Annotated in this window: 49 protein-coding genes; 4 read left to right on the forward strand and 45 right to left on the reverse strand. The window is 72.2% G+C overall.

The features are described 5' to 3' along the window. From ACSW7Y_RS01160 to exaC, 3 genes are all read right to left on the reverse strand, one after another. The coding region (locus tag ACSW7Y_RS01160) for a GAF domain-containing protein (RefSeq protein WP_438124521.1) at positions 1 to 1,047 on the reverse strand (1,047 nt) is incomplete at its 3' end. 52 nt (positions 1,048 to 1,099) lie between these two features. Beyond that, on the reverse strand, positions 1,100 to 1,558 hold the full coding sequence (locus ACSW7Y_RS01165) for a DUF779 domain-containing protein (RefSeq protein WP_438124522.1): 459 nt from the start codon (positions 1,556 to 1,558) through the stop codon (positions 1,100 to 1,102). Beyond that, positions 1,558 to 3,099, reverse strand: coding sequence for an acetaldehyde dehydrogenase ExaC (exaC, locus tag ACSW7Y_RS01170; RefSeq protein ID WP_438124523.1), 1,542 nt, complete (start codon positions 3,097 to 3,099; stop codon positions 1,558 to 1,560). Before exaC ends, ACSW7Y_RS01165 begins: the two co-directional genes overlap by 1 nt. Positions 3,100 to 3,313: 214 nt before the next feature. Between exaC and ACSW7Y_RS01175 the strand changes: the two genes are divergently transcribed. Next, a complete protein-coding gene (locus ACSW7Y_RS01175; RefSeq protein WP_438124524.1) occupies positions 3,314 to 3,853 on the forward strand; it encodes an HdeD family acid-resistance protein in 540 nt (179 codons plus the stop codon). Positions 3,854 to 3,937: 84 nt separating this feature from the next. Here ACSW7Y_RS01175 and ACSW7Y_RS01180 read toward each other — a convergent pair whose 3' ends face one another. The 19 genes from ACSW7Y_RS01180 to ACSW7Y_RS01270 all read right to left on the reverse strand — a co-directional run bounded on the left by ACSW7Y_RS01180 (position 3,938) and on the right by ACSW7Y_RS01270 (position 29,002). Further along, on the reverse strand, positions 3,938 to 5,035 hold the full coding sequence (locus ACSW7Y_RS01180) for a VIT1/CCC1 transporter family protein (protein WP_438124571.1): 1,098 nt from the start codon (positions 5,033 to 5,035) through the stop codon (positions 3,938 to 3,940). Positions 5,036 to 5,406: 371 nt separating this feature from the next. Then, positions 5,407 to 6,852, reverse strand: a complete 1,446-nt coding sequence (pyk, locus tag ACSW7Y_RS01185) for a pyruvate kinase (RefSeq protein ID WP_438124525.1) — start codon at positions 6,850 to 6,852, stop codon at positions 5,407 to 5,409. 118 nt (positions 6,853 to 6,970) lie between these two features. Beyond that, positions 6,971 to 8,428 (reverse strand): glutamate synthase subunit beta, encoded by a 1,458-nt coding sequence (locus tag ACSW7Y_RS01190; RefSeq protein ID WP_438124526.1) that lies wholly within the window; start codon positions 8,426 to 8,428, stop codon positions 6,971 to 6,973. A 68-nt stretch (positions 8,429 to 8,496) separates the two neighbouring features. After that, positions 8,497 to 13,104 carry a glutamate synthase large subunit gene (gene gltB / locus ACSW7Y_RS01195; protein WP_438124527.1) on the reverse strand — a complete coding sequence of 1,536 codons (4,608 nt, stop codon included), beginning with the start codon at positions 13,102 to 13,104 and terminating at the stop codon, positions 8,497 to 8,499. Positions 13,105 to 13,306: 202 nt separating this feature from the next. Then, a complete protein-coding gene (gene lgt, locus ACSW7Y_RS01200; protein WP_438124528.1) occupies positions 13,307 to 14,290 on the reverse strand; it encodes a prolipoprotein diacylglyceryl transferase in 984 nt (327 codons plus the stop codon). A gap of 263 nt (positions 14,291 to 14,553) precedes the next feature. Next, positions 14,554 to 15,354 (reverse strand): tryptophan synthase subunit alpha, encoded by an 801-nt coding sequence (trpA, locus tag ACSW7Y_RS01205; protein WP_438124529.1) that lies wholly within the window; start codon positions 15,352 to 15,354, stop codon positions 14,554 to 14,556. Beyond that, on the reverse strand, positions 15,351 to 16,565 hold the full coding sequence (trpB, locus tag ACSW7Y_RS01210) for a tryptophan synthase subunit beta (protein WP_438124530.1): 1,215 nt from the start codon (positions 16,563 to 16,565) through the stop codon (positions 15,351 to 15,353). Before trpB ends, trpA begins: the two co-directional genes overlap by 4 nt. A gap of 110 nt (positions 16,566 to 16,675) precedes the next feature. After that, on the reverse strand, positions 16,676 to 17,458 hold the full coding sequence (gene trpC, locus ACSW7Y_RS01215) for an indole-3-glycerol phosphate synthase TrpC (protein ID WP_438124572.1): 783 nt from the start codon (positions 17,456 to 17,458) through the stop codon (positions 16,676 to 16,678). A 16-nt stretch (positions 17,459 to 17,474) separates the two neighbouring features. Beyond that, a complete protein-coding gene (locus tag ACSW7Y_RS01220) occupies positions 17,475 to 17,714 on the reverse strand; it encodes an HGxxPAAW family protein (protein WP_412880880.1) in 240 nt (79 codons plus the stop codon). Beyond that, positions 17,701 to 18,453 (reverse strand): Trp biosynthesis-associated membrane protein, encoded by a 753-nt coding sequence (locus tag ACSW7Y_RS01225; RefSeq protein ID WP_438124531.1) that lies wholly within the window; start codon positions 18,451 to 18,453, stop codon positions 17,701 to 17,703. The genes ACSW7Y_RS01220 and ACSW7Y_RS01225 overlap by 14 nt, the downstream gene beginning before the upstream one ends. Next, on the reverse strand, positions 18,450 to 19,970 hold the full coding sequence (locus tag ACSW7Y_RS01230; protein WP_438124532.1) for an anthranilate synthase component I: 1,521 nt from the start codon (positions 19,968 to 19,970) through the stop codon (positions 18,450 to 18,452). The genes ACSW7Y_RS01225 and ACSW7Y_RS01230 overlap by 4 nt, the downstream gene beginning before the upstream one ends. After that, on the reverse strand, positions 19,967 to 20,350 hold the full coding sequence (gene hisI / locus ACSW7Y_RS01235; RefSeq protein ID WP_438124533.1) for a phosphoribosyl-AMP cyclohydrolase: 384 nt from the start codon (positions 20,348 to 20,350) through the stop codon (positions 19,967 to 19,969). The genes ACSW7Y_RS01230 and hisI overlap by 4 nt, the downstream gene beginning before the upstream one ends. Positions 20,351 to 20,461: 111 nt before the next feature. After that, the gene (gene hisF / locus ACSW7Y_RS01240; RefSeq protein ID WP_438124573.1) at positions 20,462 to 21,205 is read right to left on the reverse strand and encodes an imidazole glycerol phosphate synthase subunit HisF; all 744 of its coding nucleotides are present in this window, start codon (positions 21,203 to 21,205) and stop codon (positions 20,462 to 20,464) included. A gap of 80 nt (positions 21,206 to 21,285) precedes the next feature. Beyond that, on the reverse strand, positions 21,286 to 22,125 hold the full coding sequence (hisG, locus tag ACSW7Y_RS01245; RefSeq protein WP_438124534.1) for an ATP phosphoribosyltransferase: 840 nt from the start codon (positions 22,123 to 22,125) through the stop codon (positions 21,286 to 21,288). 60 nt (positions 22,126 to 22,185) lie between these two features. After that, positions 22,186 to 22,449 carry a phosphoribosyl-ATP diphosphatase gene (locus ACSW7Y_RS01250; RefSeq protein ID WP_058726551.1) on the reverse strand — a complete coding sequence of 88 codons (264 nt, stop codon included), beginning with the start codon at positions 22,447 to 22,449 and terminating at the stop codon, positions 22,186 to 22,188. A gap of 80 nt (positions 22,450 to 22,529) precedes the next feature. Then, entirely contained in the window at positions 22,530 to 23,189 is a 660-nt protein-coding gene (gene rpe / locus ACSW7Y_RS01255; protein ID WP_438124535.1) for a ribulose-phosphate 3-epimerase, read from the reverse strand. Positions 23,190 to 23,434: 245 nt separating this feature from the next. Further along, complete coding sequence (locus tag ACSW7Y_RS01260; protein ID WP_438124536.1) at positions 23,435 to 24,964, reverse strand: RsmB/NOP family class I SAM-dependent RNA methyltransferase; 1,530 nt, start codon at positions 24,962 to 24,964, stop codon at positions 23,435 to 23,437. A 53-nt stretch (positions 24,965 to 25,017) separates the two neighbouring features. After that, entirely contained in the window at positions 25,018 to 25,953 is a 936-nt protein-coding gene (gene fmt / locus ACSW7Y_RS01265; RefSeq protein ID WP_438124537.1) for a methionyl-tRNA formyltransferase, read from the reverse strand. Between the two features lie 118 nt (positions 25,954 to 26,071). Further along, positions 26,072 to 29,002 (reverse strand): hypothetical protein, encoded by a 2,931-nt coding sequence (locus ACSW7Y_RS01270; RefSeq protein WP_438124538.1) that lies wholly within the window; start codon positions 29,000 to 29,002, stop codon positions 26,072 to 26,074. Between the two features lie 102 nt (positions 29,003 to 29,104). Here ACSW7Y_RS01270 and ACSW7Y_RS01275 point away from each other — a divergent pair, with 102 nt between their 5' ends. Further along, entirely contained in the window at positions 29,105 to 29,560 is a 456-nt protein-coding gene (locus ACSW7Y_RS01275; protein ID WP_438124539.1) for a DUF4383 domain-containing protein, read from the forward strand. Positions 29,561 to 29,635: 75 nt separating this feature from the next. Here the strand turns inward: ACSW7Y_RS01275 and ACSW7Y_RS01280 are convergent, their stop codons facing one another. From ACSW7Y_RS01280 to ACSW7Y_RS01355, 16 genes are all read right to left on the reverse strand, one after another. Beyond that, positions 29,636 to 30,820, reverse strand: coding sequence for a glycine C-acetyltransferase (locus ACSW7Y_RS01280; RefSeq protein ID WP_438124540.1), 1,185 nt, complete (start codon positions 30,818 to 30,820; stop codon positions 29,636 to 29,638). Continuing rightward, a complete protein-coding gene (tdh, locus tag ACSW7Y_RS01285) occupies positions 30,820 to 31,887 on the reverse strand; it encodes an L-threonine 3-dehydrogenase (protein WP_438124574.1) in 1,068 nt (355 codons plus the stop codon). The genes ACSW7Y_RS01280 and tdh overlap by 1 nt, the downstream gene beginning before the upstream one ends. Before the next feature lie 415 nt (positions 31,888 to 32,302). Continuing rightward, complete coding sequence (locus ACSW7Y_RS01290) at positions 32,303 to 34,285, reverse strand: primosomal protein N' (protein WP_438124541.1); 1,983 nt, start codon at positions 34,283 to 34,285, stop codon at positions 32,303 to 32,305. Positions 34,286 to 34,294: 9 nt separating this feature from the next. Further along, complete coding sequence (gene metK / locus ACSW7Y_RS01295; RefSeq protein WP_438124542.1) at positions 34,295 to 35,509, reverse strand: methionine adenosyltransferase; 1,215 nt, start codon at positions 35,507 to 35,509, stop codon at positions 34,295 to 34,297. A 5-nt stretch (positions 35,510 to 35,514) separates the two neighbouring features. Further along, positions 35,515 to 35,778 carry a DNA-directed RNA polymerase subunit omega gene (gene rpoZ / locus ACSW7Y_RS01300; RefSeq protein WP_022906709.1) on the reverse strand — a complete coding sequence of 88 codons (264 nt, stop codon included), beginning with the start codon at positions 35,776 to 35,778 and terminating at the stop codon, positions 35,515 to 35,517. Positions 35,779 to 35,813: 35 nt separating this feature from the next. Next, on the reverse strand, positions 35,814 to 36,734 hold the full coding sequence (gene gmk / locus ACSW7Y_RS01305; RefSeq protein WP_438124543.1) for a guanylate kinase: 921 nt from the start codon (positions 36,732 to 36,734) through the stop codon (positions 35,814 to 35,816). Next, a complete protein-coding gene (pyrF, locus tag ACSW7Y_RS01310) occupies positions 36,731 to 37,609 on the reverse strand; it encodes an orotidine-5'-phosphate decarboxylase (RefSeq protein ID WP_438124575.1) in 879 nt (292 codons plus the stop codon). Before pyrF ends, gmk begins: the two co-directional genes overlap by 4 nt. A gap of 80 nt (positions 37,610 to 37,689) precedes the next feature. Further along, a complete protein-coding gene (carB, locus tag ACSW7Y_RS01315; RefSeq protein WP_438124544.1) occupies positions 37,690 to 40,968 on the reverse strand; it encodes a carbamoyl-phosphate synthase large subunit in 3,279 nt (1,092 codons plus the stop codon). Continuing rightward, positions 40,968 to 42,167 carry a glutamine-hydrolyzing carbamoyl-phosphate synthase small subunit gene (gene carA, locus ACSW7Y_RS01320; protein WP_438124545.1) on the reverse strand — a complete coding sequence of 400 codons (1,200 nt, stop codon included), beginning with the start codon at positions 42,165 to 42,167 and terminating at the stop codon, positions 40,968 to 40,970. Before carA ends, carB begins: the two co-directional genes overlap by 1 nt. Next, positions 42,167 to 42,712, reverse strand: a complete 546-nt coding sequence (locus tag ACSW7Y_RS01325; RefSeq protein ID WP_438124546.1) for a PH-like domain-containing protein — start codon at positions 42,710 to 42,712, stop codon at positions 42,167 to 42,169. Before ACSW7Y_RS01325 ends, carA begins: the two co-directional genes overlap by 1 nt. Beyond that, positions 42,709 to 44,109: a dihydroorotase gene (locus ACSW7Y_RS01330; protein WP_438124547.1), complete on the reverse strand. Its 1,401-nt coding sequence runs from the start codon at positions 44,107 to 44,109 to the stop codon at positions 42,709 to 42,711. The genes ACSW7Y_RS01325 and ACSW7Y_RS01330 overlap by 4 nt, the downstream gene beginning before the upstream one ends. Beyond that, positions 44,106 to 45,101, reverse strand: a complete 996-nt coding sequence (locus tag ACSW7Y_RS01335; RefSeq protein ID WP_438124548.1) for an aspartate carbamoyltransferase catalytic subunit — start codon at positions 45,099 to 45,101, stop codon at positions 44,106 to 44,108. Before ACSW7Y_RS01335 ends, ACSW7Y_RS01330 begins: the two co-directional genes overlap by 4 nt. After that, positions 45,098 to 45,733 (reverse strand): bifunctional pyr operon transcriptional regulator/uracil phosphoribosyltransferase PyrR, encoded by a 636-nt coding sequence (gene pyrR / locus ACSW7Y_RS01340; RefSeq protein WP_438124549.1) that lies wholly within the window; start codon positions 45,731 to 45,733, stop codon positions 45,098 to 45,100. Before pyrR ends, ACSW7Y_RS01335 begins: the two co-directional genes overlap by 4 nt. A gap of 57 nt (positions 45,734 to 45,790) precedes the next feature. Next, positions 45,791 to 46,267, reverse strand: coding sequence for a transcription antitermination factor NusB (gene nusB, locus ACSW7Y_RS01345; RefSeq protein WP_438124550.1), 477 nt, complete (start codon positions 46,265 to 46,267; stop codon positions 45,791 to 45,793). Positions 46,268 to 46,277: 10 nt separating this feature from the next. Then, positions 46,278 to 46,841, reverse strand: coding sequence for an elongation factor P (efp, locus tag ACSW7Y_RS01350; RefSeq protein ID WP_022902498.1), 564 nt, complete (start codon positions 46,839 to 46,841; stop codon positions 46,278 to 46,280). Between the two features lie 372 nt (positions 46,842 to 47,213). Beyond that, positions 47,214 to 48,902, reverse strand: a complete 1,689-nt coding sequence (locus ACSW7Y_RS01355; RefSeq protein ID WP_438124551.1) for an ABC1 kinase family protein — start codon at positions 48,900 to 48,902, stop codon at positions 47,214 to 47,216. A 146-nt stretch (positions 48,903 to 49,048) separates the two neighbouring features. Between ACSW7Y_RS01355 and ACSW7Y_RS01360 the strand changes: the two genes are divergently transcribed. Both ACSW7Y_RS01360 and ACSW7Y_RS01365 read left to right on the forward strand, forming a co-directional pair. Continuing rightward, positions 49,049 to 49,351, forward strand: coding sequence for a hypothetical protein (locus ACSW7Y_RS01360; RefSeq protein WP_438124552.1), 303 nt, complete (start codon positions 49,049 to 49,051; stop codon positions 49,349 to 49,351). Further along, the gene (locus tag ACSW7Y_RS01365) at positions 49,351 to 49,530 is read left to right on the forward strand and encodes a hypothetical protein (protein WP_438124553.1); all 180 of its coding nucleotides are present in this window, start codon (positions 49,351 to 49,353) and stop codon (positions 49,528 to 49,530) included. The genes ACSW7Y_RS01360 and ACSW7Y_RS01365 overlap by 1 nt, the downstream gene beginning before the upstream one ends. A 24-nt stretch (positions 49,531 to 49,554) precedes the next feature. Here ACSW7Y_RS01365 and aroB read toward each other — a convergent pair whose 3' ends face one another. The 7 genes from aroB to ACSW7Y_RS01400 all read right to left on the reverse strand — a co-directional run bounded on the left by aroB (position 49,555) and on the right by ACSW7Y_RS01400 (position 57,605). Continuing rightward, complete coding sequence (gene aroB, locus ACSW7Y_RS01370) at positions 49,555 to 50,652, reverse strand: 3-dehydroquinate synthase (RefSeq protein ID WP_438124554.1); 1,098 nt, start codon at positions 50,650 to 50,652, stop codon at positions 49,555 to 49,557. Further along, the gene (locus ACSW7Y_RS01375) at positions 50,649 to 51,326 is read right to left on the reverse strand and encodes a shikimate kinase (protein ID WP_438124555.1); all 678 of its coding nucleotides are present in this window, start codon (positions 51,324 to 51,326) and stop codon (positions 50,649 to 50,651) included. The genes aroB and ACSW7Y_RS01375 overlap by 4 nt, the downstream gene beginning before the upstream one ends. Continuing rightward, positions 51,323 to 52,543, reverse strand: coding sequence for a chorismate synthase (gene aroC, locus ACSW7Y_RS01380; RefSeq protein ID WP_438124556.1), 1,221 nt, complete (start codon positions 52,541 to 52,543; stop codon positions 51,323 to 51,325). Before aroC ends, ACSW7Y_RS01375 begins: the two co-directional genes overlap by 4 nt. A 42-nt stretch (positions 52,544 to 52,585) precedes the next feature. Further along, entirely contained in the window at positions 52,586 to 53,833 is a 1,248-nt protein-coding gene (gene mltG / locus ACSW7Y_RS01385) for an endolytic transglycosylase MltG (RefSeq protein ID WP_438124557.1), read from the reverse strand. 417 nt (positions 53,834 to 54,250) lie between these two features. Next, positions 54,251 to 54,694 carry a Holliday junction resolvase RuvX gene (gene ruvX / locus ACSW7Y_RS01390; protein WP_438124576.1) on the reverse strand — a complete coding sequence of 148 codons (444 nt, stop codon included), beginning with the start codon at positions 54,692 to 54,694 and terminating at the stop codon, positions 54,251 to 54,253. Positions 54,695 to 54,702: 8 nt separating this feature from the next. Further along, the gene (alaS, locus tag ACSW7Y_RS01395; RefSeq protein WP_438124558.1) at positions 54,703 to 57,360 is read right to left on the reverse strand and encodes an alanine--tRNA ligase; all 2,658 of its coding nucleotides are present in this window, start codon (positions 57,358 to 57,360) and stop codon (positions 54,703 to 54,705) included. A 62-nt stretch (positions 57,361 to 57,422) separates the two neighbouring features. Continuing rightward, positions 57,423 to 57,605: a hypothetical protein gene (locus tag ACSW7Y_RS01400; protein ID WP_096899128.1), complete on the reverse strand. Its 183-nt coding sequence runs from the start codon at positions 57,603 to 57,605 to the stop codon at positions 57,423 to 57,425. Positions 57,606 to 57,671 lie beyond the last annotated feature (66 nt).

Raw genomic sequence — 57,671 nt, forward strand, 5'->3', positions numbered from 1 at the left:
CGCCTGCAGCGCGTCGACGCTGCCGTCGGCGAGCAGCGCCTCGCGGAACCGGGAGCGCACGCGGTCCCGCAGGTCGTCGACCCCGGGCGACGTGGAGCCGGGGAGGACCGGTCCGGTGTACCGGTCGACGGCCTGGAGGCGCGCCCCGCGGTCGAGCGCGGACAGCACGCTCTCGACGTCGGTCCGGATCCCGGACAGGCGGTACGGCCGCGACGTCAGGCAGGCGTCCGGCGCGTGGTCCGCGAGTACCCGCCGGAGCCGGACGACCTCGGCGCGCAGTGTGGTCACCGCCCGCGCGTCGCCGTAGACGGCGACCGCGAGGTCCGCTGCCGCGAGCCCGGCCGGTGCGGCGGCGAGCACGGCGAGGATCTCCGAGTGCCGTTCGGAGAGTCGGACGCTGCCGGTCGCGGTCCGGAGGGTCGCGGTGTCCGAGCCGAGCAGGTCGAGCGTGGTCGGCAGGGCCCGAGGTACCGGCGACGTCGGTCGCCGGAGTGCGGCGAGGGCGAGTTCGGCCTCCGCTGCGGCGGCGGTCGCGGTGAGCAGCGGGAGCGTGTGCCGCTCGACCGCGCGTTCGTCGCCCGTGAGGTCCAGCGCACCGACCACGCGACCCGAGGCGTCCCGGAGAGGTACCGCCGTGCAGGAGAACGCCTTCACCGCCGTCGCGTAGTGCTCCTCGGCGTGGATCTGCACGGGGCGACCGAGCCGGAGCGCGGTCCCCGGCGCGCTCGTGCCCGCGTGGTCCTCGGCCCAGTCGGCTCCCGGGACGAACCCCATCCCCTCGGCAGCGCTGCGGGCCCGGTGCGCACCCTCGACCCAGACGAGGCGTCCGGCGGCGTCCGTCACGGCGACGATGCACCCGGCCGCGCGGGCGTCGTCGAGGAGCAGGCGCCGGACGACCGGCAGCGCGGTGCCGAGCGGTCCTGCGCGGCGGAGGGTGTCGAGTTCGTCGTCGCCCAGCGCGACCTCGGGGAGTCCGTCCGGGTCGACGCGGGCGGACCGCTGCCACGACTCGGCGACGAGCGGACGGAGCCCGGACGGTGCGCGCACGTGCCCTCCCGTCCGGAACCCCGACCGCGTCGTCGCGGCTGGTGCGGTCAGCCTACGTCCGACCACTCGCCGGGACCAGGCCCAGGTCGAGCAGCTCGTCGTCGGTGAGCATCCGCGACCGTGTCAGGAAGCGCTTGCCCTCCGGGACCTCGAGCGAGAAGCCCGCACCACGGCCGTCGACGACGTCGATGGTCAGGTGCGTGTACTTCCAGTACTCGAACTGCGAGCGGGACATGTAGACCTCGACGGGGTCGATGCCGTCGACGTCCAGGGCACCGAGCAGGACGTCTCCGGGGCCCGTGCGGAACATCCCGACCGGGTAGCACATCGGACTCGAGCCGTCGCAGCAGCCGCCCGACTGGTGGAACATCAGCGGGCCGTGCCGGGCGGCGAGGGAGCGCAGGAGCTCCGCCGCCGCCGGCGTCACCGCCACGCGGGTGGTGGCGGGCCGGGGCGACGCCCCGCCGTGGGTGGCGGGGCGTGGTGCCGCCCCGCCGTCGGTGTGCGGCATCAGAAGAAGCCCATCGGGCCCTCGGCGTAGGACACGAGGAGGTTCTTCGTCTGCTGGTAGTGCTCGAGCATCATCTTGTGGTTCTCGCGCCCGATGCCGGACTGCTTGTACCCGCCGAACGCCGCGCCCGCCGGGTACTGGTGGTACGTGTTCGACCAGACACGACCGGCCTGGATGTCCCGTCCGGCGCGGTAGAGCGTCGTGGCCTCGCGGCTCCACACGCCGGCGCCGAGGCCGTAGAGGGTGTCGTTGGCGATCCGGATGGCGTCGTCGTAGCCGCTGAAGGACGTCAGGGCGAGGACCGGTCCGAAGATCTCCTCCTGGAAGATCCGCATCGAGTTGTCGCCCTCGAAGACCGTCGGGGTGACGTAGTAGCCGCCGGACAGCTCGCCGCCGAGGTCCGCCCGCTCACCGCCGGTGAGGAGCTTCGCGCCCTCCTGCTTGCCGATGTCGATGTAGCTCAGGATCTTCTCGAGCTGGTCGTTCGACGCCTGTGCCCCGATCATGGTCGACGGGTCGAGCGGGTGCCCCTGCTTCACGGCACGCACCCGGTCGAGCCCGTCCGCGACGAAGCCGTCGTAGATATCCTTCGCCACGAGCGCTCGGGACGGACACGTGCAGACCTCGCCCTGGTTGAGGTTGAAGAACGCGAAGCCCTCGAGCGCCTTGTCGTAGAACGCGTCCCGCTCCTGCGCGACGTCCGCGAAGAAGACGTTCGGGCTCTTGCCACCGAGTTCCAGCGTCACCGGGATGAGGTTCTGCGAGGCGTACTGCATGATCAGCCGGCCGGTCGTGGTCTCGCCCGTGAACGCGACCTTCCGGATGTCCGGGTGCTGGGCGAGCGGAGCCCCGACCTCGATGCCGAAGCCGTTCACCACGTTGAGGACCCCGGCCGGGAGCAGGTCGCGGATGAGCTCGACGAGCACGTGGATCGACGCCGGGGTCTGCTCGGCGGGCTTCAGCACGACGCAGTTGCCCGCGGCGAGGGCGGGCGCGAGCTTCCACACCGCCATGAGGATCGGGAAGTTCCACGGGATGATCTGACCGACGACGCCGAGCGGCTCGTGGAAGTGGTAGGCCACGGTGTCGTGGTCGATCTCCCCCGTCGAGCCCTCCTGCGCGCGGATCGCGCCCGCGAAGTACCGGAAGTGGTCGATCGCGAGCGGGATGTCCGCGCCGAGGGTCTCGCGGATCGGCTTGCCGTTCTCCCACGTCTCCGCGACCGCCAGCATCTGCAGGTGCTCCTCCATCCGGTCGGCGACCTTGTTGAGGATCCCGGCTCGCTCGGCGACGCTCGTGCGGCTCCACGCCGGGAACGCCTTCCACGCGGCTTCGACGGCCCGGTCGACGTCCGTGGAGTCGCCGCGGGCGACCTCGCAGAACACCCTGCCGGTCACTGGCGTCGGGTTCTCGAAGTACTGCCCGCCCGCGGGGGCGACGTACTCCCCTCCGATGAAGTGGTCGTAGCGCGACCGGTACTCGACGAGCGAGCCCTCCTCGCCGGGGGCGGCGTAGGTGGCGGGCGACGGTGCGATGGTCATGGTGGACACCTTTCGACGACGTTGTCGGCGGCGCTGGGTCCGCGCCTGCCCGCACGCTACGACGGGAGGGGTTGCATCCGGTTGCACGGTCGGCACCCGGGCGGCGCAGCCTGCAGCGACCGGGCGGCGCCGCCCGCGGGAACCGGGCATCGCCGCTCGCGGTAGCGTCGATGCCGAGCAGGCCCGACCGCGGCCGACCAGGGAAGGAGTGCTCGTGGACTCTCGTGCCGTCCGGACGTTCCGCGTCTTCGTCGTCGTGACCGCGGTCGTCGCGATCGCGCTCGGCATCGTCGCGGTGGCCTGGCCGCGTCCGACCCTCGCGCTCCTCGCCGTGGTGTTCGGCGTCTACCTCGTCGTGGCCGGCGCCCTCCGGGTGTTCGCGGCGGTCCGTGGGCACGGGACGGCCCCGGTCTGGCGGTGGGCCTCCGGTGTCGTCGGGGGGCTCGTCGGCCTCGCGGGACTGGTCTGCCTGGTGGACCCCGCCGTCCCGCTCGTCGTGTACGCGGTGCTCGCAGGAGTCGGGTTCATCGTCGAGGGCGCGGTGTCGGTGATCGGCGCCGTCGTCGGGCACCCCGGATCGTCGCGCGTCCCGACGGCGGTGAGCGGCGTGCTCTCGGTCCTCGGCGGCGTCGCGGTGCTCCTCGCCCCCGCGCTCGCGCTCGCGGTCTTCACGGTGCTCGCCGGCATCGCCCTGATCGTCGTGGGGGCAGCCGTCCTGTTGCTCCTGCCCCCGCGGGCGGCTGCGCGGCGCTGACGCGGACGCTCCCGCCGCTGACGGCACCCGAGGCTGCGTCCGCCGGACGACTCGGCGTCGACCGCCACCCTGCCGACGCAGCCGCTACGCCGCACCCGTCCCGAACAGCAAGCCGAGTCCGTACGTCACGACCGCCGCGCCGAACCCGATCGCGAGTTGCCGCAGCGCTCGCTTGAGCGGTGAGGCGCCGCTGAGGACCCCGACGACCGCCCCGGTCCCGAGCAGCGCGATCCCGACGAGCACGCCGGCGACGGCGATCGCCGGCCACCCCTCGAGCCTGAACGCGTACGGCAGGATCGGGATCACCGCTCCGGAGGCGAAGAAGCAGAAGCTCGACAGCGCCGCGCTCATCCCGTTGCCGATCGCCTCGTGGTCGTCGCGCGTGGGCGTCGATCCGGTGTCGGCGGACGGCCCGAGCCCGGCGAGGACCTCGGCAGCGTGCGTGTGCGCCGCTGCTTCGTCCATCCCCCGGGCCCGGTAGACGAGGGCGAGCTCGTTCGCGTCGACGTCGAGGTCCGCCACCGCACGCCCGGCCTCCGGGTGCGGCGCCGACGCCTCGAGCAGTTCGCGCTGCGACCGGACCGACACGTACTCGCCCGCTCCCATGGACAGTGCGCCCGCGAGGAGCCCGGCGATGCCGCTCAGCAGGACGAAGTGGCGGTCGGCCCCGGACGCGCTGATGCCGATGATGAGCGCGAGGTTCGACACGAGACCGTCGTTCGCGCCGAACACGGCCGCACGGAACGTGCCGGACAGCCGCATCCGGCCACGGTTCGCGAGGCCCCGGACGACCTCACCGTGGATGCGCTCGTCCGCCGCCATGCGCGCGGTCGCGTCGTCGTCGTCCGCGTAGGGCGAGCGGTCCTCGGCGCGCTGCATGAGCGCGAGCACGAACACCGATCCGAAGCGCTTCGCGAGCGACGCCAGGACGCGCGTCCGGACGCTCCCGCGCTGCGGGCGACCGACCCGATCACCGAGGAGGTCGAGCCAGTGCTGCTCGTGCCGCCCCTCCGCCTCGGCGAGGGCGGCGAGGATCTCGCGTTCCTCCCCGTCGCGACGTGCGGCGAGGTTCCGGTAGACCGCGGCTTCCGCGCGCTCGTCCGCCAGGTACCGGCGCCAGCGTCGGACGTCGGCTCCGGTGGGTGCGGACACGCTGTCGTCCTGGAGGCTCACACCGCCCATCCTGCCCGGTCGCACGACGAGACGGTCACCTGGGCCGCGGGGGCGGACGCGACCCTCGTCGTCGGGGCGGGCGCGGGCGAGGTACGCGACAGGGCTCGGCAGCGCCCCGGGAGCGCGCCCCGGCACCCCGGGATCGCGCCCCGCCACCCCGGGAGCGCGCCCCGCCACCTCGGGAGCGCGCCCCGCTGCGCCGGGGCTCGATGTCCACCGCGGGGCGCGTTGTCCACCGTTGCGTCGGGTGCAGGACGCGACGTTCCCCGTCGGGGCGGGCGCGGGGGTGGGACGCGACAGGGCGCGGACCGGAGGCTGTGCGGCTCACCCGCACCGTTGCCTCCCGTCCGCGCCCTGTCCGGACGCGACCGGTACCGCTGTCAGTCGCGCACGTACGCCGGCGCGGCCTCGGCGTGCGCGTCGCCGACGCGGTGCACGCGGAGGTCGTTCGTCGAGCCCTCGATGCCGGGAGGCGAACCCGCCGTCACGACGACGCGGTCACCGGGCGCGGCGAGGCCGTGCTCGAGGAGGACGTCGTCGACCTGCGAGAACAACTCGTCGGTGTGGGTCTTCCGGTCGACCAGGAACGAGCGGACGCCCCAGGTGAGCGCCATGCGACGACGCGTGGCCTCGTTCGGGGTGAACGCGATGATCGGCAGGCCGTGGCGCAGACGCGACATGCGGCGTGCCGAGTCGCCGGACTCGGTGAACACGCAGAGGTACGACGCCTCGGTGAACTCCGCGATCTCGACGGCGGCGAGGGTGATCGCACCGCCGAGCGTGCGGGGCTTCGTGCCGAGCGGGGCGATGCGCTCGAGCCCGTGGTCCTCGGTGGACTCCACGATGCGCGCCATGGTGCGGACCGTCTGCACCGGGTACTCACCGACGCTGGTCTCGCCCGAGAGCATGACCGCGTCGGCGCCGTCGAGCACGGCGTTCGCGACGTCGGACGTCTCCGCGCGGGTCGGGATCGGCGACGAGATCATCGACTCGAGCATCTGCGTCGCGACGATGACCGGCTTCGCCATGCGGCGGGCGAGCTCGACCGCACGCTTCTGCACGATCGGGACGGCCTCCAGCGGGAGCTCGACGCCGAGGTCACCACGGGCGACCATGATGCTGTCGAAGGCGTCGATGATCTCCTCGAGCGCGTCGACGGCCTGCGGCTTCTCGATCTTCGCGATGACGGGGAGGCGCTTGCCCTCCTCGTCCATGATCTCGTGGGCGCGCTGCACGTCGGCGGCGTTGCGGACGAACGACAGCGCGATGAGGTCGGCACCCTGACGGATCGCCCAGCGGAGGTCGGCCTCGTCCTTCTCGCTCAGCGCGGGGACGTTCACGGCGACACCCGGGAGGTTGATGCCCTTGTTGTTCGACACGGTGCCCGCGACGACGACCTCGGTGCGGACGCGCACCCCGTCGGTGTCGAGCACGCGCAGCCGCACGCGACCGTCGTCGATGAGGAGCGGGTCGCCGGGCTTCACGTCCTGGGGCAGGCCCTTGAACGTCGTCCCGCAGATCTCCTTCGAGCCGGGGACGTCCTCGGTGGTGATGGTGAAGACGTCGCCGACCGCGAGCTCGTGCGGACCGTCGGCGAACTTCGCGAGCCGGATCTTCGGACCCTGCAGGTCGACGAGGATCGCGACCGGCTTGCCGAGCTCCTCGGCGGCGCGACGGACGTTCTCGTAGTTGGCCTCGTGGACGCCGTAGTCACCGTGGCTGAGGTTGAGTCGGGCGACGTCGACGCCCGCCTCGATGATCTCCTTGACGGTCTCGTACTCCGACGTTGCCGGTCCGAGCGTCGAAACGATCTTTGCGCGTCTCAATGGATTCCTTCTGGTGGTGGATGGGGCTTGGGTTTCCGCGCTGTGGGGCCGCGCGGAACGAAGCGAGGCCACCAGCACCCTACCGAGTGCCGGTGGCCCGTTGCTCACGCGTCGTGCATCAGACGGTGATCGCGCGGTCGGTCGCCTTGACCGGCGCGGGCAGGATCGTCGAGCCCTCGAGGTACTCGTCGACCTTCGCGGCGGCGGCACGGCCCTCGGCGATCGCCCACACGATGAGCGACTGCCCGCGACCGGCGTCACCGGCGACGAAGACGCCGGGCTCGTTCGTCGAGTAGTCGGCCTCGCGGGCGAGCGCTCCGGAGGGAGCGGTGGGCAGCCCGAGCTGCGGCTCGATCGTGTCCGTCTCCGGACCGGTGAAGCCCATGGCGATGAGGACGAGGTCGGCCGGGATCTCGCGCTCCGTGCCGGCCTTCGGGACCCGGCGGCCGTCGAGGTACTCGGTCTCCGCGACCCGGAGGGCACGGACCTCGCCCGCTTCGTTGCCGAGGAACTCGACGGTCGAGGCCAGGAAGTGCCGCTCGCCGCCCTCCTCGTGGGCGCTCGTGACATCGAACACGGTCGGGAACATCGGCCACGGCTGCTCGGAAGGACGCTCCAGCGGCGGCTGCTTGCCGATCGCGAGGTTCGTCACGCTGAGCGCGCCCTGTCGGTGGGCGGTACCGATGCAGTCCGCGCCCGTGTCACCGCCGCCGATGACGACGACGTGCTTGCCCTCGGCCGTGGTCTGGTTGTCGACGGTCGTGCCCGCGTTCGTCTTGTTCTGCTGGACGAGGTAGTCCATCGCGTAGTGCACGCCCGCGAGGTCGCGCCCCGGGATCGGCAGGTCGCGGGGGACCATCGCACCGGTCGCCACCACGACGGCGTCGTAGCGCGACTTCAGGTCGTCCCAGGTGATGTCGCGACCGATCTCGACCCCCGCACGGAAGCGGGTGCCCTCGGCCTGCATCTGGGCGAGGCGCGCGTCGATCTGGCGCTTCTCCATCTTGAAGTCCGGGATGCCGTAGCGGAGCAGGCCGCCGATGCGGTCGTCGCGCTCGTAGACGGCGACCGTGTGGCCGGCGCGGGTCAGCTGCTGCGCGGCCGCGAGCCCGGCGGGGCCCGAGCCGACGACGGCGACGGTCTTGCCGGTCAGACGCTCCGGCGGGTGCGGCGTGACCCACCCGTTCTGGAACGCCTCGTCGATGATCGAGACCTCGACCTGCTTGATCGTCACCGGCGGCTGGTTGATGCCGAGCACGCAGGACGCCTCGCACGGCGCCGGGCAGAGCCGACCCGTGAACTCCGGGAAGTTGTTCGTGGCGTGCAGCCGCTCGATCGCCTGGCGGCCCTCGCCCCGCCACGTGAGGTCGTTCCACTCCGGGATGAGGTTCCCGAGCGGGCAGCCCTGGTGGCAGAACGGGACGCCGCAGTCCATGCAGCGGCCGGCCTGACGCTTGAGCGCGCCGGACTCTTGCTGCTCGTAGACCTCTTTCCAGTCCATGAGCCGCACGGGCACGGGGCGCCGCTGCGGGAGCTCGCGCTCCTGCACCTTCAAGAAGCCCTTCGGGTCAGCCATTGGTCGCCTCCGTGCTGTTGGTGTGCGCCGCGTTCGTGTGCGCTGCCGGGCCCGCCACCCGTGTGGTCTCAGCCATTGGTCGCCTCCAAGATGCGGTTCCAGACGACGTCGCCGTCGGGGTCGAGGCCCTCTTCCACGGCCTGCTGGCGGGTGGCGAGGACCGCCGCGTAGTCACGCGGCAGCACCTTCACGAAGCCGCTCAGGTCGCCGGACTCGAGCAGTTCCGCCGCGACCGTCGAGCCGGTCTCGTCGCGGTGGCGTTCGAGCAGGTCCGTGACGATCTCGACATCGGCGCTGTCGAGCGGCCCGAGCCGGAGCTCGCCACTCGCGAGGGCGTCCTGGTTGACGTCCTCGTCGCGGAGACCGAGCACGTACGCCGTGCCACCGGACATCCCGGCGCCGAGGTTGCGACCGGTCTCGCCGAGGATGAGTGCCAGCCCACCGGTCATGTACTCGAGGGCGTGGTCGCCGACGCCCTCGACCACCGCGGTCGCGCCGGAGTTCCGGACCAGGAAGCGTTCGCCGACGATGCCGCGGATGAACATGCTGCCCTGGGTCGCGCCGTAGCCGATGACGTTGCCGGCGATGACGTTCTCGGCGGCGTCGAACGCGGACTCGTCGTCGGGGCGGACGATGACCTCGCCGCCGGACAGGCCCTTGCCGACGTAGTCGTTGCTGTCCCCCACGAGCCGCAGGGTGACGCCGGCGGGGAGGAACGCGCCGAGCGACTGCCCCGCCGAACCGCGGAGGGTGATGTCGATCGACCCCGCCGGCAGCCCGTGCTCGCCGTGGCGCACCGTGACCTCGTGCCCGAGCATCGTGCCGACGGCTCGCTCGGTGTTCCGGATCGGTAGGTCGAGCGACACCGAACCACCGTGCTCGAGCACGTCGGCGGTGCGCTGGATGAGCTCGACGTCGAAGTGCTCGTCGAGTTCGTGGTCCTGCTCACGGTGGTGTCGGCGTGCCTCGTCCGCCGGGAACGCCGGACCCTGCAGCACGGGGCCGAGGTCGAGACCGGAGGCCTTCCAGTGCTGCACGGCGCGGTCGACGTCGAGCGTGTCGGCCTGGCCGATCGCCTCGTCGAGGGAACGGAAGCCGAGCTCGGCGAGGAGCTCACGGACCTCTTGTGCGATGAACTCGAAGAAGTTCACGACGTACTCGGCCTTGCCGGAGAACCGGGCGCGGAGCTCCGGGTTCTGCGTCGCGACGCCGACCGGGCAGGTGTCGAGGTGGCAGACCCGCATGAGGATGCAGCCCTCGACGACGAGCGGTGCGGTCGCGAAGCCGTACTCCTCGGCGCCGAGCAGCGCCGCCACGACGACGTCGCGCCCGGTCTTCATCTGCCCGTCGACCTGCACCACGACGCGGTCGCGCATGCCGTTGAGCATGAGCGTCTGCTGCGTCTCCGCGAGGCCGATCTCCCACGGGGTGCCCGCGTGCTTCAGCGAGTTCAGCGGGGACGCGCCCGTGCCGCCGTCGTGGCCGGACACGAGGACGACGTCGGCGAGGGCCTTCGTCACCCCGGCCGCGACCGCGCCGATGCCGGACTGGCTCACGAGCTTGACGTGCACACGCGCGGACGGGTTGGCCCGCTTGACGTCGAAGATCAGCTGCTTGAGGTCCTCGATGGAGTAGATGTCGTGGTGCGGCGGCGGCGAGATGAGCCCGACGCCGGCGGTCGCGTGCCGTGTCCGGGCCACCCACGGGTAGACCTTCTGCGGGGGCAGCTGGCCGCCCTCGCCCGGCTTCGCACCCTGCGCCATCTTGAGCTGGATGTCCGTCGCGTGGGTCAGGTACATGCTCGTGACGCCGAAGCGTCCGGAGGCGACCTGCTTGATCGCGCTGCGGCGCTCCGGGTCGAGCAGGCGCTCGACGTCCTCGCCGCCCTCACCCGTGTTCGACCGCGCGCCGAGACGGTTCATCGCGATCGCGAGCGTCTCGTGGGCCTCTTGCGAGATGGACCCGTACGACATCGCGCCGGTGTTGAACCGCTTCACGATCGACTCGATCGGCTCGACCTCGTCGAGCGGAACCGGCTGGCGGACGCCGTCCTTGAACCGGAACAGCCCGCGGAGCGTCATGAGCGCCTCGGACTGGTCGTCCACGGCCCTGGAGTACTCGCGGAAGATGTCGTACCGGCGTGCACGCGTTGCGTGCTGCAGACGGAACACGGTGTCCGGGTTGAAGAGGTGCGGCGGGCCCTCGCGGCGCCACTGGTACTCGCCTCCGGTCTGCAGCCGCTCGTGCGAGAGCACCGCGCCGTCCTGCGGGTAGGCCTGCACGTGCCGCTCGGCGTTCTCGCGGGCGATCACGTCGATGTCGACGCCGCCGAGGATCGAGGACGTGCCGGTGAAGTACCGGTCGACGAACTCCTGGGACAGGCCGACCGCCTCGAAGGCCTGGGCGCCCGCGTAGCTGGACACCGTCGAGATGCCCATCTTCGACATGATCTTCAGCACGCCCTTGCCGAGCGCCTTGATGACGTTCCGCACGGCCTGCTCGGGGCTGAGACCCGTGATCATGCCCGCGCGGACGAGGTTCTCGCAGGTCTCCATCGCGAGGTACGGGTTGATCGCGGAGGCGCCGTACCCGATGAGGGTGGCCACGTGGTGCACCTCGCGCACGTCGCCGGCCTCGACGATCAGGCCGACCTTCATGCGCTGCTCGGTGCGGATGAGGTGGTGGTGCACGGCGGCGAGCAGCAGGAGGCTCGGGACCGGGGCGTTCTCGGCGTTGCCGTCGCGGTCGGACAGCACGATGAACTGCTTGCCCGACTCGATGGCCGCGTCGACCTCGGCGCAGACCGCGTCGATGCGCTTCTGCATCGCTGCCTCGCCGTCGTCGACCCGGTAGAGCCCCTTGATCGTGACGGTGAGGTGGCGTCCGGACGCGGTCTCGAAGTGCTGGATCTTCGCGAGCTCGTCGTTGTCGATGACCGGGAAGCCGAGCACGATCTGCTTGGCGTGCTCCGGCCCGGCGGAGAGCAGGTTGCGCTCCGGGCCGAGGCCCATGCCCATCGAGGTGATGACCTGCTCGCGGATCGAGTCGAGCGGCGGGTTCGTCACCTGCGCGAACTGCTGCGTGAAGTAGTCGAAGAGCAGCCGCGGCCGCTCGGACAGCACCGCGATGGGTGTGTCCGACCCCATCGCGCCGAGGGGCTCGGCGCCGGTCTGGGCCATCGGACGCAGGAGGATCCGGACTTCTTCCTCGGTGTAGCCGAACGCGCGCTGCCGACGGGTCACCGAAGCGGGCGTGTGCACGATGTGCTCGCGCTCCGGCAGGTCCGTCAGGTTGATCCGGCCGGACTCGAGCCACTCGCTCCACGGGCCCGACTCGGCGAGCGACCGCTTGACCTCGTCGTCCTCGATGATGCGACCCGCCTCGGTGTCGACGAGGAACATCCGACCCGGACGCAGGCGGCCCTTGCGGACGACCTTCGCGGCCGGGACGTCGATGACACCCGTCTCCGAGCCCATGACGATGAGGCCGTCGTCGGTGACGAGGAACCGCCCGGGGCGCAGGCCGTTCCGGTCGAGGGTCGCGCCGACGAGGGTGCCGTCGGTGAAGGTGATCGCGGCGGGGCCGTCCCACGGCTCCATGAGCATCGAGTGGTACTCGTAGAACGCCCGGAGCTCGGGGTCCATGCCGGTCTGGTTCTCCCAGGCCTCCGGCACCATCATCGAGACGGCGTGCGGCAGCGACCGACCCGTCAGGCTGAGGAGCTCGAGGACCTCGTCGAACGAGGCCGAGTCGCTCGCGCCGGGGCTGACGATCGGCAGCAGCGGCGCCATGTCGCCGAGCAGTTCGCTCTCGAGCTGCGACTGGCGGGCCCGCATCCAGTTGCGGTTGCCGCGGACGGTGTTGATCTCGCCGTTGTGGGCGAGCGTGCGGAACGGCTGCGCCAGTGGCCACGAGGGGAACGTGTTCGTCGAGTAGCGCGAGTGCACGATCGCGAGCTTCGACGCGAAGCGCTCGTCGCTCAGGTCGGGGTAGAACGGCTCGAGCTGCAGCGTCGTGACCATGCCCTTGTAGACCATGGTCCGGCTGGACAGCGACATGAAGTAGACCTCGACGTCGTGCTCGGCACGCTTGCGCAGCCGGAACGCCTGTCGGTCGAGGGCGATCCCGCTCCACGCGGCGCCGTGGACGTCGTGCCGGTTCGACGCGACGAACAGCTGGGCGAACGCGGGCATCGCGGCACGGGCCAGCGTGCCGAGCACCTCGGGCCGCACCGGCACCTCGCGCCAACCGAGGACGCGGAGGCCCTCTTCGCGCGCGATCCGCTCGACGGCACCCTGCACCCGGTGGCGGTCGTCCTCGTCGAGGGGCAGGTACGCGGTGCCGACGGCGTACTCCCCCGCTGCCGGCAGCTCGAATTGCACCTCGTCGCGCAGGAAGGCGTCGGGCACCTGGCAGAGGATGCCGGCGCCGTCACCCGTCCCGGCGTCCGACCCCACCGCACCACGGTGTTCGAGGTTGCGGAGCGCGCCGAGGGCGGCGTCGACGATGTCGTGCCCCGCGGTGCCGCGGAGCGTCGCGACCATCGCGAGGCCGCAGGCGTCCTTCTCGTTCGCCGGGTCGTACATCCCGACCGCGTCGGGAACGGCCGAGAACCGGCGGTGCGGGGGCAGGAGCGACGACGCGGTGCTGCGCGTCTGGTCTGGCTGGTGCGCCATGGGGAACCGTCCTCACGAGGATGGGAACAGGGACAGCGGTGGCCCGGTGGTGCGTTCCGCCCGGGCGGGCGGGACAGGTGCCCGACCGCACCGACGGCGGGTTGCCCCGTCGGCACGGGTGGTGTGGAGCCCGGTTCGTGGCGGGCGGTGGTCGGCCGGCGCTCGGTCCGCGCGCTCGGTGCTGCTTGCGGGGCGCTGAGCGCTAGGACCGGGTGGTGCCGACCGGGTCGGCGGCGACGGCTGCAGGCTCGTCGTCGTGCTCCGACCAGGTGTCGTCCGAGTCTACATCGGCGCGTGCGTCCGGCCCGCGACCCGGCAGGTAGGCGGAGGGCTCCTTGCCGGTGTGCCGCCGGGACTGCACGACGAAGATGACGATGCCGAGCACGACAGCGGCGAGGGCCATCCAGACGTTCGTGCGGACACCGAAGAAGGTCTCGCTCGTGTCGACGCGGATCGACTCGAGGACCGAGCGGCCCGCGCCGTACCAGATCAGGTACAGCGCCATGACCTTGCCCCACTGCAGCGTGAACTTGCGTGCCAGGAAGAGGATGACGAGCACGCCGAGGACGTTCCAGATGATCTCGTAGAGGAACGTCGGCTGGAAGAGGGTGCCCTCCGGCAGGCCCTTCGGGTACGCGGCGTTGGTGGACTCGATCTCGAGGCCCCACGGCAGGCTGGTCGGCATGCCGAACAGCTCGTGGTTGAAGTAGTTGCCGAAGCGACCGAACGCCTGCGCGAGGAGCACGCCCGGAGCGATCGCGTCGATGAAGGTCGTGAACCGCAGGCCCACCTGCCGGCACCCGATCCAGGCACCCAGCGAGCCGAGGATCAGCGCGCCGAAGATGGCGAGCCCGCCCTCCCAGATGTAGAGGAACGACCACGGGTCGCGTCCGGGCCCGAAGTAGTCGCTGACGTGCGTGAACACGTGGAAGAGGCGTCCACCGATGATGCCGGCGGGGACGGCCCAGATGGCGATGTCGATGATGATCCAGCGCTCGACGCCACGCGCGTTGAGACGGTGGTTCGCCATCACGACCGCGACCACGATGCCGATCAGGATGCAGATCGCGTACGCGTGGATGCGGAAGTCGAGCGGCAGCGACCAGCCGAACGCATCACGGAGCCAGGCGGTCACGTCGAAGTACTGCCAGGCGGTGCTCGGGCTCGGGATGCTCAGGAGGGGCATGGAGGTGCGGTCGCCTTTCGGTGCTTGCTGGCCGGGCCGCCGTCCGGCGCGGCCCCGATCACTGTAGCGCGGACCACCGGTCCGCCATGACCGTCGCGGACGGTCCTGTGGGAATCGTGACGGTCGGCACGTGCTGAGTGGACGTCGGACTGGAGGCCCGGATCGCGTGACCCGCGTCGGTCGCGTGATCCGGGCCTCCGGTCAGGTGCCCTGGGTCCGCGCCGCAGGGCGCCGCTCGATCCGGGCCGCGGGACGCCGGTCCGTCAGCGGCGCTGCGCGCCGCTCGTGAGGTCTGCCGCGCGGTCCGCGACGCCCTGCACACCGAGGTCGGCGAGGGCGCGAACGAAGGCGGACCCGACGATCGCTCCGTCGGCGTACTCGAGGACCTCGGCGACCTGGTCGGCCGTCGAGATGCCGAGCCCGACGCACGTCCGCTCGACACCGGCGTCCCGGAGCCGGGAGACGACCGTCCGGGCGGCGGTGTCGACGCCGAGCCGCGCACCCGTGACGCCCATGGTGGACACCGCGTACACGAAGCCGCGGCTCGACTCGACGGCCTGGTGCATGCGGGCGTCGGTCGAGGAGGGCGCCGCGAGGAAGACGCGGTCGAGGTGGGTGCGCTCCGACGCGTCCATCCACTCGCGGGCCTCGTCCGGGATGAGGTCCGGCGTGATGAGCCCGGACGCTCCGGCGGCGACGAGGTCGTCCGCGAACCGGTCGACGCCGTAGCGCAGCACCGGGTTCCAGTAGGTCATGACGAGCACCGGCACGTCGGCCCGGCTCGTGATCTGGTCGACCGCGTCGAAGACCTGCGCGACCTTGAAGCCGTTGGCGAGGCTCTCCTCGGCCGCGCGCTGGATGACCGGGCCGTCCATCACCGGGTCGGAGTACGGCAGGCCGAGCTCGATGACGTCCACGCCGTTCTCGGCGAGGGCGACCGCGGCGTCGACGCTCGTCTGCAGGTCCGGGAAGCCGGCCGGCAGGTACCCGACGACGGCACCGGCGCGCTCGGTGTTGGCCGCGTCGATCGTCGACGCGACCGAGGTGTTCGAGTTCGTGCTCACAGCTGTACCGCGTTCTCGTCGAGGATGCCGAAGTAGCGGCTGGCGGACGCCACGTCCTTGTCGCCACGGCCGGACAGGTTGACCAGGATGACCCCGTCGGGACCGAGCTCCTTGCCGAGCTTGATCGCACCGGCGAGGGCGTGCGACGACTCGATGGCGGGGAGGATGCCCTCGGTCCGGCTGAGGAGTCGGAACGCCTCCATCGCCTCGGCGTCGGTGATGGGCTCGTACTTCGCCCGGCCGATCGCCGCGAGGTGCGCGTGCTGCGGCCCGACGCTCGGGTAGTCGAGCCCGGCGGAGATGCTGTGGCTCTCGATCGTCTGGCCGTCCTCGTCCTGCATGAGGTACGACTTCGTGCCCTGGAGGACGCCGGTCCGGCCGAGCGAGATGCTCGCGGCGTGGCGGCCGGTCTCGATGCCGTCGCCGCCCGCCTCGTACCCGTGGAGGGCGACGGACTCGTCGTCGAGGAACGCGTCGAAGATGCCCATCGCGTTCGACCCACCGCCGACGCAGGCTGCCACCGCGTCGGGCAGCCGGCCGACCTTGTCGAGGACCTGCTGCCGGGCCTCGTCCCCGATCACCTTGTGGAACTCACGGACCATCTCGGGGAACGGGTGCGGACCCGCGACCGTGCCGAGCAGGTAGTGGGTGTGCTCGACGTTCGCGACCCAGTCACGGAGCGCATCGTTGATGGCGTCCTTGAGGGTGCGCGAGCCGGTCTCGACCGGGATGACCTCGGCACCGAGCAGTCGCATGCGAGCGACGTTCAGTGCCTGCCGCTCGGTGTCGACCGCGCCCATGTAGACGACGCAGTCCATGCCGAACAGCGCCGCGGCCGTGGCGGTGGCGACACCGTGCTGGCCGGCCCCGGTCTCCGCGATCAGCCGAGTCTTGCCGAGCCGCTTCGCCACGAGCGCCTGCCCGAGCACGTTGTTGATCTTGTGCGACCCGGTGTGGTTGAGGTCCTCGCGCTTGAGGATGATCCGGGCACCGCCGGCGTGCTTCGCGAACCGCGGCACCTCGGTGATGATCGACGGACGGCCGGTGTAGTCACGCTGCAGGTCGTCGAGCTCCTGCCGGAACGCCGGGTCGGCCCAGGCCTCGCGGAAGGCCGCCTCGAGCTCGTCGAGCGCCAGGACGAGCGACTCGGGGACGAAGCGTCCGCCGAAGTCGCCGAAGTACGGGCCGTGCTGATCGCGGAGCGAGGTCACGATGTGCCTTCCGTGCAGGATCCGATGGGGTGGGTCGGACCGGGGTGGATCGGGTGGGGCGCCGGGAGCGGGAGGTCACCGCGACGGGACGGTCGCGGGACCGGATGCCGTCAGGACCGGGCGGCGGCGATGAACGACGCGAGCGTGGCGGCGGGGTCGTCGCCCGTGACGAGCGCCTCCCCCACCAGGACGACGTCGGCACCCGCGGACCGGTAGTGCGCGACGTCGGCGGGACCGGCGACGGCGGACTCAGCGACGCGGACCACCCCGTCGGGGATGCGGTCGGCGAGCGAGCCGAAGAGGTCGCGGTCGAGCGAGAAGTCGGTGAGGTCGCGGGCGTTGACGCCGAGGATTCGGGCACCGGCGTCGAGACCGCGTGAGACCTCGTCGGCGGAGTGCGCCTCGACGAGCACGCGCATCCCCAGCTCCTCGGCGAGGCCGTGGAGCTCGACGAGCTGTGCCTGCTCGAGCGCGGCGACGATGAGCAGCACCACGTCCGCTCCCGCCGCACGGGCTTCGACGACCTGGTACGGGTCGGCGATGAAGTCCTTGCGGAGCACCGGGACGCCGACGCGGGCCTTGACGGCCTCGAGGTCGGCCAGGCTGCCGAGGAACTTGCGCCCCTCGGTCAGGACACTGATCGTGGACGCTCCACCGCGTTCGTACTCCGCGGCGAGGGCCGCGGGGTCGGCGATGGGCGCCATCGAGCCGCGGGACGGGCTCGCCCGCTTGACCTCGGCGAGGATCTTGACGTCATCGCCCGGGGCGAGGAAGGTCAGCGCGTCGAGGGGCGACGCCACCCGGTCGAGGTCGCGCTCGACGTCCGCGTAGGGACGGTCGGCGCGACGGGCGGCCGCGTCCTCGAGCGCGCCCGCGACGAGGGTCTCGAGCACGTTCGGCATGGTCGGACTACTCGCCGTGGTGCTTCGGGACGAACTTCGGGCCGTTGACGCCGTAGCCCGCCTTGGCCATCACGGCGCCGACGATCAGGCCGACGACGACGACCGCGGCGGAGATCCAGACACCGATCGGCTGGTCGAACCAGAAGAAGAGGGTCCCGGCCGCGAATCCGATCAGCATGATGACGACGGCCGTCCAGGCTGCCGGCGAGTGGCCTTCGCCGAGTTCTGCGGGCTCAGTGTTGCTCACGGTGCTCCTCGTTCTGCTCCGGCGTCGTCGGTCGATCGCCGTCCCCCAACCCTACCGCGTCGACCGTGACGCTCCCGGCACGCTCGCCGTCGGCGGACGGCTCCGGGTCGGCGCCACCCGGGCGCTCGGCGGTCGGCTCGGTCGGGTCCGTCCCCGCCGACAGGTTGTCCCAGTCCGTCACGGCGTCGCGCTGCGTGACCGCGGCGCGTGCGTCGGCAGCCGCCCCCGCGGTGGCGGCCCCGTACTTCCGGCTCGGCCCCGGCCACGCGCGCTGCACGAACAGCACGACGATCCCCAGCACCACCGCCAGCACGCCGCCGGCGATGCCGACCGCCGGCCACGCCGTGACGTCGACCGAGGACACGACGCGCCGGACACCGCCGAGGTCGCTCACCCCGGCGACCTCGCCGATCGCCGCGCGTGCCGACGCGACCGGGTCACGGAGCGCGGACACGCCCATGACCACGACGGCGACACCGAGCAGCACCTCGACCACGGCGAGCACGACCCGGAGCACCCGTCCCGCGATCGTCAACGCGAGGAACAGCGCCAGGCTGGCGATCGCGAGCGCGGTGTACTGCGGCACGGTCTTCGACCCGTCGGCGGTCACGGTGGCGACCACGGCCGACCCCGCGCGCAGGTGCACGGTGAACCACGTCTGGGTCCACGACAGCATCACGATGCCCGCGACCAGCAGTCCGGCGACCACGACGAGCGGACGGGAGCGTCGGGGCGTCACGACCGTACCTCGCGCATGCGGTTGGCGGTGGCGACCGCACGCAGCGGCGCCGCGGCCTTGTTCACGGTCTCGGTGTGCTCGGTCGCCGGGTCCGAGTCGGCGACGAGGCCGGCTCCGGCCTGCACCCGTGCGACGCCGTCCCGGATCATCGCGGTCCGGATGGCGATCGCGAGGTCGGCGTCCCCGGCGAAGTCGAAGTAGCCGACCACACCGGCGTACGCGCCACGCTTGGCCGGCTCCAGCTCGTCGATGATCTCGAGCGCCCGTGGCTTCGGCGCGCCCGAGAGCGTGCCCGCGGGGAAGGTCGCCCGGAACACGTCGATCGCCGAGGCGTCCGGACGCACGGCGCCCTCGACACTCGACACGAGGTGCATGATGTGGCTGAACCGCTCGACCGTCATGAACTCGGTCACCGCGACGGTGCCCGGCTCGCACACCTTCTGCAGGTCGTTGCGGGCGAGGTCGACGAGCATGAGGTGCTCCGCGCGCTCCTTCGGGTCCTCGAGGAGGTCCTCGCCGAAGCGCACGTCCTCCTCCGGCGTCGCACCACGCGGGCGTGACCCGGCGATCGGGTGCGTGATGGCCCGGCCGGCCTGCACCTTCACCAGTGCCTCCGGTGAGGCCCCGACGATCCAGAACGGGTCGTCGTGGGTGTCGTGGAGCGCGAGGAAGTACATGTACGGGCTCGGGTTGAGCGTCCGCAGGACCCGGTAGACGTCGAGCGGGTCCGCGGTGACCTCGTGGTCGAACCGCTGCGAGATGACCACCTGGAAGACGTCGCCGTCGCGGATGAACTCCTTCGAGCGCGCGACCGCGGCCATGTACTCGTCCGGGGTCGACCGGTGCGAGGGGGTCGGGTCGGCGATGTCGAAGGCCTCGGCCACGGTCGCGACCGTCGGCTGGACGAGGTCGGCCTGCATCCGGTCGAGCCGGCCCTGGGCGTCCACCCACATCGTGTCGGCGTCGTCCACGCCGTCGTTGAGGACGCTCGCGACGAGCAGGACGAGCCCCGTGCGGTGGTCGAGCGCGGCCAGCTCGGACACGAACGCGAGTGCCTGACCCGGCACGTCGAAGTCGGCCGCGGGCACGTTCGGCAGGTGTTCCAGCTGTCGGACGGCCTCCCACCCGATGAACCCGACCGTCCCGCCGACGAGCGGGGGCGTGCCGGGGACGCGCGGCGTGGCCCAGCGCTCGTGCAGCCGGGCGAGGACGTCGAGCGGCGCGCCGTCGAGCGAGTCGACCGCACGCGAGGCGGGGATGCCAGTGTCGATCCAGACGGCACGGTCGTCGTCCTGCGTGAGGACGCCGAAGCTCCGCACGCCGACGAAGGACCAGCGCGACCACAGTCCGCCCTGTCCGGCGGACTCGAGCAGGAACGACCCCGGACGACCGTCGGCGAGCTTGCGGTAGACGCCGACGGGCGTCTCGCTGTCGGCGAAGAGCGCGCGGACGACCGGTACGACGCGGTGGTCGGCGAGGAGCCCGTCGAACTCGGCCCTGGAGGTGCTGCTGGTCATCGCGGGTCCTCCGGAGCGGTCGCCGTGACGGGCGAGAGCGGGTCGACGTCGAAGCAAGCGTGTGCCCCGGTGTGGCACGCGGCACCGACCTGCTGCACGGTCACCAGGAGGGTGTCGTCGTCGCAGTCGAGCGCCGCGGCGCGCACGTACTGCGCGTGCCCCGAGGTGTCGCCCTTGCGCCAGTACTCCTGCCGGGAGCGGGACCAGAAGGTCACCCGCCCCTCGGTCAGGGTGCGGCGGAGGGCTTCCCGGTCCATGTAGCCGAGCATGAGGACGTCCTTCGACGATTCCTCCTGCACGATCGCGGGGAGCAGGCCGTCCGCACCGAAACGCGCGCGGTCGAGGACCGCGTCGGTGCTGGTGCTGGTGCTGTCGGTCATGAGGTTCCTAGCCTACGGCGTGCCGCGGAGGGTCACGGGGGGGTGTGGAGAACCGGACGGGAGGCCCGTGGCGGCGCCGCCACGGGCCTCCCGTCCGTCAGCCGGTCCGGGTCAGCGGACGAGCTCGCCTGCGGCGCGGAGCGCCGCCTTGACGTCACCGATGGTCATCTCGCCGCGGTGGAAGACGCTCGCGGCGAGGACCGCGTCGGCGCCGGCCTCGACGGCCGGGGCGAAGTGGTCGAGGTGACCCGCGCCTCCCGAGGCGATCACCGGAACCGACGCGACCGCACGCACCGCCGCGACGAGCTCGAGGTCGAACCCGTTCTTCGTGCCGTCGGCGTCGATGGAGTTGACGAGGAGCTCCCCCGCACCGCGCTCCACCGCCTCGCGCGCCCACGCGATCGCGTCGAGGTCGGACTCGGTCCGGCCGCCGTGCGTCGTGACCACGAAGCCGGACGGCATCCGGTCGGAACGCTTGACGTCGAGCGACAGCACGACCGCCTGCGCGCCGAAGCGGTCGGCGATCTCGCCGACGAGCTCCGGGCGGGCGATCGCGGCGCTGTTCACGCCGATCTTGTCCGCACCGCACTGCTGCAGCCGTGCGACGTCGTCGACGCTGCGGACGCCACCCCCGACGGTCAGCGGGATGAAGACCTGCTCGGCCGTCCGGGTGACCGTGTCGTACATCGTCGCGCGGTTCTCGACCGTCGCGCCGACGTCGAGGAACGTCAGTTCGTCGGCGCCCTGCTCGTAGTACCGCGCAGCGAGCTCGACGGGGTCGCCGGCGTCCTGCAGGTCCAGGAAGTTCACGCCCTTCACGACGCGCCCGCCCTGCACGTCGAGGCACGGGATCACGCGGACGGCGACACCGCCCTCGCGAGCGGGTGTTCCGGAAGCGCCGCCGGACCCCGCCGCGCCGTCCGACCCTGCCGTGCTCACAGCCGCGCCGCGTGGATCGAGCTGACCAGGATCGCCCGGGCGCCGAGCTCGTACAGCGAGTCCATGATCTGGTTCATGTCCGAGCGCGGGATCATCACGCGCACCGCGGACCAGTCACGACCGTGCAGCGGCGACACCGTCGGCGACTCCATGCCCGAGGCGATCGCGGTGGCGTCGGGCACGAGCGAGGTCGGGATGTCGTAGTCGAGCATCACGTAGCCGCGGGCCACGAGCACACCGTGCAGGCGGCGGCGGAGGACGTCGATGCCGGGTCGCTCCTCGTCGGTGGCGATGAGCACGGCGGTCGACTCGAGGATGACCGGCCCGAAGATCTCGAGCCCGGCCTGCCGGAGCGTGCTGCCGGTCGAGACGACGTCGGCCACCGCGTCGGCCACGCCCAGGCGCACCGCGCTCTCCACCGCACCGTCGAGCTTGACGAGGGTGGCCGTCACGCCGTGCGCCGCGAGGAAGTCGCCGACGAGGCCGGGGTAGCTCGTCGCGACCCGCACGCCCTCGAGGTCCTGCAGCGAGGCGAAGCGACCCGGAGCGCCAGCGAACCGGAACGTCGAACCGGCGAAGTCGAGCGCGTCGACCTCGTGCGCCTCGGACCCGGAGTCGAGCAGGAGGTCGCGACCGGTGATGCCGACGTCGAGCGCGCCCGAGCCGACGTAGGTCGCGATGTCACGCGGACGGAGGAAGAAGAACTCGACCCCGTTCCGCTCGTCGATCAGGTGGAGCGCCTTCGGGTCGCGACGACCCGCGTACCCGGCCTCCCGCAGCATCTCGGAGGCGGTCTCGGACAGCGAGCCCTTGTTGGGCACGGCGATGCGGAGCATCAGGGGTCTGCTTTCTGGAGGAGGGTCGGTGACGGTCTGTCGGAGCGCGCGGGGCACGTCCTACAGATGTCGCCAGACGTCCGCCGGGGTGAGCCCCTTCGCGACCATGAGGACCTGGAGGTGGTAGATCAGCTGCGAGATCTCCTCCGAGGTGCGCTCGTCGCCCTCGTACTCGGCCGCCATCCAGACCTCGGCGGCCTCTTCCACGATCTTCTTGCCGATCTGGTGCACGCCGGCGTCCAGTTCGGCGACGGTGCCGGAGCCCTCGGGGCGCGTCCGCGCCTTCTCGGTCAGCTCCGCGAACAGGTCGTCGAACGTCTTCACGGGGACCAGGCTACCGTCCCGCGTCGGCTCGCCGACCGCACCGTCCGGACGGGAGGCACGGCTCGCGTCGTCCGCGCCGGTCACGATCGGGCTGCTGCCGCGGCGTCACGGAGGTCCGCGATGCGCTGCGCCGGCTCGCCGCCGTACACGGCCGACCCCGCGACGAGCGTGTCGGCGCCGCTGCGGACCGCCTCGGGCACAGTGTCGACCGCGATGCCGCCGTCGACCTCGAGCCACACGTCGAGTCCGGAGGCGTCGACCGCCGCGCGCGCGTCCGCGAGCTTGGGCATCACCGACGGCATGAACGCCTGGCCGCCGAAGCCCGGCTCGACGGTCATGAGCAGGATCATGTCGTAGGCGTCGAGGTGGTGGAGCACCTGCGTGATCGGCGTGCCGGGCTTCACCGCGACCGCGGCACGGGCACCGTTCGACCGGATGGCCGCGGCGGTGGCGACCGGGTCGGCGGCTGCCTCGAAGTGGAAGGTGACGCTCGACGCCCCGGTCTCGGCGTACTTCGGCGCCTCGGTGTCGGCGTCGGTGATCATCAGGTGGACGTCGAGCGGCACCGGGGACACCTCCTGCAGACGCTGCACGATCGGCAGGCCGAGCGTGAGGTTCGGCACGAAGTGGTTGTCCATCACGTCGACGTGCACCAGGTCGGCGGTCTCGATGCGGTGGAGCTCGCGCTCGAGGTTCGCGAAGTCGGCGGACAGGATGCTCGGCGAGATGCGGATCGTCACCCGGCAACCCTACCGGCGGGCGCCCGGGCTTCCGCCGCGCCCTCGCACCGTGCGAGGCCGCGGCCGGACGGCACGCTCGCACCGTGCGAGGCCGCGGCCGGGCGGCACGCTCGCACCGTGCGAGGCCGCGGTCGAACGGTGCGAGGTTCAACGCATCGTGCGACCCGTGAGACCTCGCACCGTGACCGGAACCTCGCACCAGGCTCCCGGCCCCGGGCGCTGGACACCGGGGCGCCGCGCAGCGCTCAGGCGACGCGGCGGAACAGCGCGACGAACATGGCGTCCGTACCGATCCGGTGCGGCCACAGCTGCGCGACCGGGCCGTCCGCCACCTGCGGGTCGCGGACGGCCACGGTCCGCACGACGTCCGCGGTGTCGAGCTGCTCGAGCACACCCGGGTGCCGCTCGAGCACGGCGTCGACCTGCCCGCGCGTCTCCGCGAGGTGCGGCGAGCACGTGACGTAGGCCAGGGTCCCGCCGGGTGCGAGGACGCGGACGGCTGCGTCGAGCAGCTCGGCCTGCAGTGCGGCGAGCTCCGGGACGTCCTCGGGCTGCTTGCGCCACCGGGCCTCCGGGCGACGCCGGAGCGCTCCGAGTCCGGTGCACGGCGCGTCGAGCAGCACGCGGTCGTACTGCACGCCCGCCCCGTCCCGACCGAAGCGCCGCCCGTCGCCCTCGACGACGGTGACCCCGTCCCCGAAGCCCGCCAGGGCCTTCCGCACGAGCCCGGCCCGCGCCGGCACGAGTTCGTTCGCGACGAGGTGCGCTCCGCCGACGGCGGCCTCGGCGGCCAGCAGTGCAGCCTTGCCGCCGGGTCCGGCGCACATGTCGAGCCACCGCTCCCCCGGTCGCACGGCAGAGGACCGGCTCAGCGCGAGGGCGGCGAGCTGCGAGCCCTCGTCCTGCACGCGGAGCCGTCCGGCCGCGACGCCGGGCACACGAGCGGGGTCGCCGGACACCCCGCGGATGCCGGTCGGTGAGACCGGCCGCGCGTCCGCCTCGGACCGGACGGGAGGCACGGTGCCGGTCTCCGCGTCGGCCGTCGGTCCGTCGCCGGTACGGTCCACGGCCTCGGTGCCGCCCACGTGGTCGGTGCCGCCCACGTGGTCGGTGCCGTCCGCGTCGTCGGTGCCGTCCGCGTGGTCAGTGCCGTCTGCGTCGTGGGCGCTCGTCGCGGGGGCGGTCGCCGAGGCGACGTCCTCCTCGGTCGCGAGCCCGGGCAACGCGGCGAGCTGGACGCGGGGTGCGACGTTGTCAGCCGCGAGCAGCGCGGCGAGCTCGTCGCGGGAGCGTTCGGCGGCGAGGGCGTCCCGCAGCGCCGACACGACCCAGGTCGGGTGCGACCACCGCGTCGCGAGGAGCGCATCACCACCGCGACCCTCGGTGATCGCGGCGTCCCACTCGGCGTCGGTCCGCGCGGCGACCTTCCGGAGCACGGCGTTGACGAAGCCGGTGGCGCGGCGGGCGCCGACCTCGCGGGCGAGCTCGACGGTGGCGGACACCGCGGCGTGCGTCGGCGTGCGCATGCCGAGCAGCTGGTGGGTGCCGAGGCGCATCACGTCGAGGACGTCCGCCTCGATGTTGTCGACCCGGCGGCCGGAGGCGATGCCCACGATCGCGTCGTACCGGCCGAGCATCCGGATCGACCCGTAGGTGAGCTCGGTCGCGAAGGCGGCGTCGCGTGCGGACAGACCGGCGCGTCGGATCCGCGACGGAAGGAGCAGGTTGGCGTACGCGTCGTCGACCTGCACCGCCCGGAGCACGTCGTACGCCACGCGTCGAGCCGACGTCGGGCGCGGACCGCGGCTGCGCTGGGCCCCGGCGGCGCTCACGCGAGCACCTTGCCGTCGAGCTGGCCGAGCCCGCGGGCCCAGGCCGCGGCGTCCATCGCCTTCTTGCCGGCGGGTTGCACCTCGGTGAGCACGAGCGGGACGTCGGCCGTCCCGACCAGCAGCTGACCGTCGACCAGCGCGAGCGCGCCGGGGGCGAGGTGCGTGGCGGAGGAGGGCGTGCCTCCCGGCCGGACGGAGCTGCGGAGCAGCTTCACGCGGGTCTCGCCGAGGTGGGCGAACGCCCCGGGCTCGGGCGCGACCCCTCGGATGCGGCCGTGGACCCTGACCGCGGGCTCGTCGAAGCGCACGTGCGCGTCCTCGACGGTCGGCTTCGGGGCGAGGGTGACGTCGCCGGTCTGCTCGGCGGCGACCGCGGTACCGGCCGCGAGGTCGTCGACCACGCGCGCGACGACCTCGGCGCCGGTCTCCGCCATGGCGGCGAGCACGTCACCACTCGTGGCGTCGGGGTCGATCGTGAACGGTTCCGAGGCGTACACCGGGCCGGCGTCGAGCGCCTCGACGAGCTGGAAGACCGTCGCGGCCGTCTCGGTGTCGCCGGCCATGACCGCACGTTGCACGGGGGCGGCGCCTCGGTACGCCGGCAGGTCGGAGAAGTGGAGGTTGACCCATCCGAGCCTCGGGGTGTCGAGGGCGGGTCGACGGAGCAGGGCACCGTAGGCGACGATCACCCCGAGGTCGGGCGTGAGCGCGGCGAGCTGCGCCGTGACCGCGTCGTCGACCCGGGACGCCTCGATCACGGGGAGGCCGAGTTCCTCGGCGACCTGCGCGACGGGCGTGGGCGTCAGGACCCGCTTCCGTCCCTGGGGTGTGGCGGGACGGGTGAGGACCGCGACGATCTCGTGGTCGGACGCCGCGAGTCGGCGGAGGGTGGGGACGGCCGCAGCGGGGCTGCCGGCGACGACGAGACGCATGGGGTCCATCGTCCCACGGACGCGCGGAGGGCCTCCACGCGCGTGCCGTGCTGGGGCGGTCGGTCCCGACCAGTCGTCCGTCACGCCCACTCGCGTGCGCCGTGTCCGCCCGGGTCCGTCACGACCACTGGTCACGGAGCGTCGGCGGCGTCGAGGTGGCGCCGGAGTCGCGACGGGCGCGGAGCAGCAGGACGAGCGACTCCGGGGAGTCGACCTCGTGGAGTCGGCACGGTCCGACGCTCCGTGCCCAGTCGGCCGCGAACGCTCCGGCGTCCTCACGCCGACGACCGATGCCCGTCGGCACGGCGAGGAACCGGTTGCCGCGGGTGAACCGGCGCGCGATCCAGAGTGCGACACCGAGGAGCGGTGCCCGCCGGATCCGCGTCGCCTCGGGGCGGCCGGTCTCGAGCAGGAACCGTGGGGTCCGGACGGGCCCGAAGAGCTCGGCGAAGGCGGCGGTGACGGTGCGCCGGTCGGCGACCGAGCCGCCGACGACCTCCAGCGTGAAGGCGGCGGGCACCCGGCCGGCCCACCGTGCCGTGACGCGGACGTCCCCCTCGCCGTACGCGGGGATCCGCCCGGCCCGGTGGAGTCCGTCGAGGACGACCCGCACGGCTCGGCGGTACCCGCCGACGGAGTCGAACCGTTGCCGGAGCGCGGTCCCGAGGCCGCGGGCGACCGGCCAGGCCAGTGCCACCGCGGCGGCGACGAGCAGGACCGTCCCCACGACCCCGGCAACCGCCCCGGAACGCCAGGCCTCGACGAGGCCCCGCAGTCCTTGGCCGACCACGACCAGCAGGAGCGCGAGGACGGTGGCCATCAGGGACGCGGCGGTGGGGCCGGTCGTGAACGGTGCGGCGTCCGGTTCCTCGACGACGGCGGCCGAGCCCTCACGGTCGGCGTAGGGCTCGCCGATCCGCCAGGCAGCGTGGGTGTCGGCCCGGCTCGGCATCGCGGCCGCGATGTCCGCGTCGAGCGCGGCGACGGTCTGCCGGCGGTCCTTCGCGACGAGCCCAGCGAGCCGCAGGGCCTGCGCGTCGGTGAGCGCGGTACCGGTGCCGCGGACGACCTGGGCGTCGTCCGCTCGGAGCAACCCCCAGATCTGCTCGTGCTTGCGGTGGAGGCGGCTGACGTCGGGCGCGGCCCGGAGCGGCACGTCCGGCGGGACGACGGCCGTCACGGTCCAGTTGTGGGCGACCTTCCGCGGCCACGCCGGGTCCAGGCGGAGCGTCCGGCCGCGCAGCTGCTGGGTCGCGGCCGAGGTCGCCACCGCGGTGAGGTCGATGAGCGTGTTGGCGGCCGGGCAGTCCCACCCCTCGCCGAGGAGACCCCGCGTCCCGACGACGAGCCGGGTGGTGGCGTCGGTGAGGAGCTCCGACACGGCGGACAGCACGGCGGCGGACCCGCTCGCGCCGGTGTCGACGGCGAGCACGTGGGGTGTGTCCGCGACGGTCGTGGCCGTCAGGTCGTCCCCGAGGCGTCGCCGGAGCGCCGGGAGGAGCACGTCCGCGTCGCGTGCGGCGACGCGGAGGTGCTGTGCCGTGACGAGGACCGGGTGCAGCTCGGCGAGCGTCGGATCGGCGGTCACGGTGGCGAAGGTGCGCAGGGCACCGGCACCGTGTCCGCCGCTCCCCCGGGTGTTGCCGTGCGTGGCGTGGTCGGTGACGACGACCGCCCGGAGGTGCTCGGCGGCGTCCTGACCGGCCTCCAGGCGGAGGATGTCGCCGACGGCCGTGTCCTTCGCCGCGGAGGACGCGAGCACGGTGTCGATCGGGTCCCGACCGCGTCGGACTCCCCGGTCGTTCAGGGTGAAGCCGAAGTCCACGATCGAGCGCTTGATGCGGAGCCACTGCTCGGCGCGGGCGGGGTCGGGCAGGAGCCGGTCGAGGGCGTAGCGGGCGAGCAGTCGGAGCCGCTGCTCGGCGTCGGGTGCGGTCCGGGCTCCGCGGTGGAGCAGGTCCAGCACGGGGTGGTCGGGTCGTACCTCGGCGAGCATGCGGGCGGCGGACTCGGCCACCGCGAAGTCGGCGTCGAACGCGCGGGCGAGGCGTGTCTCGGGCGTGCCGACGGTGTCGTCTGCCTCCGGCTGGAGCGTCGCGACGAGCCACTCGAGACCGTCCGGGTCGTCGAACGTGCTGGCGACCAGCTCGGCCAGGCGTTCCTCGTGTCCCCGCAGGAACGCCACCTCGTCCGCGGTGGGTTCGACGAACCAGACGTGGTCGCGGTACGGCGCGAGGTTCCCCTCCTTGACGACCGCCGGGGTCGGGACCTCGTGGTCGACCTCGCCGAGGAGTGCCGTGTAGTTGTCGTGCGCGTCGCGGTCGTCCGGCGACGGGAGCGTCGCGGTGAGACCGATGAGCACCGGCTCCCGTCCGGCATGCCGGATGCGTGCTGCGAGGTAGGCGACGACGAGTGCCCAGTGGTCGAGCAGGTGGTGGCACTCGTCGAGGACGATCGTCTCGACCCCGTGCGCGACGAGCCGGTCCACGAGTGCGCGGGCATTCGGGTGGAGCGCCGCTTCGAGGAGCGACGGGTCCTCCCGGGCGAGCCGGCGGCGGATCGCTCGGGAACGGCGAGCGATCCCCTTCCGGTACGCCGTCGGGTTCGACCGCTCGAGGTCGGCGAGCCAGGCCGCTGCGTCCTCCTCGCCGCGGCCGCCCACGACGAGTTCGCGCCGCCAGTCCGCACTCGCCAGCTCCGTGAGCGGGTTCCCGGTCTCGAGCACCGACAGCATCTGGTACGTCAGCACGGTGAGGTCGCCGGGTGCGTCCGGGTCCTCCGAGACGGCGGCGCCGCCGTCGAGCGCCGTCGCCGACCGCGCCCACTGCGACCGGATGGTGGCCGTCGGGGCGAGGGCGAGGGCGCGGGCGCCGTGCCGTCCGGCGAGCAGGAGTCCGAGGAGGGTCTTGCCGGCCCCTGGTGGCGCGACGACGTGGACGGGGTCGCCGGGCACGACGGGCACACGGTCGAGCACGTCCTGCTGGTACGTCCGCAGTCGCCCCTGGTACCGCCAGGCCGCGAGCGGTCGGCCGTCGTCCCCCGTCGTCACGGCACGAGTCTGCCACGGCGACGTGTCCCGGCTGCGCGGGCGTGGAACGAGCCGTCCACCGGCTGCGTACGGTCGGGGGCACGTCGACTCCAGGGAGGCACCATGTCCGACGTCACCACGTCCACCGACCGCTACGCCGGCTCGAGCATCCAGAAGATCGCGCTCGTCGTCGGCATCGTGTTCCTGCTCGTCGGGATCGCCGGGTTCGTCCCCGGGCTGACCACGGGCGACCTCGCCGGGGCCGGCCACGGTTCGATGGCGATGCTGCTCGGGGTCTTCCAGGTCTCGGTCCTGCACAACATCGTGCACCTGCTGTTCGGCGTCGTGGGGCTCCTCGCGGCGCGCTACCCGACCGGCTCCCGGATGTACCTCGTGATCGGCGGCATCGTCTACTTCGTCCTCTGGGTCTACGGGCTGTTCACCGCGGGCACGATGTCCGGCGCGAACTTCGTGCCGTTGAACTGGGCGGACAACTGGCTGCACCTCGTGCTCGCCGTCGGCATGGTCGCGCTCGGCATCGTGTTCCCGCGCGGCCATCGTCGCCCGGTCGGCGCCTGACGAGCGCCGCGCACCACGCACCACGCACGACGGCCCCGGGAGCTCCTCGCTCCCGGGGCCGTCACGCGACCGGCGTCAATCGCTCCCGACCGACGCGCGCGCCGCCACGAACGCGTCCACGCACCGTCGCACCTGTTCCTCGGTGTGCGCCGCCGACAGCTGCACCCGGATGCGCGCCTTCCCCTTCGGCACCACCGGGTAGCTGAACGCGGTGACGTAGACGCCGCGGGCCTGCATCTCGTCCGCGATCCGCGCCGTCCGCGCCGCGTCGTGGAACATCACGGGGACGATCGGGTGCTCCCCCGGTAGCAGCTCGAAACCGGCGGCGGTCATGAGCGACCGGAAGGTCCGTGCGTTCTCGGCGAGCCGGGCGCGAGCGTCGTCCGACCGCTCGACGAGGTCGAGTGCCGCGACGGTCCCGGCGGCGATCACCGGAGCGAGCGAGTTCGAGAACAGGTACGGGCGCGAGCGCTGCCGCAGCAGGTCGACGATCTCCCGCCGGGACGCCACGTACCCGCCGGACGCCCCGCCGAGCGCCTTGCCGAACGTGCCGGTGTACACGTCGACCCGGTCCGCGACCCCGCACAGCTCCGGGGTGCCCCGTCCGTGCTCCCCAATGAACCCGACCGCGTGCGAGTCGTCCACGATGACGAGCGCGTCGTAGCGCTCGGCGAGGTCGCAGATCTCGGCGAGCGGAGCGATCGATCCGTCCATCGAGAAGACGCCGTCGGTGACCACCGCACGGAAGCGGGCCGACGAGGCGGCGGCGAGCTGCGCCTCCAGGTCGGCGGTGTCCCGGTTCCGGTACCGGAACCGCTGCGCCTTGCAGAGCCGGATGCCGTCGATGATCGACGCGTGGTTCAGCTCGTCGGAGATGATCGCGTCCTCGGGGCCGAGCAGCACCTCGAAGAGCCCGCCGTTCGCGTCGAAGCACGACGAGTAGAGGATCGCCGCCTCGGTGCCGAGGAACCCCGCCACCCGCCGTTCGAGGTCGAGGTGCAGGTCCTGCGTGCCGCAGATGAACCGCACGCTCGCCATCCCGTAGCCCCACCGGTCGAGGGCTTCCTTCGCCGCGTCGACGAGGTCGGTCGAGTCCGCGAGCCCGAGGTAGTTGTTCGCGCAGAAGTTCAGCAGGTCGGCGCCGTCCGCCTCGATCGCCGCGCGCTGGGGACCGGCGATGCCGCGCTCCCGCTTCGTCAGGCCCGCGTCCTCGATGCCCGCCAGCTCCGTGGCCAGGTGGTCCTTGATCGCGCCGTACATCAGTGCTCCGTCCAGTCGATGACGACCTTGCCGCCGTCCGCGCTCGCCGCCGCGGCGAACGCTGCCTCCCATTCGCGCGCCGGGAAGCGCGCCGACACGATCGAGCCGATGCGGTCCCGTAGCACCGCACTCGTCTGCAGCATCGAGCTCATCGCCTGCCACGTCTCGAACATCTCGCGGCCGTAGATGCCCTTCACCGTGAGCATGTGCGTGACGACCTTGCCCCAGTCCACCGCGATCGGGCCGCTCGGCAGTCCGAGCATCGCGATCCGGCCGCCGTGGTTCATGTTCTCGACCAGGGCGGGCAGCGCGGTGGGCGCGCCGGACATCTCGAAGCCGACGTCGAAGCCCTCGCGCATGCCGAGCTTCGCCTGCGCGTCCCGGAGCGCGGCGGCGCCGTCGCCCTGCACCCCGTCCCCTCGGACGTCGACGCCGAGGTCGGCGCCCATCGCCTCGGCCATCCGGAGCCGGTTCGGGCTCACGTCCGTGCCCACGACGAACCGTGCACCGGCGTGCCGGGCGACCGCGATCGCCATGAGCCCGATCGGGCCGCACCCGGCGACGACCACGTCCTCGCCGACGAGCGGGAACGCGAGCGCCGTGTGCACCGCGTTGCCGAGCGGGTCGAACAGCGCGCCGACCTCGGGCTCGACGGGTCCGTGGTGCACCCACACGTTCGTGCCGGGCAGGGTGAGGTACTCCGCGAACGCGCCGTCGCGCTGCACCCCGAGGCCCTTCGTCCGGATGCACATCTGTCGGCGGCCGGCGCGACAGTTCCGGCAGGTGCCGCACACGATGTGGCCCTCGCCGGACACGAGGTCCCCGACGGCGACGTCACGCACGGCGGCGCCGACCTCGACGACCTCCCCGAAGAACTCGTGGCCGGGGACGAGGGGGGCGGTCACCGCCGAGGCCGCCCAGTCGTCCCACCGCTGGATGTGCAGGTCCGTCCCGCAGATCCCGGTGCGGAGGACCCGGATGAGGACCTCGTCCTCCGTCGGTTCCGGCACCGGCCGGTCGGTCATGATCAGACCCGGACCCGCGTCCGGCTTCCAGAGCGCCCGCATCGGCGTCACCTCGTCACTTCGTCGTGCGTGTGATGTGTTCGGCGGTGGTTCGTGGCCACCGTCGTCCAGCCTCCCACAGGTCGGCTCCCGCTCGCTGCGTGTCGCGTCCGGTACCGGCCGGGAGGCACGGCTCGCCCCCGCCACGCGGCGCGCGTCCGGTGGTCGGCTGCGTCGCGTCCGCGCGCTGGCGTGTCCTGCGGTCGGCTGCGTCGCGCGGGGGCCTTCGGCGCCGATCGTTGCGCGTGCAAGGAGCGACGGCGCCGTTGTCGCACGACGACGACGGAGTCGTTCCGCGACGACGGCCGAAGACGCCGATCGTTGCGCGCACAAGGGACGACGGCGCCGTCGTCGCACGACGACGGACGGGTCGTTCGGCAGCGGCGGCGGGCGCTGCCACGCGTCCGTCGCCGGCGGATCAGACCTCGGTGAAGGGCTCGGCGTCGTCGAGTCGCACGCGCAGGGTCGGCGCCGCTCGCCGTCGGTTGCCGCCCGGGAGCACCCGCCGGGTCGACGAGCGCCGGATCACCTCGGCCTTGAGCGTCGCTGCGACCTCCGCACCGTGCGCGTACGGGAACCGCACGATCGCCCGGACGGTCCCCGGCACCGGGTCGCCCTCGACCGGCACCGGCCCGAGGACCGGACCCACCAGGGCGTCGCCGAGGGCCTCGACCGCAGCCGTCACGGCCTCGTCCGTCCCGGTGAGCGTCGCGACCCGCACCGCCGGCGGGAAGTGCAGCTCGCGCCGGTCGGCGAGCTCGTCGTGCGCTGGTCCGTCGAGTCGCCACGTCGCCATCGCGGTCGCGAGCCGCCCGCCGATGCCGACGAGGTAGACCTCGGCACCGGGCGCCCCCTTCGCCGCGGCGTTCGTCCAGAACCGCAGGACGTCCTCCTGCACCCGGAGACCTTCACGGGCGAGCAACCGCTCGCCGTCGAGGAGCAGCACGCACGCGTAGCCGCCGGGCACGCTCGGCTCCGCTCCTCGGGTGGCGACGACCACCGCGGGTCGGGCGGGGACCTCGTCGAGCGGCCGTGAACCGTCGGCGACCACGATCCTCGTGCCGGGGAACGCGCGACCGAGCTCGTCGGCGGTGCGCTGCGCCCCCTGCCCGACCGGCTTGAGCTTCCCGCCGCCGCAGGTCGGGCAGCGGAACCCGACCGCGAGGGCTCCGCAGAACCGGCACTGCGGCGTCGCGTTCCGGTGCGGGCTGCCGAGCGGTCCCGCGCACACCCGGCAGTGGGCTCGCTCCCCGCAGTCGGCGCAGACGAGCCCGGTGCCGAAGCCCGGGTTCGCGACCTGGACGAGCACCGGGCCGTGCTGGCTGGCCTCGCGGGCTGCCCGCCACGCCGTGCTCGGGATCCGGGCCTGCGCAGCGAAGCCCTCGGCACTCGCCTGCTGCGCCGTGGGGATCACCTTCGGCGTCGGCACCCGGTACGGCGCGACCTCCTGCAGCCAGTGCAACTCGACGAGTCGTTGCACGTCGGTCGAGCGAGCGTGCGCGAGGAACAGGAGCGCGGCGCCGGACTGGGCGGTCCGGACGAGCGCGACGTCCCGGGTGTGCACGTACGGCGCCCGGGGCTCGATGAACGAGGCGTCCCCGTCGTCCCACATCGCGATGAGCCCGAGCTCGGTCGCCGGCGCGAACACCGCCGTGCGGTTGCCGATCGCGACCACCGCGTGGGTGCGGGCCTGCAGCAGTGCCTTCGCCCGCTGGCCGTTCGTCTGCTTGGCGTCGAACCGGACGACCCGTTCGGACGGCAGCAGGGCGAGGAGGGCGCGTTCGAGGTCGGCCACGTCGCGGAAGTCCGGCACGGCGAGCACGGCCGACTGCTCGCGGGCGACGACCTGCGACGCCGCCTGCGCGAGGGTCGCGGCCCACCCGGGGACCCAGACGGGCTCGTCAGCGGAGCCGAGGTCGACGGGGTGGGGCACAGCGTCGACCGCAGCCCGACCGTGGTCGGTGAGCAGTGCCTCCAGGACGCCGTCGGCGTAGCCGGTGACGGGGGCGGGCTCGACCGTCGGCGGCGACCACGATGTGTCGCGGGCCAGCCAGGCCTTCTCGGCACGCACCTGACGGGTCGGGACGGCGAGCCGGAGTACGTCGGAGGCGACGCCCGCGGCGCGGTCCGCGACGGCTCGAGCCAGGACCCAGACCTCGGGTGCCAGGACCGGCACCGGGGAGAGGACCTCCTCGACCTGGCTGAGCTCGCCCGGCCAGTCCCCTTCCGAGACGACCTCGACGACGTACGCGTCGGACATCCGAGCGCCGGTGCGGAGCGGCACCTTCACGCGGACCCCGGGCACGCAGTCGTCCTCGAGCTCGCTCGGCACCCGGTAGTCGAACAGACGGTCCAACTGCGGGAGCGGCGAGTCGAGGACGACACGCGCGACGGTGGTCACGCGGGACCGCTAGACGGTGGCGGGGACGAGTCCTGCCGCGGCGCGCAGCTCCTCGACGCGGTCGAGCTGCTCCCACGTGAAGCCGGGGAGCTCGCGACCGAAGTGGCCGTACGTCGCCGTGGTGGCGTAGCGCGGCTTGAGGAGGTCGAGGTCGCGGATGATCGCGGCGGGACGGAGGTCGAACACCTGCAGGATCGCGGCCTCGATCGTGGCGTCGTCGACGTGGCCGGTCCCGAAGGACTCGACGTACAGCCCGACGGGCTTGGCGCGACCGATCGCGTACGCGACCTGGACCTCGAGGCGGTCGGCGAGGCCCGCGGCGACGGCGTTCTTCGCGACCCAGCGGAGCGCGTACGCGGCCGAGCGGTCGACCTTCGACGGGTCCTTGCCCGAGAACGCGCCGCCGCCGTGCCGGGAGGCTCCGCCGTAGGTGTCGACGATGACCTTGCGTCCGGTGAGGCCGGCGTCGCCCTGGGGGCCACCGATCTCGAACCGTCCGGTCGGGTTCACGATGACGTCGACGTGCGACGAGTCGAGGTCGACGAGGTCGAGCACCGGACGGATCACGTGCTCGGTGACGTCGGCGGTCAGCTGCTCGAGCGTGACGCTCGGCGCGTGCTGGGTCGAGAGCACGACGGTCTCGACGGTCTTCGGCACGACGCCGTCGTAGCCGACCGTGACCTGCGTCTTGCCGTCGGGGCGGAGGTAGGGCAGCTCGCCCGACTTCCGGACCGCGGCGAGCCGCTCGGCGAGCCGGTGCGCGAGCCAGATGGCGACCGGCATGTACTCGGGCGTCTCGTTCGTCGCGAAGCCGAACATGATGCCCTGGTCGCCCGCACCCTGGCGGTCGAGCGGGTCGACACCGGCACCCGAGCGGCTGTCGAGCGACTCGTCGACTCCCTGGGCGATGTCCGGAGACTGCGCGCCGATCGACACCTCGACGCCGCAGGTGCGACCGTCGAAGGAGACCTCGGACGAGTTGTACCCGATGCCCGTGATGACGTCGCGGACCAGCTTCGGGATCTCGACGTAGCCGGAGGTCGTGACCTCACCGGCGACGTGCACGAGCCCCGTCGTCACCATGGTCTCGACGGCGACGCGCGCGTGCGGGTCGACCGCGAGCAGTGCGTCGAGGATGGTGTCCGAGATCTGGTCGCAGATCTTGTCGGGGTGCCCCTCGGTCACCGACTCGGACGTGAAGAGGCGCAGGTTGCTCGTCGTCACCGGGATCAGTCGGTGGGCTGCTGCTGCTTGGTGACCGTCAGCTTGTCCTCGTTGATCTCGTGGAGCGCGACGGACAGCGGCTTGTCGTCGATGGTCGAGTCGACGAGCGGACCGACGTTGTCGAAGAGCGAGCCCTCGTGCAGGTCGGCGTAGTAGTCGTTGATCTGGCGGGCGCGCTTCGACGCGAAGATCACGAGCGCGTACTTCGACTCGACCTTGGCGAGCAGGTCGTCGATGGGCGGGTCGATGATGCCCTGGGGGTTGGCCATGGTGTCTCCTGTCGAGGGAAGAATTCGGTCGCCCGTCAGGGCGCAGTGAACAAGTCTACGACTTCGTGTGCCGCGGTGCTGACATCGGAGTTCACGATCTTCACGTCGAACTCGTCCTGTGCGGCGAGCTCGACCTTCGCGGTCTCGAGTCGTCGTGCCTGTTCCTCGGCGGACTCGGTGCCGCGGCCGATGAGCCGACGCACCAGTTCCTCCCACGTGGGCGGCAACAGGAACACCAGCACGGCCTCGGGCATGGCGTCCTTCACCTGACGGGCGCCCTGCAGGTCGATCTCGAGCATCACCCGGTCGCCGGCATCGAGCGCGCGGTCGATCGGCGGACGTGGTGTGCCGTACCGGTAGGAGTTGTGCACGGTCGCCCACTCGAGGAGTTCGCGGTCGCGGATCATCCGGTCGAACTCGGCGTCGTCGACGAAGTAGTAGTGCACGCCGTCGACCTCGCCGGGTCGGGGCTTGCGGGTCGTCGCGGAGACGCTGAGGTTGACGTCCGGGAAGTGCTCGCGGATGTACGCGCTGACGGTGCCCTTGCCGACCGCCGTGGGACCGGCCAGCACGACGAGCTTCGACGCCGTGCGCTTCCCCCCGCGCGCGGCGAGCCAGTCGGCCAGTGCCGAACGCTGCCGGACGCCGAGTCCGCCGAGTCGCTTCGACGTCGCGATCCGCAGCGCCTGCATCACGGAGTCGGCACGCGCCGGGCCGATGCCCGGGAGGGACGTCAGGAGGTCACGGACGCGCAGCGACTTCTCCGCCGGCGCGTCCTCGTCGGACCACGCGGCCCGGGCGACCTCGAGCGGTGTCCGCTCCCCCGCGACGATCGCGGCCTTGACCGCGGCCCGGGCGCGTCGTGCTGCCACCGCGGCCTGGGCTGCCGCGACCCGGTCGACCTCCGGAGGGTTCCGGTGGGCCGGGAGTCCCTGGCGTTCGGTCTCGTCCGTCACGCGGCGGCCCCGAGTGCCGCGGCGATCCGGTCGGCGCGGTCGGCGACGAGCGCGGCAACGCCGTCGGGGCCGTCCACGAGCAGACCGCGCGACTCGTTCACGAGCACCTGCCCGGCGCGGGCTCCGTACAGCGCGCGGAGGTCCTCGATGCGGGCACCCTGCGCGCCGAAGCCCGGTGCGAGCACCGGCGCGGTGCCGATGTCGTCGCCCGAGATGCCGAAGTCGTCGAGGTCGAGGGTCGCGCCGAGCACGAGCCCGACGTCCCCGAGGGGCTGCTCGGCTGCGCTCTGGTTGTCGTCTGCCACGTCCTCGACGATACCGGCCGCCACGGTCCGGCCGGCACGCGGCCCCTCCGCGAGCACCGCGGTCTGCAGCACGCGCGCCTCGGGGTTGCTCGTCGCCGCGAGCACGAAGACCCCGGCACCGTTCGCCCGCGCGAGGTCGATCGTGCCGCGCAGCGACCCGTAGCCGAGGTACGGCGACACGGTCATCGCGTCGGCCCGGAACGGTCCGTCGCGGTCGACCCACGCCTCCGCGTAGTCGTCACCGGTGCTGCCGATGTCGCCGCGCTTCACGTCGGCGACGACCAGGAGGCCCGCATCGCGTGCCCGACGGAGCGTCGCATCGAGCGCACGGTACCCCGAGACCCCCGCCGCCTCGAAGAACGCGATCTGCGGCTTCACGACCGCGGCGCGGCCGGCGGCCGCGTCGACCAGGGTGGCGCCGAAGGCGGTCAGCCCCTGCTCGTCGCGGCCGAGCCCCCACGCCGCCAGGGTGGCGGCGTGGGGGTCGATGCCGACGCACAGCGCGGAACGCGACGCCATGGCGGACGCGAGCCGGACGCCGAAGGGGGTCGTGCCTCTCCCCACCGGCACCGCCGACGCGCCGCTGGCGCGTCGGTCCGGGACCGGCGGCGTGGGCCCAGGCCGGGTGTCAGCAGTCACGAGACCGGCCGTCACCAGGTGGCGCGCTCGAGCGCGTAGTCCTGCAGGCTGCGGACCGTGTGCTCGGTGCCGATCGTCTCGATCGCGGCGACCGCCGCGCCGAGCTGGGCGATCGTCGTGAACAACGGCTTGTCCGCCGCGACCGTCGCCGCGCGGATCTCGTAGCCGTCGGCACGACCGGCCGCGCCGGAGGGCGTGTTGATGACGACGTCGACCTCGCCGCGGGCGAGCAGGTCGACGACGCTCTCGCCGCCCTCGCTGTACTTGCCGACGAGGGTGACCTCGATGCCGTTGCGGCGGAGGACCTCGGCGGTTCCCTCGGTCGCGGTGATCGTGAAGCCGAGCTGCTGGAGGCGGTGGATCGGCAGGACGACCTGGCGCTTGTCGGTGTCGGCGACGCTCACGAAGACGGTGCCGCTCGTCGGCAGGCCACCGTACGCGGCGTCCTGCGACTTGAGGAACGCGCGCGGGAAGTCGCGGTCGATGCCCATCACCTCGCCCGTGGAGCGCATCTCGGGGCTGAGCACCGAGTCGACGACCTGGCCGTCGTGCGTCCGGAACCGGCGGAAGGGCAGGACGGCCTCCTTGACGGCGACCGGAGCCTGCGGGGGCACCGACGAGCCGTCGCGCTCGGGCAACAGGCCCTCGGTGACCAGCTGGTCGATGGACGTTCCCGTCATGATGCGGCTCGCGGCCTTGGCGAGCGGGATGCCGAGCGCCTTCGAGACGAACGGGACCGTGCGGCTCGCACGCGGATTGGCCTCGAGCACGTAGAGCACGCCGGCGCCGATCGCGAACTGCACGTTGAGCAGGCCCTGCACGCCGATGCCGCGCGCGATCCGCTCGGTGGCCTCGACCACACCGCGGATCTCCGCCTTGCCCAGTCCGACCGGGGGCAGGGTGCACGCCGAGTCGCCGGAGTGGATGCCGGCCTCCTCGATGTGCTCCATGATCCCGCCGATGTACAGGCGCTCCCCGTCGAACAGGGCGTCGACGTCGATCTCCACCGCGTCGTCGAGGAAGCGGTCGACCAGCAGCGGCAGCTCCGGGCCGATGATCGCCTGGTCGGCCATGCGGTCGAAGTAGTCGGCGAGGGCGGTCGGGTCGTAGACGATCTCCATGCCGCGGCCGCCGAGCACGAACGACGGGCGGACGAGGACCGGGTAGCCGATCTCCTCGGCCACGGCGGTCGCGCTCGCGAGGTCGTGCGCCGTGCCGTTGCGGGGTGCGAGGAGGCCTGCCTCGTCGAGGATCGCGGAGAACTGGCCACGCTCCTCGGCCGAGTCGATCGCCGTGGGCGAGGTCCCGAGGATGGGGATCCCCGCGGCCTCGAGCGGCTTCGCGAGCCCGAGGGCCGTCTGCCCGCCGAGCTGCACGACGACGCCGACGAGCTCGCCGGACGCCGCCTCGGCCTCGATGACCTCGAGGACGTCCTCGGTGGTCAGCGGCTCGAAGTAGAGGCGGTCCGAGGTGTCGTAGTCGGTGGAGACCGTCTCGGGGTTGCAGTTGATCATGATCGTCTCGAACCCGGCGTCGCTCAGCGCGAAGGAGGCGTGCACGCAGGAGTAGTCGAACTCGACGCCCTGGCCGATGCGGTTCGGACCGGAGCCGAGGATGACGACCTTCTTGCGGTCGCTCGCGGCGACCTCGGTCTCGGTGTCGTACGACGAGTAGTGGTACGGCGTGAGGGCCGGGAACTCACCGGCGCACGTGTCCACCGTCTTGAAGACCGGTCGGATGCCGAGCGCATGGCGGGCGTCCCGGGCGTCCTGCTCGGTGATCCCGCGCAGGGCCGCGATCTGCGCGTCGCTGAACCCGTGCTCCTTCGCCCAGCGCAGGGTGTCGGCGTCGAGGGTCTCGGCGTCCCGCACCTCGTCGGCGACCTCGTTGATGAGGACGATCTGGTCGATGAACCACGGGTCGATCTTCGTCGCCTCGAAGACCTCCTCCGCCGTTGCACCGGCGACGAGCGCCTGCTGCACCGTGACGATGCGGCCGTCGGTCGGGGTCTTCGACTTCTCGAGCAGCGCGTCCTTGTCGAGCTCGGCGGCCGGGGTGTCCCAGTGGAACGACGAGCCGCGCTTCTCGAGCGAGCGGAGCGACTTCTGCAGGGCGGTGGCATAGTTCCGGCCGATGGCCATCGCCTCGCCCACGCTCTTCAGGGTCGTGGTGAGGGTGGCGTCCGCGGCCGGGAACTTCTCGAACGCGAACCGCGGGGTCTTCACGACGACGTAGTCGAGCGTCGGCTCGAAGCTCGCCGGCGTCACCTGCGTGATGTCGTTCTGGATCTCGTCGAGGCGGTACCCGATGGCGAGCTTCGCAGCGATCTTCGCGATCGGGAAGCCCGTCGCCTTCGATGCGAGGGCCGACGAGCGCGACACGCGGGGGTTCATCTCGATGACGATGATGCGGCCGTTCGACGGGTCGACGGCGAACTGGATGTTGCAGCCACCGGTGTCGACGCCCACGCGGCGGATGATGTCGATGCCGATGTTCCGCATGTTCTGGTACTCGCGGTCGGTCAGCGTCAGGGCCGGGGCGACCGTGATCGAGTCGCCGGTGTGGACGCCGACCGGGTCGACGTTCTCGATCGAGCAGATGACGACCGTGTTGTCGAAGTTGTCCCGCATGAGCTCGAGCTCGTACTCCTTCCAGCCGAGGATCGACTCCTCCAGGAGCACCTCGGTGGTCGGGCTGGACTGGAGGCCGTCACCGACGAAGCGGACCAGTTCCTCCTCGTTGTAGGCGAAGCCCGAGCCGAGGCCGCCCATCGTGAAGGACGGACGGACGACGAGCGGGTACCCGAGATCGGCCGCGTACTCCTTGGCTTCCTCGAGGGTGTGCGCGATGTGGCTGCGGGCGACGTCGGCGCCGGACTCGAGTACGAGCTCCTTGAAGAGCTGGCGGTCCTCGCCACGCTGGATGGCGTCGACCTTGGCGCCGATGAGCTCGACGCCGTGCTTCTCGAGGATCCCGGCCTCGTCGAGCTTGATCGCCGCGTTCAGGGCGGTCTGTCCGCCGAGCGTCGGCAGGACGGCATCGGGCCGCTCGATCTTGATGATCTCCTCGAGCGAGGCGTTCGTGATCGGCTCGATGTACGTCGCGTCCGCGAAGTCGGGGTCCGTCATGATCGTCGCCGGGTTCGGGTTGACGAGGATGACGCGGACCCCCTCGGCGCGGAGGACGCGGCACGCCTGGGTGCCGGAGTAGTCGAACTCGGCGGCCTGCCCGATGACGATCGGGCCGGAGCCGATGACGAGGACGGAGTTGATGTCTGCGCGCTTCGGCATCAGTTGGCTTCCTTGGTGACGTCGGCTGCGGGGGTGGTGGCGGTGGCGGTCGCCGGGTCGAGCGGCTGGCCCGCGCGTCGCTCGCGCACGAGGTCCGCGAACCGGTCGAAGAGGTACATGGAGTCGTGCGGACCGGCCGCTGCCTCCGGGTGGTACTGCACGCTGAACGCGGGGACGTCGAGCGCGCGGAGCCCCTCGACCACCTGGTCGTTCAGGGAGTAGTGGGAGACCTCGACGCGGCCGAACCCGGCGGGCGACTCGATGACCTCGCCGAGGGGCGCGTCGACCGCGAAGCCGTGGTTCTGGCTCGTGATCTCGACCTTGCCGGTCGCCGTGTCGAGCACCGGCTGGTTGATGCCGCGGTGACCGAACGGCAGCTTGTACGTGCCGAAGCCGAGCGCACGGCCGAGCAGCTGGTTGCCGAAGCAGATGCCGAAGAACGGGCGACCGGTCTTCAGGCTGTCCTGCAGGAGTTCGACCTGGGCGTCGCTCGCGGCCGGGTCGCCGGGGCCGTTCGAGTAGAAGAGCGCGTCGGGGTCGAGGGCTTCGAGGGCCTCGGCCGTGATGTCCTGGGGCACGACGTGCACCTCGAACCCGCGCTCGGCGAGGTACCGGGTGGTCGAGGCCTTCACACCGAGGTCGAGCACGGCCAGCCGGCCGATCTGCTCGCCGACCGCGGGGACCACGTAGGTCTCGGGGGTGGACACGACCGAGGAGAAGCTCGCCCCGGCCATGCCGGCCTGCTCGCGGACGGCAGCGAGCTGCTCGTCCGGCGACAGGTCCGCGTGGGCGCCGCTGAACACGCCGCCCTTCATGGCACCGGCGTCACGGATCCGACGGGTGAGCGCCCGGGTGTCGATGCCGGAGATGCCCACGATGCCGTCACGGACGAGGTGGTCGTCGAGCGTCGCGTTCGCGCGGTGGTTCGACACGATGCGGCTCGGGTCGCGCACCACGTACCCGGCCACCCAGATGCGGCGGGACTCGGGGTCCTCGTCGTTCACACCCGTGTTGCCGATGTGCGGCGCGGTCTGCACCACGATCTGCCCGGCGTAGGACGGGTCGGTCAGCGTCTCCTGGTACCCGGTCATGCCGGTCGCGAAGACCACCTCACCCAGGGATCGGCCTCGAGCGCCGTACGCCCGTCCGTCGTAGCGGGTGCCGTCCTCGAGGACCAGTACGGCCCGTTCGCGTGTCATCAGTTCGTCCCTTCGCCCGCGGTGTGCGGGTGCTCGTGCTTCGTCGTCGGTCCCTGCAGGGCGGCGAGTGCTGCTGCCGCGTCGCCCTCCGGGAACCGGAAGTAGGTGTCGAGGTCCGTCGCACCTGCGGCGCCGGTCGCCGTCCATCGCAGACGGACCAGTCCCCCGGGCTCGACCACGCGGTCGATGGCCCACGTGGCGCGGTCGGCGCCGCGGACGGCGTCGCTCGCGACCCAACGGTCGGGTGCCCCGGCGTGGTGCAGCACGACGCCGTGCTCGTGGACGGTCACGCCGCCGCGGCTGCGGAAGCCGAGACCGCCGGCGGTGATGCGCTCCAGCGGCTGGTCCGCGCGGGTCGTCGCGACCGTGAAGCCGTCCCACGACCCGACCTGCGGACCCGGGTCGGCCGGGACCGGGACGGGAGGCACGGCTGCGGCCTGCGCGCGGCTCCGGGTCCGCCAGGTGCGCGCCATCGCGAGGAACAGCAGGGCCACCAGGAGGAGGATGACTCCCCCGGTGAGCCACCGGGCGGCGTCGCCGCTCACCGCGCTGCAGCCCGGGTCGCGGCGGCCTGCGACGTGACCGTCTCGGCGTGCGCCGTGATCGTCTCGGCGGCGCGCGCCGCGACCGTCTCGTCGTCGACGACGGTGCCGTCGAGCACGGTCGGGTAGCCGTGGTGGAACGTGGCGACGACCCGGCCGGGCAGGCGCATGCCGAGGTACGGCGAGTTCTGCGACTGGCCGGCGAGGTCGGTCACGGCGAACTCCCGTGACGCACTCGGGTCGTAGAGCGTGACCTCGGCCGGGGCGCCCTCGGCGATCCGCTGCCCGTGGCCCTCGACCTGGCCGATGCGCGCCGGAGCCTCCGACAGCACCCGGGCGACGTCCGACCAGGCGAGCTGCCCGGACTCCACCACCGCGGACTGCACGACGCTCAGCGCGGACTCGAGGCCGACCATCCCGTTCGCGGCGGCCGGCCACTCGCAGCACTTCGCCTCGGCGGTGTGCGGCGCGTGGTCGGTGGCGACGATGTCGATCGTGCCGTCGGCCAGGGCGGCCCGGAGCGCCTCGACGTCCTCACGGGCGCGGAGCGGCGGGTTCACCTTGTACCGGGCGTCGTACCCGGGGGCGCCGTCGACCCCGGCGATGAGCTCCTCGGTGAGGACCAGGTGGTGCGGCGTGACCTCGGCGGTCACGTCGATCCCGCGGGACTTCGCCCACCGGATCACCTCGACGCTGCCCGCGGTCGAGACGTGGCAGACGTGCAGGCGTGCGCCGACGTGGTCCGCGAGCAGGACGTCGCGGGCGATGATCGCCTCTTCCGCGACGGCCGGCCAGCCCGCGAGCCCGAGCTCCGACGACAGCCGGCCCTCGTTCATCTGGGCACCGATGGTGAGCCTCGGTTCCTGCGCGTGCTGCGCGATGACACCGCCGAAGCCCTTGACGTACTCGAGCGCCCGGCGCATGAGCAGGGGGTCGGCGACGCAGGACCCGTCGTCCGAGAAGACCCGGACCCGCGCGCGGCTCGTCGCCATCGCGCCGATCTCCGACAGGTGCGTGCCCTGCAGCCCCTGCGACACGGCGCCGATCGGACGGACGGTGACGTAGCCCGCGTCGTCCCCGAGCGCCTGGACCTGCTCGACCACGCCGGCGGTGTCCGCGACCGGGTTCGAGTTGGCCATCGCGTTGACGGCGGTGAAGCCACCGGCGGCCGCGGCACGGGAGCCCGTCCGGACCGTTTCCGACTCCTCCCCACCGGGCTCGCGGAGGTGCGTGTGCAGGTCCACGAGTCCGGGGAGGGCGATCAGACCGTCCGCATCGACGACCGTGGTGCCGGCCGTGTCGAGACCGGACCCGACCGCGGTGACGCGCCGTCCCTCCAGGCGGATGTCGGCACGCGTGCCGTCGACCAGCTGCGCGCCGCGGATGAGGTGGGCGGTCATGCGACGGTCTCCTTCGTGGGTACTGCGGACGGCTGCGCGGCGGCCGAGGCCGCCTCGGAGCCGGTGAGGGCGAGGTACAGGACGGCCATGCGGACGCTCACGCCGTTCGCGACCTGCTCGACGACCGTCGAACGGGGGTCGTCGGCGGCGACGCCCGCGATCTCCAGCCCGCGGTTCATCGGGCCCGGGTGCATGATGAGCGTCCGCTCCGCGAGCGAGGCGGCGCGCGCCGCGGTCAGCCCGAAGTGACGGGTGTACTCGCGCTCGTTCGGGAAGAACGCGTCGTGCATGCGCTCCTGCTGGATGCGGAGGAGCATCACGACGTCCGGGTCCTCCGCGAGGGCCACGTCGAGGTCGTGGTGCACCGCGGCGCCGAACGGGCGGTCGACCGCGGGCAGCAGCGTCGGCGGGGCCACGAAGGTGACCTCGGCGCCGAGCGTGCGGAGCAACCACGCGTTGCTGCGGGCGACGCGGCTGTGCAGGACGTCGCCGACGATCGCGACGCGCACGCCGTCGAGGCCCTTCCCCCGGCTGGCCGCGCCGTGCAGGCGGCGGCGCATGGTGAACGCGTCGAGCAGGGCCTGCGTCGGGTGCTCGTGCGTGCCGTCGCCGGCGTTGACGACGGGGACGTCGATCCAGTCGGCGTCCGCGAGCACCCGCGGAGCGCCCGAGGCGCCGTGGCGCATGACGATGCCGTCGATGCCCATCGCACCGAGGGTCTGCACGGTGTCCTTCAGCGACTCGCCCTTCGAGACGCTCGACCCCTTCGCGGCGAAGTTGATGACGTCCGCGGAGAGGCGCTTGGCCGCGGCCTCGAACGAGATGCGGGTGCGGGTGGAGTCCTCGAAGAAGAGGTTCACGACCGTCTTGCCGCGGAGGGCCGGGAGCTTCCGGACCTCGCGGGTGTTGACCTCGGCCATCTCCTCGGCGACGTCGAGGATGTGGACGGCCTCGGCGCGGGAGAGGTCGGCGGTGGAGAGCAGGTGCTTCACGGGGTCACCCCCGTGCGCTGCGCCCCGGGGCGCTGCGCCTCGGGCTGCTGCGCCTCGGGCTGCTGCGCCTCGGGCTGCTGCGTCTCGGGCTGTTCGATGACGACCTCGTCGCTGCCGTCCGTCTCGGTCAGCCGCAGGGTGACGCGCTCGTCGGACGCGGTCGGCAGGTTCTTGCCGACGTGGTCCGCCCGGATCGGGAGCTCGCGGTGTCCCCGGTCGACGAGCACGGCGAGCCGGACGGCGCGCGGCCGGCCGATCCCCTGCAGGGCGTCGAGCGCGGCCCGGACCGTGCGACCGGAGTACAGCACGTCGTCGACGAGCACGACGACCTTGCCGTCGATGCCGCTCGTCGGGATCGTCGTCCGGTGCGGCGCCCGGCCGATGCCGTGACCGAGGTCGTCACGGTGCATCGTCACGTCGAGGGTGCCGAGCCGCTGCTCACGGTCGGCCGCCCACTCGGGCTCGATGTCGGACAGGACCGCCGCGAGGCGTTCCGCCAGGACGGCACCCCGTGTCGGGATGCCCAGGAGCACGAGGTCCGAGGCGCCGTGGTTGGCCTCGAGGATCTCGTGCGCGATGCGTGTCAGAGCACGCGTGATGTCGGTGTTCTGCAGGACCGTTCGGGTACCCACGCCGACCTCCTTCCCCGCCTCACCGGACGGACTTAAAGGACGCTGACGTGGTCAACCCTACCGGGACTCCTGGCCTCCTGCGACCGTCCGACCGGACGGTGCAGCCTGCTGCTTCGACCCCGATGCCCGTCCGCCCGCGACCGCTCCGAGGACACCGTTGACGAAGCCCGCGGACTCCTCGGTGGACAGGGACTGCGCGAGTTCGACGGCCTCGGCGATCGCGACCGCGTCGGGGACCTCGCTGTTGAAGCGGAGCTCCCAGACACCCATGCGGAGGATGCAGCGGTCGAGGACCGGCATCCGCGCGATCGACCAGCCCTGGGCGTGGTCGACGATCACGGAGTCGATCTCGTGCCGCGCCTCGTCGACACCCGTGACGATCTGCCGGGCGTAGTCCCAGCTCGACGCGCGCTCGGGCTGGTCGAGGTGCCGGACGGTCTCGGTCGCGAGGACGTCCGTGATCGGCAGCTCGCGGACCTCCGCCACGTACAGCATGTCGAGGGCGCGCTTGCGGGCCTTCGAACGAGCACTCATACGGCGTCGCCTAGTTGTTGACGCGGCCGAGGAAGCTGCCGTCGCGCGTGTCGATCTTCACCGTGGTGCCGTTCTCGAGGTAGAGCGGGACCTGGATGCGGTGACCGGTCGCGATGATCGTCGCGTCCTTCGTGCCACCGGAGGAGCGGTCGCCCTGGAGGCCCGGCTCGGTCTCGACCTCGGTGACGATCGACGTCGGGAGCTCGATGTAGAGCGGGTTGCCCTCGTTCATCGCGATGGTGACCATGGCGGACTCGAGGAGGTAGTTCTTCGCGTCGCCGACGACGGTCTCCGAGACGGGGATCTGGTCGTAGGTGTCGGTGTCCATGAACACGTACGACTCGCCGTCCTGGTACAGGTACTGGTAGTCGCGGCGGTCGACGGTCGCGGTGTCGATCTTGGCGCCCGCGTTGAAGGTGCGGTCGACGACCTTGCCGGAGACGACGTTCTTGAGCTTGGTGCGGACGAACGCACCGCCCTTGCCCGGCTTGACGTGCTGGAACTCGACGACCGACCAGAGCTGGCCGTCGATGATGAGAACGGCGCCGTTCTTGATGTCAGTGGTGCTCGCCATGGGTCTTCCGTTCGATGGTGTTGTGAAGGTCTCGCGGGCACTGCGGCCCGGCGCGGCGGTCGCTGGCCGGATCGGCGCGACGCCCCGACGAGTGTAGCGGACCGGGTCCGTCTGCCCGCGCGGTGACGCATCGCGGGCGGACGGCAGTCGCGGTGCCGACCGGTTCGGGTCAGCGGCTCGTCGGCACCGGGCCGCGCCTCGCACCGTGCGAGGCGCGGCCGCAACGGTGCGAGGTTGCCCACGCTGTGCGAGGCCCTGCCCCTCGCACCGAGCGCGGAACCTCGCACCATCCGAATCGCTCGCACCATCCGAATCGCTCGCACCATCCGAATCGCTCGCACCGTGCGAGCGGACGGGTCCGCCGCGGCAGCCTCAGTCCCGCCGCCGCGCCCGCAACGCGTCGATCGCCGCCCAGCCGAGCAGCACGACCGTCGCCCCGCCGAGCAGTGCGCCGGCCGCCCCGGTCGACAGCACCGCCGTCGGCCGCGCCGGCAGCGTCAGGTACACGATCGCCAGGATCCCCGCACCCGACCCGAGCAGCACCAGGAGGATGCGCCGGATGAGCCCGGTCACGAGCCGTCGGTCCTGCCGGTCCCCGAAGAGGCGGATGTTCACCGACAGCCGTCCGGTCTCGAGCGCCTCGGTGATCCGGTCCACCCGACGCGGGAGCTTCCGCGCCGCGGACACGACGCCGAACAGCTCGCGGACGGCGACGTCCCGCAGTGCCGACGGCCGCAACTGGTCCCGGATCTGCTGCTTCGCGAGGTCGCGCGACTCCTCGAGCAGGTCGAACGACGGCGTCAGCGTGCGGAGCGTCCCCTCGAAAATCGCGAGGGCGCGTGCTGCCGCGACGAAGTCCGGCGGCGGCTTCAACCGGTACCGCCCGAACACCTCGACGGCGTCGTCCACCGTCTGCACGCCGATGCGCGCGCCCGGACCGAGCTCGTCCGCGACGAAGCGCGCGATGTCCCGACGGAAGTCGGCCTCGTCGCGCGGATCGCGCACCGGGGCCATCCGCAGGACGTTGTCGGCGATCCGGGCCGTGTCGTCCTGGAGGTAGCCGGCCAGCAGTTCCTGGACCGTGTCCCGGAGACCGGGGTCGAGCCTCCCGACCGACCCGAAGTCGATCAACGCGGGCCGACCGTCGGGCAGGAGCACGACGTTCCCCGGGTGGAGGTCCGCGTGGTAGAGCCCGTCGAAGACGACCTGCCGGAGGAACGCCCGGAGGATCGCGCGCATCGGCGCGTCGAGGTCGCGGTCCGACCGCTGCGCGCGCAGCGCGCTCAGCGTGTCGCCGTCGAGGAACTCCATCACGAGGACCCGACGCCCGGACAGCTCGGGGTACGGCACGGGCAGGTACACCTCGTCGGGCCGGGCACTCCGGGCCTGCGCCGCGCGGAGGGCGGCCAAGTTCCGGGCCTCGGACGAAAAGTCCACCTGCCGGACCAGGTCCGCCGCGTACTGCGAGGCCACGTCGACGACGCCGACCTGTCGTGCCTCGGTGCTCGTGCGCGCCAGGAACCGCACGACCCGCAGCGCGATGTCGACGTCGCGGCGGACGGCGGTGTCGATGCCCGGCCGCTGCACCTTGACCGCGACCTCGGTCCCGTCGTGGAGGCGCGCCCGGTGGACCTGCGCGATCGACGCGGCGGCCACGGGCTCGGGGTCGAACGCAGCGAACACCTCGTCGACCGGGGCGTGCAGCTCGGTCGCGAGGAGCTCGGCGACCTGGTCGGCCGGCGCGGGCGTCACGTCGCGCTGCAGGTGAGCGAGCCCCTCGGTCCACTCGTCCGGCAACAGGTCGTCCCGGGTGGAGAGCAGCTGGCCCATCTTCACGAAGCCCCCGCCCGCTTCCTCGAGGGCGCGGCGCAGGTGCTCGGCCTGGTCACGACGCAGCTCGCTCGTCTCGGGATCACGGGAGAAGTCGAGGCGGCGGAACGGTACGAGGTGGTGGCGTCGGGCGATGCGGAGGAGTTCGGCGAAGCGACGGCCGCGGATGCGCAGGCTGCCGACGTCCGTGTCCTGCTGGCCGAGGTCGCTCAGGCGGGGCGGGGTGGGCACCGGACCAGTGTGCTCCCGTGGCCTGGGTCCGGCTGGTGCGCCTCGGGTACGGAGACCGTTCCTCCACAGCCTGGAGGCGCGGGTCGCGTTCCACAGGTCGGCTCGCATCCACCCGTCGGTTCCGGCAGACAGTCGAGGATCGGCGCATGGAGACAGCACTGGTCGGCGCCGTGATCGCCGCAGGGGCCGCGATCGTCGCGGCCGTGGTCAGCTGGTTCGGCGCGTTCCAGTCGCGGCGAGCGGCCGATCGCGAGCATGCGTGGCGGCGCTTCGTGTGGTCGATCGGCGAACGACGAAGCGGGCCGGAGTACGACATTTCGATCGCTGTGCTGCGCGAACTCGAACACGTAGCGTGGTGGTCGAAGTCGGACCGTGAACTCGCGACCCGAGCGCTCCGACGGGTCGCACTGCTCCGCGAACAGGACAACGACCACGAGGAGGATCACTGATGCCCATCCTGAAGCCCTTGCCCGACGCGATGGACCCGGACCGTGACGACGACGAGTACTGGGCGTACACGAACGGTGCCACGGTGCCGGAGTACCTGGAGTGGCGACGGACTAACGTGCTCACCATGTCGATGCGCGTCAAGTGGTGGTGGCGGCGCACTCGGCGTGTGCTGCGGTGAATCCGCTGCAGCACGCGGGATCGCCTAGACGCCGACCTCCTGGTAGGCCGTGAAGAGCAGGTGGTCCTCGGGCCCCTCGAGCGTCGTCGGCTTGCCGACCCCGTCGAGGATGATGAACCGCAGCATCCCCGCACGGGCCTTCTTGTCCCGGCGCATCGTCGCCAGCAGTCCCTCCCACCGGCCGATGCCGTAGGTCGTCGGCAGCTCGAGCGACTCCAGGATCGCGCGGTGCCTGTCGACCGTCGCATCGTCGAGGTGCCCGGTGAGCCGCGCGAGCTCGGCGGCGAACACCATGCCGACCGCGACCGCCGCCCCGTGCCGCCACTGGTACCGCTCGGCGTGCTCGATCGCGTGGCCGAGGGTGTGCCCGTAGTTGAGGATCTCGCGTCGACCCTGCTCGGTGAAGTCGTCCGACACCACCCGGGCCTTGAGCTCGATCGCGAGTTCGACCACCCGCCGGAACTCCGGGGTCGTCGGATCGGTCACGCGGTCGACGTCCGCTTCGATGACGTCGAGGATCTCCGGCACGGCGATGAACCCGGCCTTCACGATCTCGGCGAACCCGGTGAGGATCTCGTTGCGCGGCAGGGAGCGGACGAGGTCGAGGTCCGCGACGACCGCACGGGGAGCGAAGAACGCGCCGACGAGGTTCTTCCCCTCGTTCGTGTTGATCCCCGTCTTGCCGCCGACGCTCGCGTCCACCATGCCGAGCACGCTCGTCGGGATCGCCACGTACGGCACACCGCGCAGCCAGGTCGCCGCGACGAAGCCGGCGAGGTCGGTGACGGCCCCGCCCCCGAGCCCGATCACGGCGTCCGTGCGCGTGAAGTCCGACTGCCCCATGATCTGCCAGCAGAACGCAGCGACCTCGACGCGCTTGGCGCCCTCCGCGTCGGGCACCTCGGCGATGAGTGCCTCGAGCCCGGCCTCGACGAGCACCTGCCGCAGGTCGTTCGCCCGCGCGCCGAGCGTCGGCGCGTGCACGATCAGGACCTTCGCGACACGGGGTCCGAGCAGAGCGGGCACGGAGCCGAGCAGGTCGTTCCCGACCGCGACGACGTACCCGTCGTCTCCGCCGACGCGGATCTCGGTGGTGCCCTCGGGCAGGACGGTTCCGGTCACGGGGTTGCTCCTGGTTCGTTCGTGCGCGGTCCGGCCGCGTCTGGTTCGTGCGCGCCCGGTCCGCGCGCGTCTGCGACGCCGGTGTCGGGTGCACCGGCCTCGGGTGCGACGGAGTCCGGCTCGTGTGCGTCCGTTTCGAGGGCGCGCACCCATGCGACGACGTCCGCCACGACGTGGGACATCGGGCGACGGGAGGTGTCGAACACGATGTGGGCGAGCTCCGCGTAGGTCGCAGCCCTGGCGTCCATGATGGTCTGCCACGCATCGATCCCGCCGTGCGCGAGCAGCGGTCGGTCGCTGCCGACGATGCGGTCCGCGACCGCTTCGGGCGACACCGTCAGGAGAACGATCCGCGAGCCCGCGAGCGCGTCACGGGTGGCGGCGTGCGTCACCGCCCCACCACCGACGGCGACCACGCCACCGCTCGTGACGGCGTCGCGGACGGCGTCGGCCTCGAGCTCGCGGAACGCGGGCTCACCCCGTCCCTCGAAGATCCCGGGGATCGGTCCGTGCTCTCGCACGATGACCCGGTCCGTGTCCGTGAAGGGGACGTCGAGAGCCTTCGCGACCCGCTTGCCCACGGTGGACTTGCCGGCGCCCATCGGGCCGATGACGACGACCGGCGCCGAGAGCCGAGCTGAGCGAGGGGTACCGGCGCGCGGTGCGCCGTTCACAGCGTCGGCGCGGTGTCCGCCGACTCGGTGCGGCGGGAGCGGAGCGTCTCGGGGATCGACGCGAGGTAGGCGTCGAGGTTCCGCTTCGTCTCCGCCACACTGTCTCCGCCGAACTTCTCGAGGACCGCGTCGGCGAGGACGAGCGCGACCATCGCCTCCGCCACGACGCCCGAGGCCGGCACCGCGCAGACGTCGGAGCGCTGGTGGTGTGCTGACGCGTCGTCGCCCGTGGTCACGTCGATCGTGTGCAGCGCGTGCGGGACGGTCGCGATCGGCTTCATGCCCGCGCGGACACGGAGCACGGTCCCGGTGGACATGCCACCCTCGGTGCCGCCGGCACGGTCGGTCGTGCGGACGATCTCGCCGTCCTCGCGGTAGAGCTCGTCATGGGCTTCGGACCCGCGGCGCCCGGCGGTCGCGAATCCGTCGCCGACCTCGACTCCCTTGATCGCCTGGATGCCCATGATCGCGGCTGCCAGACGTGCATCGAGTCGTCGGTCCCACTGCACGTGCGACCCGAGCCCCGGGGGCACGCCGTAGAACAGGACCTCGACGACGCCGCCCAGGGTGTCGCCGTCCTTCTTCGCGGCCTCGACCTCGGTGACCATGCGCGCGGAGGTCTCCGCGTCGAAACAGCGCAGCTGGTCCTCGTCGAGCCGGTCGACGTCGTCGGGCAGCGGGAGTGCCGTGCCGTCGGGGACGCGGACCGTCCCGACCTGGAGCGTGTGGGCGACCGAGCGCATGCCCAGCTCGGCGAGGAACGACTTCGCGACCGCACCGAGGGCCACGCGAGCGGCGGTCTCGCGGGCGGAGGCACGCTCGAGGATGGGGCGGGCCTCGTCGAAGCCGTACTTCTGCATGCCGACGAGGTCGGCGTGACCCGGGCGCGGACGGGTCAGCGGGGCCGAACGACCACGCGACATCTCGGTCTGCTCGACGGGCTCGGGGCTCATCACCTCGACCCACTTCGGCCACTCGGTGTTGCCGATGCGGATCGCGATCGGGCTGCCGAGGGAGTACCCGTGCCGCACGCCGCCGGAGACGTGCAGCTCGTCCTGCTCGAACTTCATGCGGGATCCCCGGCCGTACCCGAGCTTGCGGCGCGCGAGGTCGGTACGGATGGACTCGAACGACACCGGGACACCCGCGGGCAGGCCCTCGAGCATCGCGATGAGTTCGGGTCCGTGGGACTCACCAGCAGTCAACCAACGAAGCATGGTGTCAATCCTCCCACAGCGAGGTCGTGTGCGACGCCGTGCCTACTGGTAGTCGGGGTGCGCGCGCAGCCACGCCTGGAACTGCGCGACGGCGACCTGGTGCTCGGCGTACGTGTCCGAGAACACCGTCTCGCCGGTCTCGAGGTTGACGGTGACGAAGAACAGCCACTTGCCCTGCGCCATGTTCGTCACGGCCTTGATCGCGACGTCGCCCGGGTTGGAGATCGGTGCCGGCGGGAGGCCCTTGTGCACGTAGGTGTTGTACTTGTTCGACGCGTCGGCCCGCTCGGCGTCGGTGGTGGTCACCCGGTGGGTGTTCCCGGTGCCGTAGGCGACGGTGGCGTCGGACTGGAGCGCCATGCCGTCGTCGAGCCGGTTCTGGAACACCCGCGCGACCTTCGGGTAGTCGGCCGCGAGACCGGCCTCCTTCTGCACGAGGGACGCGAAGACGATGACGCGCTCCTGGTCCTTCTCCGCCACGCCGGCGGAAGCCAGGTGCTCCTTCATCGTGTCGACCATCGACTGGAAGTACTGCTTCGCGGTCCACCCCGCGTTGATCGGGTACGTCGCCGGGAAGAGCCAACCCTCGAGGGTCGTCGCGTTCGCCGGGAGCCCGTACGCGGACACGTCCTTCGCTGCGGCGGACACCTCGGCCTCGGTCAGCCCCGCCTTCGAGACCATGCCGGCCTCGATGTCCTTCAGCGCGGTGCCCTCGGGGATCACGATGGACGCCTTGACGGCGTTCTTCGGGTCCTGCAGCGCGGACAGCGCCGCCTTCGAGCTCATCTCCTTCTTGAGGGTGTACGAGCCCGGTTGGAACTGCACCTCCGGCGACTGCAGCAGGAGCTTGTAGAAGACCTTCGAGCTCTTCACGACGTCGCTGCGCTGGAGGGTCTTCGCGACGTCCTCGCCGATGTCGCCCTGGCGGATCGTGATCGTGACCTTGCCGGTCCCGTCGCCGCTGTAGTCGTCCGACTCCTGCGCGCCGGTGACCGCGGCGATGACCTGCTGCACCTTCGGTGCGATGAACTGGTACCCGGCGACGCCGCCCGCGACGACGATCGCCACGATGACGAGTCCGGCGATGAGCGGCCCGCGTCGACGCGGCGGTCGCGGTTCACGACCCGGCCTGGAGGCGCGGCCTCCCCCGCCTCGGCCCGCACCGGCGCGTGCTTCCGCGGCTCGCGACACCTCGTCCTGCGGCACCACGTGCTCGCCGGTCAGCAGGGCGGTCACCTCGGGGTGCAGCTCGTCCGCGCTGGTCGCGACCGGAGCGTCGGCAGGCGACACCGGACGCTCGCGGTCTCGTCGGGAAGCCTGCTCCGACGTGCCCATCGGCCCTGCCGCCCGGTCCGATGCGGTTGCGGCCGACCCCGATCCGGCGTCGTGAGCGGCGGCACCACGCGCAGCCTCGTCTCGTGCTGCTGCGTCACGTGTTGCCGCGTCGCGGGCCGCCTCGTCGCGTGCTGCTGCGTCGCGGGCCGCCTCTTCGCGTGCGCGGACCTCACGTCGTGACAGTGGGCGATCGGTGTCCGACTCGGCGTCGTCGCCGTGCCGTCGCCGTCCGCCGTCGCCAGCGGGCGCGATGATCGCGTTCCAGTCCAGGTCGTCTGCCAACGGATCCTCTGGTCTCTCGTTCGGGGACTCCCGCTGGGCACCGCACACGGCAGCGGTCCGTCGGAGCCCGCTCGTCGCTGGGCTCGTCCGTCAGGGGAGCTCGGCCCCTGGCGGGGCGCCGGACGCACGCTCGTGGTCGAGCGCGTGTTGCAGAATGATAACAGCGGCCGCTTGGTCGATCACGGCGCGCGATTTCTTCGTGTTCCGCCCGGCCTGGTGGAGGCCGCGCTGGGCCGTGACGGTCGACAGCCGCTCGTCCACGAGGCGGACCGGACGGTGCTCGGCGATCCGCGCGGCGAACACCCGTGCGTCCTCGGTCGAGGGCGTGTCGCCGCCCGACATCGACAGCGGGAGCCCGACGACCACCTCGAGCACGTCGTACTCGTCCGCGATCGCGAGGATCCGCCGGAGGTCCGTGTCGTCGTCGCGTCGGACGGTCTCGACCGGCGTCGCGAGCAGCCCGTCCCGGTCGCACACGGCGATCCCGATCCGGGCCCGGCCGACGTCGACACCGAGCCGCCGCCCGGACCGGATCACCACGCTCAGCCCACCAGGCGGTCGGTCACGGCCCGGAGCGCCGCCGGCAGGGCCGCCGCGTCGGTCCCGCCACCCTGCGCGAGGTCCGGCTTGCCACCGCCGCCGCCACCGAGGACGCCCGCTGCCTCCTTGGCGAGTGGACCGGCCTGTACACCCGCCGCACGCGCCGCGTCGTTCGTCGCGACGATGACGATCGGCTTCTCGCCCACCACGGCACCGAGCACGACGACCGCGGCGCCGTCACCGAGCTGCGCGCGCACGCCGGTCGCGAGCGAGCGGAGGTCGTCGCCCGACTGGACGCCGTCGACGGTCTCCGCCACGACGGTCGTGGCACCGACGGTCGATGCCTTCCGAGCGATCGCCGGGACCCGCTGCTGCAGGTTCGCGGACTCGAATTCGGCGATCCGCTTCTGTGCGGTCTTCAGGTCGTCCATGAGCGACTGGACGCGCGTCGGGAGGTCTGCACGCGGCGCCTTGAGCGCGCTCGACAGCTGGGACACGATCGTCCGCTCGACCGCGAGGTCGCGGAAGCCCTCGAGTCCGACGAGAGCCTCGACACGGCGGTTCGTCGAACCGACGCTCGACTCCCCCACGAGGTTGACGAGGCCGACCTGCGCGCTCGACGCGACGTGCGTCCCACCGCAGAGCTCGCGCGACCACGGGCCGCCGATGTCGACCATGCGGACCTCGGCGCCGTACTTCTCGCCGAACAGCGCCTGCGCGCCGAGCTCCTTCGCCTCGGACAGCGGGAGCACGCGGGTCGAGACCTCGAGGTCCGAGCGGATCGCGTTGTTCACGACCTCCTCGATCTCGGAGCGCGTCTCGAGCGACACGGGCTGCGACCACGAGAAGTCGAGACGCATGTAGCCCGACTTGTTGTACGAACCGGCCTGCAGCGCCTCCGGGCCGAGGATGTCCCGCAGCGCAGCGTTCACGAGGTGGGTCGCCGAGTGGGCCTGGGTCGCACCACGCCGGTACTCCGCGTCGACCACGGTCGTCGCGGAGTCCCCGACACCGACCTCGCCGGAGCGGACCTGCACGGTGTGGCTCCACAGACCCGTGACCGGGCGCTGGACGTCGAGGACCTCGAGGTCGAAGCCGTTGCCGATGATGGAGCCCTGGTCGGCGTCCTGACCGCCGGACTCCGCGTAGAGCGAGGTCTCGCCGAGGATGACCTCGGCGATGTCGCCCGCGACCGCGCGGTCCACGCTGACGCCGTCGACGATGATGCCGAGGACGGAGGTCTCCGCCTCGAGCGCGTCGTACCCGAGGAACGTCGTCTCGCCCTTGGCCCGGAACGCGCTGTAGACGCTGAGGTCTGCGAGAGCGGTCTTCTTGCTCTTCGCGTCCGCCTTCGCACGGGCACGCTGCTCCGACATCAGGGTGTCGAACGCGCCGCGGTCGACCTGGACCCCGGCTTCCTCGGCCATCTCGAGCGTGAGGTCGATCGGGAAGCCGAACGTGTCGTGCAGCAGGAACGCGGTGTCGCCGCCGATCGCGGGCTTGCCGTCCGCCTTCGCGCGCTCGACCGCGACGTCGAGGATCGTCGTGCCCTGCGCGAGGGTGCGGAGGAAGGTCTCCTCTTCCGCGTAGGCGATGCGCGCGATGCGGTCGTAACCCTCCGCGACCTCGGGGTAGGCGTCCTTCATGGCGTCACGTGAGGCCGGGAACAGCTCGGGGAACGTCGCGCCCTCGACGCCGAGGAGGCGCATCGCACGGACGGTCCGGCGGAGCAGCCGGCGGAGGATGTAGCCGCGGCCCTCGTTCGACGGCGAGACACCGTCGGCAATCAGCATGAGCGCCGAGCGCACGTGGTCCGCGATGACGCGCATCCGGACGTCGTCCTCGTGGACCGCACCGTACCGGCGCCCCGAGACCTCGGCCGCCTTGTCGAGGACGGGGCGCACCTGGTCGATCTCGTACATGTTGTCGACGCCCTGCTTGATGAAGGCCACGCGCTCGAGGCCCATGCCGGTGTCGATGTTCTTGTTCGGCAGCTCGCCGGTGATCTCGAAGTCGTACTTCGACCGCACGTCGGCGATCTGGTACTGCATGAACACGAGGTTCCAGATCTCGACGTAGCGGTCGTCGTCGGTCGCCGGACCGCCGTCGATGCCGTAGTCCGGACCGCGGTCGAAGAAGATCTCCGAGCAGGGGCCCGCCGGACCGGGCTGCCCGGTCGACCAGTAGTTGGTGTCCTTCCCGAGCCGCTGGATGCGCTCGTCGGGCAGGGAGGAGTGCTGCTTCCAGAACGCGATCGCCTCGTCGTCGTCCTCGTACACCGTGACCCAGAGGTCGTCCGGCGAGAACCCGAGGCCACCGTCGGCCTCCGGCGTCGTCAGGAGCTCCCAGGCGTACTGGATCGCCTGTTCCTTGAAGTAGTCACCGAACGAGAAGTTGCCGTTCATCTGGAAGAACGTGCCGTGGCGCGGGGTCTTGCCGACCTCTTCGATGTCGTTCGTGCGGATGCACTTCTGCACGCTCGTCGCGCGCGGGTACGGCGCCGGGACGAGCCCGGTGAGGTACGGGATGAACGGCACCATGCCGGCCACCGTGAAGAGGAGCGACGGGTCGTCCGAGACGAGCGACGCGGACGGGACGACGGTGTGCCCGCGGTCGCCGAAGAACTGGAGCCAACGGCGGCGGATCTCTGCGGTCTGCATGGTGCTTCCTGGTTTCAGGTCGAGTGCGTGCGAGGAGGACGTTCGGCGGTCGGTGACCGGGGTCAGACGTCGGTGCGGAGCTCGGCGTCGCGGGACTTGTACCCGTCGGCGACCGCGTCGGCGAAGGCCTTCGTCCGCGCGTTCACGTCGGCGAAGAAGCGAGCGCCGGCGGGCGTGTTCGCGACCTGGTGCGCGACCACGAACCCGATGACGACGCCGACGGCGACGAAGAACAGCTGCTTCACGGTGCCTCTCCCTCTCGCGTGCGTGGTGTGCACGCCCGACAAGCTTAGTGGCGGTGCTGAGCGGGA

It is taken from the genome of Curtobacterium flaccumfaciens (genome assembly GCF_051548005.1).
Classification (GTDB): Bacteria; Actinomycetota; Actinomycetes; order Actinomycetales; family Microbacteriaceae; genus Curtobacterium.

Bases quoted from the DNA above. Each gene is read 5' to 3' on its own strand.
- ACSW7Y_RS01165 (WP_438124522.1), bottom strand. From the start codon at position 1,558: ATGCCGCACACCGACGGCGGGGCGGCACCACGCCCCGCCACCCACGGC.
- exaC (WP_438124523.1), bottom strand. From the start codon at position 3,099: ATGACCATCGCACCGTCGCCCGCCACCTACGCCGCCCCCGGCGAGGAG.
- ACSW7Y_RS01180 (WP_438124571.1), bottom strand. From the start codon at position 5,035: ATGGGCGGTGTGAGCCTCCAGGACGACAGCGTGTCCGCACCCACCGGA.
- ACSW7Y_RS01190 (WP_438124526.1), bottom strand. From the start codon at position 8,428: ATGGCTGACCCGAAGGGCTTCTTGAAGGTGCAGGAGCGCGAGCTCCCG.
- gltB (WP_438124527.1), bottom strand. From the start codon at position 13,104: ATGGCGCACCAGCCAGACCAGACGCGCAGCACCGCGTCGTCGCTCCTG.
- lgt (WP_438124528.1), bottom strand. From the start codon at position 14,290: ATGCCCCTCCTGAGCATCCCGAGCCCGAGCACCGCCTGGCAGTACTTC.
- ACSW7Y_RS01230 (WP_438124532.1), bottom strand. From the start codon at position 19,970: ATGACCAGCAGCACCTCCAGGGCCGAGTTCGACGGGCTCCTCGCCGAC.
- hisI (WP_438124533.1), bottom strand. From the start codon at position 20,350: ATGACCGACAGCACCAGCACCAGCACCGACGCGGTCCTCGACCGCGCG.
- hisG (WP_438124534.1), bottom strand. From the start codon at position 22,125: ATGCTCCGCATCGCCGTGCCCAACAAGGGCTCGCTGTCCGAGACCGCC.
- fmt (WP_438124537.1), bottom strand. From the start codon at position 25,953: ATGCGTCTCGTCGTCGCCGGCAGCCCCGCTGCGGCCGTCCCCACCCTC.
- ACSW7Y_RS01275 (WP_438124539.1), top strand. From the start codon at position 29,105: ATGTCCGACGTCACCACGTCCACCGACCGCTACGCCGGCTCGAGCATC.
- ACSW7Y_RS01280 (WP_438124540.1), bottom strand. From the start codon at position 30,820: ATGTACGGCGCGATCAAGGACCACCTGGCCACGGAGCTGGCGGGCATC.
- tdh (WP_438124574.1), bottom strand. From the start codon at position 31,887: ATGCGGGCGCTCTGGAAGCCGGACGCGGGTCCGGGTCTGATCATGACC.
- rpoZ (WP_022906709.1), bottom strand. From the start codon at position 35,778: ATGGCCAACCCCCAGGGCATCATCGACCCGCCCATCGACGACCTGCTC.
- carB (WP_438124544.1), bottom strand. From the start codon at position 40,968: ATGCCGAAGCGCGCAGACATCAACTCCGTCCTCGTCATCGGCTCCGGC.
- carA (WP_438124545.1), bottom strand. From the start codon at position 42,167: ATGACACGCGAACGGGCCGTACTGGTCCTCGAGGACGGCACCCGCTAC.
- ACSW7Y_RS01330 (WP_438124547.1), bottom strand. From the start codon at position 44,109: ATGACCGCCCACCTCATCCGCGGCGCGCAGCTGGTCGACGGCACGCGT.
- nusB (WP_438124550.1), bottom strand. From the start codon at position 46,267: ATGAGTGCTCGTTCGAAGGCCCGCAAGCGCGCCCTCGACATGCTGTAC.
- efp (WP_022902498.1), bottom strand. From the start codon at position 46,841: ATGGCGAGCACCACTGACATCAAGAACGGCGCCGTTCTCATCATCGAC.
- ACSW7Y_RS01360 (WP_438124552.1), top strand. From the start codon at position 49,049: ATGGAGACAGCACTGGTCGGCGCCGTGATCGCCGCAGGGGCCGCGATC.
- ACSW7Y_RS01365 (WP_438124553.1), top strand. From the start codon at position 49,351: ATGCCCATCCTGAAGCCCTTGCCCGACGCGATGGACCCGGACCGTGAC.
- aroC (WP_438124556.1), bottom strand. From the start codon at position 52,543: ATGCTTCGTTGGTTGACTGCTGGTGAGTCCCACGGACCCGAACTCATC.
- alaS (WP_438124558.1), bottom strand. From the start codon at position 57,360: ATGCAGACCGCAGAGATCCGCCGCCGTTGGCTCCAGTTCTTCGGCGAC.